The organism is Rhodococcus jostii RHA1 (assembly GCF_000014565.1).
Classification (GTDB): domain Bacteria; phylum Actinomycetota; class Actinomycetes; order Mycobacteriales; family Mycobacteriaceae; genus Rhodococcus_F; species Rhodococcus_F jostii_A.
On record NC_008269.1, the window covers coordinates 399,684 to 457,354 of the forward strand.

Annotated in this window: 44 protein-coding genes and 5 pseudogenes (2 of these 49 cut by a window edge); 22 read left to right on the top strand and 27 right to left on the bottom strand. The window is 63.7% G+C overall.

Annotated features, from left to right (window positions below; translation table 11 throughout):
- The 5 genes and pseudogenes from RHA1_RS37615 to RHA1_RS37640 form a co-directional block, all read left to right on the top strand.
- Positions 1-147: the 3' end of a ScbR family autoregulator-binding transcription factor gene (locus RHA1_RS37615; RefSeq protein ID WP_007298540.1), read on the top strand. Its footprint begins 501 nt before the window's first position; 147 of the gene's 648 nt are visible here — the last part of the coding sequence; its start codon lies off the left edge, out of view; it ends in the stop codon at positions 145-147.
- A gap of 1,263 nt (positions 148-1,410) precedes the next feature.
- Positions 1,411-1,725, top strand: a complete 315-nt coding sequence (locus RHA1_RS37625) for an ANTAR domain-containing protein (protein ID WP_007298538.1) — start codon at positions 1,411-1,413, stop codon at positions 1,723-1,725.
- 68 nt (positions 1,726-1,793) lie between these two features.
- Entirely contained in the window at positions 1,794-2,015 is a 222-nt protein-coding gene (locus RHA1_RS37630) for a hypothetical protein (RefSeq protein WP_007298537.1), read from the top strand.
- Between the two features lie 133 nt (positions 2,016-2,148).
- Entirely contained in the window at positions 2,149-2,601 is a 453-nt protein-coding gene (locus RHA1_RS37635; RefSeq protein WP_007298536.1) for a histidine phosphatase family protein, read from the top strand.
- Between the two features lie 100 nt (positions 2,602-2,701).
- A pseudogene (locus RHA1_RS37640) lies at positions 2,702-3,172 on the top strand (WS/DGAT domain-containing protein); the annotation flags it as partial.
- A 112-nt stretch (positions 3,173-3,284) separates the two neighbouring features.
- Here the strand turns inward: RHA1_RS37640 and RHA1_RS50885 are convergent.
- Positions 3,285-3,440: a hypothetical protein gene (locus RHA1_RS50885; RefSeq protein ID WP_157234268.1), complete on the bottom strand. Its 156-nt coding sequence runs from the start codon at positions 3,438-3,440 to the stop codon at positions 3,285-3,287.
- A gap of 368 nt (positions 3,441-3,808) precedes the next feature.
- Between RHA1_RS50885 and RHA1_RS37645 the strand changes: the two genes are divergently transcribed.
- Positions 3,809-4,168, top strand: a complete 360-nt coding sequence (locus RHA1_RS37645; protein ID WP_007298534.1) for a hypothetical protein — start codon at positions 3,809-3,811, stop codon at positions 4,166-4,168.
- Between the two features lie 213 nt (positions 4,169-4,381).
- On the opposite strand, the gene RHA1_RS37650 is transcribed toward RHA1_RS37645, so the two are convergent.
- Positions 4,382-6,067: a LuxR C-terminal-related transcriptional regulator gene (locus tag RHA1_RS37650; RefSeq protein WP_007298533.1), complete on the bottom strand. Its 1,686-nt coding sequence runs from the start codon at positions 6,065-6,067 to the stop codon at positions 4,382-4,384.
- Between the two features lie 180 nt (positions 6,068-6,247).
- Between RHA1_RS37650 and RHA1_RS37655 the strand changes: the two genes are divergently transcribed.
- Complete coding sequence (locus RHA1_RS37655; protein WP_011599256.1) at positions 6,248-7,555, top strand: IS256-like element ISRjo4 family transposase; 1,308 nt, start codon at positions 6,248-6,250, stop codon at positions 7,553-7,555.
- Here RHA1_RS37655 and RHA1_RS47210 read toward each other — a convergent pair.
- From RHA1_RS47210 to RHA1_RS37685, 7 genes are all read right to left on the bottom strand, one after another.
- On the bottom strand, positions 7,478-8,203 hold the full coding sequence (locus RHA1_RS47210; protein WP_167540986.1) for an ATP-binding protein: 726 nt from the start codon (positions 8,201-8,203) through the stop codon (positions 7,478-7,480). The two genes, RHA1_RS37655 and RHA1_RS47210, sit on opposite strands and share 78 nt — an antisense overlap.
- A 787-nt stretch (positions 8,204-8,990) precedes the next feature.
- Positions 8,991-10,013, bottom strand: a complete 1,023-nt coding sequence (locus RHA1_RS37660; RefSeq protein WP_007296163.1) for an NADPH:quinone reductase — start codon at positions 10,011-10,013, stop codon at positions 8,991-8,993.
- A 114-nt stretch (positions 10,014-10,127) separates the two neighbouring features.
- Positions 10,128-11,399, bottom strand: coding sequence for an acyl-CoA dehydrogenase family protein (locus RHA1_RS37665; protein ID WP_007296162.1), 1,272 nt, complete (start codon positions 11,397-11,399; stop codon positions 10,128-10,130).
- A 106-nt stretch (positions 11,400-11,505) separates the two neighbouring features.
- Positions 11,506-13,104, bottom strand: a complete 1,599-nt coding sequence (locus tag RHA1_RS37670; protein ID WP_007296161.1) for an AMP-binding protein — start codon at positions 13,102-13,104, stop codon at positions 11,506-11,508.
- Positions 13,101-14,132, bottom strand: a complete 1,032-nt coding sequence (locus tag RHA1_RS37675) for an ABC transporter permease (RefSeq protein WP_007296160.1) — start codon at positions 14,130-14,132, stop codon at positions 13,101-13,103. Before RHA1_RS37675 ends, RHA1_RS37670 begins: the two co-directional genes overlap by 4 nt.
- Positions 14,129-15,640, bottom strand: a complete 1,512-nt coding sequence (locus RHA1_RS37680; protein WP_011599259.1) for a sugar ABC transporter ATP-binding protein — start codon at positions 15,638-15,640, stop codon at positions 14,129-14,131. Before RHA1_RS37680 ends, RHA1_RS37675 begins: the two co-directional genes overlap by 4 nt.
- A 23-nt stretch (positions 15,641-15,663) precedes the next feature.
- Entirely contained in the window at positions 15,664-16,653 is a 990-nt protein-coding gene (locus tag RHA1_RS37685; protein ID WP_237720363.1) for a substrate-binding domain-containing protein, read from the bottom strand.
- Between the two features lie 359 nt (positions 16,654-17,012).
- Here RHA1_RS37685 and RHA1_RS37690 point away from each other — a divergent pair, with 359 nt between their 5' ends.
- Positions 17,013-18,164, top strand: a complete 1,152-nt coding sequence (locus RHA1_RS37690) for an iron-containing alcohol dehydrogenase (RefSeq protein WP_272942788.1) — start codon at positions 17,013-17,015, stop codon at positions 18,162-18,164.
- Between the two features lie 112 nt (positions 18,165-18,276).
- Here RHA1_RS37690 and RHA1_RS37695 read toward each other — a convergent pair whose 3' ends face one another.
- Together RHA1_RS37695 and RHA1_RS37700 are read right to left on the bottom strand one after the other, a co-directional pair.
- The gene (locus RHA1_RS37695) at positions 18,277-18,897 is read right to left on the bottom strand and encodes a TetR/AcrR family transcriptional regulator (RefSeq protein ID WP_011599260.1); all 621 of its coding nucleotides are present in this window, start codon (positions 18,895-18,897) and stop codon (positions 18,277-18,279) included.
- A 73-nt stretch (positions 18,898-18,970) separates the two neighbouring features.
- Positions 18,971-19,948, bottom strand: a complete 978-nt coding sequence (locus RHA1_RS37700) for an NADPH:quinone oxidoreductase family protein (RefSeq protein WP_007296155.1) — start codon at positions 19,946-19,948, stop codon at positions 18,971-18,973.
- 132 nt (positions 19,949-20,080) lie between these two features.
- On the opposite strand from RHA1_RS37700, the gene RHA1_RS37705 reads away from it, so the two are divergent.
- The 8 genes and pseudogenes from RHA1_RS37705 (at position 20,081) to RHA1_RS37735 (ending at position 28,277) form a co-directional block, all read left to right on the top strand.
- Entirely contained in the window at positions 20,081-21,130 is a 1,050-nt protein-coding gene (locus tag RHA1_RS37705) for a phosphotransferase family protein (protein ID WP_011599261.1), read from the top strand.
- A 145-nt stretch (positions 21,131-21,275) separates the two neighbouring features.
- Complete coding sequence (locus RHA1_RS37710) at positions 21,276-22,154, top strand: MaoC/PaaZ C-terminal domain-containing protein (protein WP_007296153.1); 879 nt, start codon at positions 21,276-21,278, stop codon at positions 22,152-22,154.
- 83 nt (positions 22,155-22,237) lie between these two features.
- Positions 22,238-22,999, top strand: a complete 762-nt coding sequence (locus RHA1_RS37715; protein ID WP_007296152.1) for an SDR family NAD(P)-dependent oxidoreductase — start codon at positions 22,238-22,240, stop codon at positions 22,997-22,999.
- Between the two features lie 119 nt (positions 23,000-23,118).
- Complete coding sequence (locus tag RHA1_RS37720) at positions 23,119-23,880, top strand: 3-hydroxyacyl-CoA dehydrogenase (protein WP_007296151.1); 762 nt, start codon at positions 23,119-23,121, stop codon at positions 23,878-23,880.
- 222 nt (positions 23,881-24,102) lie between these two features.
- On the top strand, positions 24,103-25,251 hold the full coding sequence (locus RHA1_RS37725; protein ID WP_011599262.1) for a citrate synthase 2: 1,149 nt from the start codon (positions 24,103-24,105) through the stop codon (positions 25,249-25,251).
- A 1,620-nt stretch (positions 25,252-26,871) separates the two neighbouring features.
- Entirely contained in the window at positions 26,872-27,324 is a 453-nt protein-coding gene (locus RHA1_RS37730; protein WP_007296148.1) for a hypothetical protein, read from the top strand.
- Positions 27,240-27,625: pseudogene (locus RHA1_RS52510) on the top strand (helix-turn-helix domain-containing protein); the annotation flags it as partial. The gene RHA1_RS37730 and the pseudogene RHA1_RS52510, both read left to right, overlap by 85 nt.
- A gap of 70 nt (positions 27,626-27,695) precedes the next feature.
- Positions 27,696-28,277 carry a dihydrofolate reductase family protein gene (locus RHA1_RS37735; RefSeq protein WP_007296147.1) on the top strand — a complete coding sequence of 194 codons (582 nt, stop codon included), beginning with the start codon at positions 27,696-27,698 and terminating at the stop codon, positions 28,275-28,277.
- A gap of 594 nt (positions 28,278-28,871) precedes the next feature.
- On the opposite strand, the gene RHA1_RS50890 is transcribed toward RHA1_RS37735, so the two are convergent.
- Both RHA1_RS50890 and RHA1_RS37745 read right to left on the bottom strand, forming a co-directional pair.
- On the bottom strand, positions 28,872-29,066 hold the full coding sequence (locus RHA1_RS50890) for a hypothetical protein (RefSeq protein ID WP_039950611.1): 195 nt from the start codon (positions 29,064-29,066) through the stop codon (positions 28,872-28,874).
- Positions 29,067-30,201: 1,135 nt separating this feature from the next.
- On the bottom strand, positions 30,202-30,969 hold the full coding sequence (locus tag RHA1_RS37745; RefSeq protein WP_237727054.1) for a hypothetical protein: 768 nt from the start codon (positions 30,967-30,969) through the stop codon (positions 30,202-30,204).
- Positions 30,970-31,057: 88 nt separating this feature from the next.
- Between RHA1_RS37745 and RHA1_RS37750 the strand changes: the two genes are divergently transcribed.
- The 3 genes and pseudogenes from RHA1_RS37750 (at position 31,058) to RHA1_RS47255 (ending at position 33,453) form a co-directional block, all read left to right on the top strand.
- Entirely contained in the window at positions 31,058-31,681 is a 624-nt protein-coding gene (locus RHA1_RS37750; protein WP_148228468.1) for a hypothetical protein, read from the top strand.
- 718 nt (positions 31,682-32,399) lie between these two features.
- A pseudogene (locus RHA1_RS53760) lies at positions 32,400-32,687 on the top strand (DUF4193 domain-containing protein).
- A gap of 267 nt (positions 32,688-32,954) precedes the next feature.
- Positions 32,955-33,453: pseudogene (locus RHA1_RS47255) on the top strand (N-formylglutamate amidohydrolase).
- A gap of 258 nt (positions 33,454-33,711) precedes the next feature.
- Here RHA1_RS47255 and RHA1_RS37760 read toward each other — a convergent pair.
- The 7 genes from RHA1_RS37760 to RHA1_RS37790 all read right to left on the bottom strand — a co-directional run bounded on the left by RHA1_RS37760 (position 33,712) and on the right by RHA1_RS37790 (position 44,257).
- On the bottom strand, positions 33,712-35,058 hold the full coding sequence (locus RHA1_RS37760; RefSeq protein ID WP_237720360.1) for an ArgE/DapE family deacylase: 1,347 nt from the start codon (positions 35,056-35,058) through the stop codon (positions 33,712-33,714).
- An 85-nt stretch (positions 35,059-35,143) separates the two neighbouring features.
- The gene (locus tag RHA1_RS37765; RefSeq protein ID WP_011599273.1) at positions 35,144-36,742 is read right to left on the bottom strand and encodes an AMP-binding protein; all 1,599 of its coding nucleotides are present in this window, start codon (positions 36,740-36,742) and stop codon (positions 35,144-35,146) included.
- A 367-nt stretch (positions 36,743-37,109) separates the two neighbouring features.
- Positions 37,110-38,666, bottom strand: a complete 1,557-nt coding sequence (gene gcvPB, locus RHA1_RS37770) for an aminomethyl-transferring glycine dehydrogenase subunit GcvPB (RefSeq protein WP_007296139.1) — start codon at positions 38,664-38,666, stop codon at positions 37,110-37,112.
- Positions 38,656-40,065 (bottom strand): aminomethyl-transferring glycine dehydrogenase subunit GcvPA, encoded by a 1,410-nt coding sequence (gene gcvPA, locus RHA1_RS37775; RefSeq protein ID WP_007296138.1) that lies wholly within the window; start codon positions 40,063-40,065, stop codon positions 38,656-38,658. The genes gcvPB and gcvPA overlap by 11 nt, the downstream gene beginning before the upstream one ends.
- 36 nt (positions 40,066-40,101) lie before the next feature.
- Entirely contained in the window at positions 40,102-41,256 is a 1,155-nt protein-coding gene (locus RHA1_RS37780) for an ATP-NAD kinase family protein (RefSeq protein ID WP_011599274.1), read from the bottom strand.
- A gap of 115 nt (positions 41,257-41,371) precedes the next feature.
- Complete coding sequence (locus tag RHA1_RS37785) at positions 41,372-42,208, bottom strand: SDR family NAD(P)-dependent oxidoreductase (RefSeq protein ID WP_237720359.1); 837 nt, start codon at positions 42,206-42,208, stop codon at positions 41,372-41,374.
- 681 nt (positions 42,209-42,889) lie between these two features.
- Positions 42,890-44,257, bottom strand: a complete 1,368-nt coding sequence (locus RHA1_RS37790; RefSeq protein ID WP_167540987.1) for an APC family permease — start codon at positions 44,255-44,257, stop codon at positions 42,890-42,892.
- Positions 44,258-44,871: 614 nt separating this feature from the next.
- On the opposite strand from RHA1_RS37790, the gene RHA1_RS37795 reads away from it, so the two are divergent.
- Positions 44,872-45,804, top strand: a complete 933-nt coding sequence (locus RHA1_RS37795; RefSeq protein WP_011599278.1) for a LysR substrate-binding domain-containing protein — start codon at positions 44,872-44,874, stop codon at positions 45,802-45,804.
- A 286-nt stretch (positions 45,805-46,090) separates the two neighbouring features.
- Here the strand turns inward: RHA1_RS37795 and RHA1_RS37800 are convergent, their stop codons facing one another.
- From RHA1_RS37800 to RHA1_RS37810, 3 genes are all read right to left on the bottom strand, one after another.
- Positions 46,091-46,606: a hypothetical protein gene (locus tag RHA1_RS37800; RefSeq protein ID WP_007296133.1), complete on the bottom strand. Its 516-nt coding sequence runs from the start codon at positions 46,604-46,606 to the stop codon at positions 46,091-46,093.
- 161 nt (positions 46,607-46,767) lie between these two features.
- A complete protein-coding gene (eat, locus tag RHA1_RS37805) occupies positions 46,768-48,255 on the bottom strand; it encodes an ethanolamine permease (RefSeq protein ID WP_007296132.1) in 1,488 nt (495 codons plus the stop codon).
- Positions 48,256-48,257: 2 nt separating this feature from the next.
- Positions 48,258-50,195, bottom strand: coding sequence for a primary-amine oxidase (locus RHA1_RS37810; RefSeq protein WP_007296131.1), 1,938 nt, complete (start codon positions 50,193-50,195; stop codon positions 48,258-48,260).
- A gap of 457 nt (positions 50,196-50,652) precedes the next feature.
- Between RHA1_RS37810 and RHA1_RS37815 the strand changes: the two genes are divergently transcribed.
- A complete protein-coding gene (locus tag RHA1_RS37815; protein ID WP_007296130.1) occupies positions 50,653-52,125 on the top strand; it encodes an APC family permease in 1,473 nt (490 codons plus the stop codon).
- Positions 52,122-52,871, top strand: a complete 750-nt coding sequence (locus tag RHA1_RS37820) for an IclR family transcriptional regulator (RefSeq protein ID WP_011599280.1) — start codon at positions 52,122-52,124, stop codon at positions 52,869-52,871. The genes RHA1_RS37815 and RHA1_RS37820 overlap by 4 nt, the downstream gene beginning before the upstream one ends.
- Before the next feature lie 283 nt (positions 52,872-53,154).
- Here RHA1_RS37820 and RHA1_RS37825 read toward each other — a convergent pair whose 3' ends face one another.
- From RHA1_RS37825 to RHA1_RS37845, 4 genes and pseudogenes are all read right to left on the bottom strand, one after another.
- A complete protein-coding gene (locus tag RHA1_RS37825; protein ID WP_011599281.1) occupies positions 53,155-54,183 on the bottom strand; it encodes a hypothetical protein in 1,029 nt (342 codons plus the stop codon).
- Positions 54,184-55,209: 1,026 nt separating this feature from the next.
- Positions 55,210-56,886, bottom strand: coding sequence for a ribbon-helix-helix domain-containing protein (locus RHA1_RS37835; protein ID WP_041813407.1), 1,677 nt, complete (start codon positions 56,884-56,886; stop codon positions 55,210-55,212).
- Between the two features lie 163 nt (positions 56,887-57,049).
- The gene (locus RHA1_RS37840) at positions 57,050-57,268 is read right to left on the bottom strand and encodes a hypothetical protein (RefSeq protein ID WP_041813174.1); all 219 of its coding nucleotides are present in this window, start codon (positions 57,266-57,268) and stop codon (positions 57,050-57,052) included.
- A gap of 98 nt (positions 57,269-57,366) precedes the next feature.
- Positions 57,367-57,671, bottom strand: a pseudogene (locus tag RHA1_RS37845) (PDDEXK nuclease domain-containing protein); its annotated part runs 70 nt beyond the window's last position; the annotation flags it as partial.

Sequence of the window (57,671 nt, forward strand, 5' to 3'; positions counted from 1 at the left end):
GCGACGGCCACCGACAACCCCACCACCCTGCCGACGCGGACGGCAATGGCGTGGGATCTTCTCCTCCCGGTGCTGGTGACCACCCCAAAGATCGACTACTTTCGACAATTCGTCACCCGGAGGCTGCCCACGGTGCGCCTGCCGTGACGGGTGCTGTGTCAGGAAGCTTCGTCTGAAGTGCGGCCGGACCGCCACCGAACGCAGCCACGGCAACCGCCGACCGGACTTCACGCAGGGTCCGCGCCAACTTATGCGGGGGTCAGTGGCCGCGTTCGCGTCGAACCCGATTTCCTCCCCACCGCGGTCACCCGGATATTCCTGTGGCACAACACCGTCTAACAACCCAACGTCGACGAGGACCAGGAGTGGCCTCCACACCGGCGTGCACCCCTCCCCCGCGCGGCCGGTTGCGATATACCAAAGGGAATGGCTACGCCCCGACCAACCCGGTCGCCGCTTGCAGCGGCGTGACGTGATCATCCAGGTTACCGACGACAACGAGTGGATCTTTCCCGCCCGCGGTCGTGGACCCCGACGCCATCGCCATTCCCCATACCCGCCGCGCGGTCGCCCATCTCATGCCCACCCGAATCGACCTGGATCATCCCGGTGCAGGACACCGAGAAAATTCTCACCGACCTCGGACACCCCAACACACGGCTGGGAACCGACCACCAAATCGTCTCCCCCAGCCTGCGTGCCGCACTGCTCAGACTCGGGAATCTGTGACACGGCGTCTCACTCGCAGTCAGACCAAACCCCAGGCGGGCCGGCACCGGCAACACCGTCCCGCCCCCAAGGCTGTCGATCCTGCCTTCCGCCGATCAGACCCGGAACCAGCACGACGCCAACGACATTCATCCAGGATTCCGGGGCGTTGACCACGACGGCACGACACGTGGCCAACCGCTCGCCGGGAGCCTGCACGACTGCCTCCAACACCGCACCCACTACCTGGCGGCGAATTGCGTGGCCGCGGTATGTGACGAATCTTCCTCCAGCTTGATATCACAGCCAACCTCGATGTCTTTCCGGAGCGTCAGTGCACGTCGTGATCACCCGCATCTGTGCGCCTCGGTCTCCAGACCGATGTCTTGTCACACACCGCAGTAGTGCTGCTGTTGGGCACGGCCGGGACTATCGGACTGACCGCGGGCCTGTCGAACGCTGCCGATCCGTGGCGCAGACCCCCGACCAGGCATGATCGGCAACTTCCTGCCCGACCTTGCTATGACGCTCGCCCTCGGTGGGGCCTGCTTGGTCGGCCGGCCTATTCCCGGGGCGCACCCGTTGGTATTTTCACCTCCTCACCTGAGGCGTGAAGGCCGCCATGCGCGGGTACGCCCCATTGGACCGTCGGCCCGATAATCGGGCGACGAGTGACGCCATACCGCGGGAGATGATGGCACGGTGCCCGAACCCGACTCGATCACTAGTCAGGCCGGGCTGGGTGTCCACCGCGCGCGGGATGGACGGGAAACCCTGTCGGTGGCGGAGGGCATCCTGATCGCCCTCCTCCGTTGCAGCCAAACCGACGCATTCGACGAACTGCTCCGAGTCGCGAACCGTCACCACCTCAGCGTGCTGACCGTCGCCCACGCTCTGGTGGACCTCGCCATCGACGCCCACCCACCACTGGGATCCCCCGAACGACACCCGAACGCACCCGGCGCGTTGGCCGAGTGGGAGTCACGTCTCGCACATTGGCCGGAATCCTCTCGGTAACCGCGTCCGGCACCTCCATCAGCCGGTGCTGCTTGGCAGAGCCCCAAGGGCAGCGGCAGGATTGAACCATGTCCATGAACGAGCCGTTCCTGCCGATCACACACGTAAGTGGCGACGAGATCGGCGCCGCAGACCCGGGATTGGGCGCCCCCGGCACCCCCGCACCGCCTACCGACGACGACACCGAGGAGAAGGAGCACGAATTCGAGGTCCGCATGGAGCAGGCCCGCGGCGCGAAGCAGATCTTCCGCCCCCCCGAACCCTCACCCGACCGGCCCACCTCCGACTGACACTCGCGATGCACGGGACACCTGGCCGTCCTGCCGCGTCCACATCCCGGCATTGCGAAATCGTCACGATCCCGCCAGGTCCGGCGCCTATGCTGGCCCGCACACCCTCGCTCTCGTCAGGGAAGGCTCTGGGATGTTCGTCCTGCTCCGGCACGCCCATGCGATAGGAAAGCAGAGCTGGCACGGGCCCGACGCCCACCGTCCCCTCAGTGCCCTGGGCCAGGAACAAGCTGCCGGGCTCGTCGAGACTCTCACCGGGGTCGAGCTGCGCGTCCTGTACTGCAGCCCGACCACCCGCTGCCTCGACACCCTCGCCCCGTTGGCCGCCGCCCACGGCCTTGTCATCCACGAGCACCCGCTGCTCACCCCGGACGCCGCCGCCGACGATCTGTTCGCCGCCCTCGACACCGTCGACCTGGACGGCACCCTGTGGTGCACCCACGGCGAAACCCTCACCGCGCTCGCCGCATGCACCCGCACCGACGGGACCCGCGCATTCCCCATCGGTGACACCGCAAAGGGTGGGGCCTGGCTGCTCAATGCCCACAACCCGCCGCGCTACATCGACCCCGATCCGCCGCAGTAGCCTGCTTCGGCGGTGGAGATCGCCGCTACGAAAGTGCGACGAGCGACTTCGTGTCGACGACCCGGGAGATCCAGCAACCGCTCAACCCGGGGACGCCGTGTCAGGCGGTGGGGGCAATCGGGTGGGGGTGCTGATGTGCAACCTCGCCACCCACCTCCCCGACCCCGGGCACCGCCTCGCGACCGTCCGCGACTGCATGCGCGAGGGCAAGGCCGCGCTGCGCGAGATGAGCCCGGCCCAGGTACTTGCGATGAGCGCGCTCGGCGCCGCCCCGCTCGGCATGGAGATGCTCCTCGGCCGGCGCGGACCGCTCCGGCCCCCGTTCAACGTGGTGATCTCCAACGTCGCCGGCCCCCGAACCCCCTTGTACTGGAACGGGGCCCGACTCGACGCCCTGTACCCGCTGTCGATCCCCACCACCGGGCAGGCCCTCAACATCACCTGCACCAGCAACGACGACCAGATCGTCTTCGGGCTCACCGGCTGCCGCCGCACCCTGCCCGACCTGAACCCGCTGCTCGGCCACCTCGACACCGAACTCGACGCCCTCGAACGCGCCGTCGGCCTGTAACACCACACCACCTCGTTCCCAGGAGAATCCCCACCCATGAGCACACCCACCTCCGCGGCACCGAAACCGACGACCACCACACCACGCACCGAGCCGATCAGCACCGCCGAAATCAAGGCCCGCATCGCGGCAATGCCCCCAGACGACCCACACCGGCCCCGCCCCACCCCGAACTGAACACCAGCCGCCGAACGACGACCACCCACACCACCAGCACCGCGGCGCCGACGACCACGCACACCAGCACCGCCTTCAGGACCTGCTTCATCGCTCACTCACCTCGTCACCCACCTTCATTGCACCACTCCCGCCCTCCGTCCGGCCCGAATCCCGGTTGGGCGACAGCGAGAAGGCGAGAACGGGGCGCCGTCGTAGGTCACCGGCGGGGCGTCGGCGCCCCCAACGCAGGCCGCACCTCGCGTGCACGCAATGCGCCGTGCGCTCGATCGCACGCGATTGCGAGGGGTGCGTGCACCCGACCCAGCACCGGTGTGACCAGCGACGGAAACACCCGACCGTTCCTGCCTGCCGGCACGGTCGCCGGTACCACTCGAACCACCGACCACATCCGTGATGCGATTCGGTCCACTGCGCCGGCGGTAGGCGGGCCCCGCCGGCACGGAATGGAGGACCGAGATGACCGAAGTCGACTACATCGACGTGGTCGGGGCGCAGTCCGTGCTCGAGGTGGCCGAAGTGGTCGCCGCGGTGCTCGGGGCCCGGATGGAGATGGGCGGCGAACCCGGCCGCATCGTGGTCACCGGAACGCCCGATCCCGATCTTCGGGTGGTCATCGGGCTGGCGATCAACGACCGCGGGCTGCCCGAAAGGTGGACCAGGCGAATCACCATCACCCACGATGGCGACGAACGCCGCCGCTGGGCGCAGCATCTACACCGTGCCGTCACCGAACGCCGCGACTGGACACTCACCGTGATCCCCGGCGGCCCACCGAACCCACACTCCCCACCCTCGTCGAACATCCCGGGGAGATGACCCGCTCCGCGGAAAGACACACGCCAGAATCCAGACACTGCCCCTCGTGCACTGCCCCTCGTGCGCGCCGGGGAGCAAGGCGCCGGGTACTGGACGGCCCCCTGACCGGTCCTCGGCGCCGTCGACCCGGACACCGGCACGCGCCACCACCGCCCGCGGACAAACACCTCATTCTTTGGCCGTTTCGCCGTGTGTCCAGCTCTTGACGCTGGCCTATGATGCCCTTTGCTCACCGGGTCCGACTCCGGTTCGGCGAGTGGGGAGCGTTTGATTCGGCGCCGCGGATTGGTATTGCTGCTCAACTATCCACGCCGCGATCTGACTTCGGGAGTTGAAGCCAAGCTTGGTAAGAATATGTTCGACGTGGCCTTGAGCGGTACGTTGCGAGATCACCAGTTCGGAGGCGATTGCCCTGTTGGTCATCCCTTTCGAAACCAGGTACGCGACCTGCCTTTCTCGTCGTGTCAGCGTCGTGTCAGAACATGCGAGGCCCTGGTTGGTCGTTTGAGTCTCGCCGAGAGCGAAGGCAACAGCGTCGGCGAAGCACGTATCCGATCCATTGGAATACGCTGCCTCGAAAGCTCGATCGCCGAGTGCACGTCTTGCCTGCTGCTCGCAGCGCGCGTGGTCTGGGAGAAGCTGTGGGGAGACGATGCATGCTCCGCCGACCACACGCGCCGCTCCAAGGAGGACCGCCGCTCGGCGAGCGTCTCGCTTCCGCCCAGAGATCCACGCTGAAATCTCCAGGCACCCAGCGACACCCAGACGGTCGTTAACCTGAGAGGCGGACCGCAAGCAGTCTTTGACCATGCTGTCTGCTCGTGCGAGGTCGCCGTGTTGAAAGGTTGTCAGGGCTGCGATCCATAGGATCCACCCACGGTAGGTCTCTGTTCCACGAGTGTCGCCTATTTCCGAAATGCCGCGTAGGCACAGTTGCACACGTGCTATGTCACCCGACAGTCCGCTCGCGAGCGCAAGTCCGAGCCACGCCCAAACTTGCTTTAAGGGTGCTTCATGGTTTCGGCTGACCGATACGGCTTTGTCGAAGAACATTTGGGCCTGGGAGAAATGGCCTCGCAGGATGGCGTGACATCCTGCGGCATAGAAGTCGAGCAGCCCCACGTGCTCATCAGCTGCGTGTGCGCTGCGCTTCATCCCATCGTCGATGAGTGCTCTCGCTGCCAACAGATCACCTTGCAGAGCGGCGAGGACACCTGCAGCATAGAGTCCTTCGATCCGGTCAGCGCTTGGATGGCCATGTGCTCCGTCCAACATCCTGGTGAACCATTGTCGTCCCTCCCCCAGCATGCCCTGAGCACACCAGAACGGGTATAACGCAACGGCAATTCGCAAACCTGTGTCCCGTTCGGCGCCGTCTTGTCCGGTGCCACAGTGTTCGAGTGCGGCTCGTAGGTTCGGCTGTTCCGCCTCCAACCGGGCGATCCAGTCGACTTGGTGACGACTGATCCACTCACTGTTCGCTTGATTTACCAGTCGGGCATACCAATCGCGGTGCAGCCGGCGCAGCGATTGATATTCGGTGTCGTCCTGCAGCTGTTCTCTTCCGTAGTCGCGCAGGGTTCCAAGTAGGCGGTACCGCGCTGTGGCACCGTGGTCCTCTCTGCTGAGGATTGACTTGTCGATTAGCGAGGCGATGAGGTCGAGGACCTCGTCCGCGGCAAGGTTGCCGGCGCAAATCCCCTCGGCTGCGTCAAGGTCGAAGCTTTCCTCGAAGACCGACAGTCTTGCCCAGAGCGCCCGTTCCTCAGCGGAACATAGGTCGCGAGTCCAATCGATAGACCGCCGCAATGTCTGTTGGCGTGCGGGCGCACCCGTCGTACCTACCGACAGCAGGCTGTAGGGGTCGGGCAGCTTCTGCAGGATCTGTTCGACAGACATTGCCCTCAGCCGAATCGCGGCCAGTTCGATCGCTAGTGGGATCCCGTCGAGTCGACGGCAAATGAGGAATGCTCAGAACCTGTGGATCCCGGGAGGGCGTACCTTCCCGGAAGATGATCTACGAAGTTCACAGGAATCTGATCAAGACCAGCGCGCCAACGCTGGCGGGAAGGTACGCCCGTGCTCACGGTAGTACACGACGACGACCGCTCCAACGACGACGTCGGGCGGTCGATGCTCGACGAGATCGTCCGCGATGGTGCGCGGCAGATGCTGGCGGCCGCGCTGCAGGCGGAGGTGGCCGCCTATATCGAGCAGTTCGCTGATCAGGTCGACGAGAACGGTCGCCGCCTGGTGGTCCGCAACGGCTACCATCACGAACGCGATGTGCTGACCGCCGCGGGCGCGGTCACCGTGAAGGTTCCCAGAGTGAACGATAAGCGCGTCGACCCGGACACCGGCGAGCGACAGCGGTTTTCGTCCGCGATCCTGCCGGCCTGGGTACGTAAGTCCCCGCAGATGAACGAGGTGCTGCCGCTGCTGTACCTGCACGGGCTCTCCACCAGCGACTTCGGGCCGGCGCTCGAGCAGTTCCTCGGATCCGGTGCCGGACTGTCGGCGGCCTCGATCACCCGGTTGACATCCCAGTGGCAGGACGAGGCCAAGGCCTTCCAGGATCGGGACCTCTCGGGCACCGACTTCGTCTATCTGTGGGTCGACGGCATCCACCTCAAGGTGAGGCTTGAGCAGGAAAAACTGTGCCTGCTGGTGATGATCGGTGTCCGTGCGGACGGACGCAAGGAGCTCGTCGCCCTCACCGACGGGTACCGCGAGTCCACCGAGTCGTGGGCTGACCTGTTGCGCAGCTGCCGACGCCGCGGCATGACCGCCCCAGTTCTGGCGGTCGGTGACGGCGCGCTGGGGTTCTGGCGGGCGTTGCGGGAGGTGTTCCCGGAAACCCGGGAGCAGCGATGCTGGTTCCATAAGCAGGCCAACGTTCTTGCTGCGCTGCCGAAGTCGGCGCATCCGGGTGCGCTCGCGGCGATGAAGGAAATTTACAACGCCGAGGACATCGACAAAGCGCAAGTGGCGATCAAGGCCTTCGAACTCGACTACGGCGCGAAGTATCCGAAGGCGGTGAAGAAGATCACCGACGACATGGATGTGCTGCTCGAGTTCTACAAGTATCCGGCTGAGCACTGGGTGCATCTACGCACGACAAATCCCATCGAATCCACTTTCGCCACAGTGCGACTCCGGACCAAGGTCACCAAGGGTCCCGGGTCCCGTGCGGCGGGACTTGCCATGGCCTACAAGCTGATCGACGCCGCCCAGGCTCGCTGGCGGGCGGTCAACGCACCACATCTGGTCGCGCTCGTTCGTGCCGGCGCGGTGTTCCACACGGGCAAGCTACTTGAGCGACCCACCGCCATCAGCCCCAACGCCGGGGCGGTCGAGCCCGCAAGCACCGGAGCGGAGGTTGCCTGAAACTCCCTCATCCACAGGTATTGACAATATCTCACGGCAAATCGCGGATACTGCAACGTGATTGGCATCAGTGAGGCCGAACTCGGGGACAATAGTTGCTGCCCGTTCCGTGAATAGGGTGATCGCCTCGCACCGTGAGGTGCTGTGCACCGGGTGCTGCAGATCTTCGCTCGGCACTGTCATGGGCGGGACGCGGAATACCGCCTCCCCACCGATTCCGAGAGCTTGCCTGGTGGTGGTCAGTATCCGTAGTCCTGGGCAACTTCGCAGCAGGAACGCGCACAAGGCGGCTGTCGATGCGATGAATTGATCGCAGCAGTCGAGGATGAGCAGCGCGGTCTTGGGCGCGAGATGCTCCGCGAGTTTCGGGGCGGTGTGCTCGTTGTATTCGGCAGGCTTGCCGACGATGTCGGAGACTGCGGCGACGAGCGACGAGCCGTCGGGAATTTCACTGAGGTCAACCAACCAGACACCGTCGTCGAAGGTGCGTAACACCTCCGATGCGACGCGACACGCTAGCCGGGTTTTCCCTATTCCACCAGCCCCGGTGATGGTTACCAGTCGCGTCACTGATAGCAGTCGTTTTGTCTCCGCCAGTTCGCGGCGGCGCCCGACAAAACTGGTCAACTCGTACGGCAGGTTACCCACCCTGCGTTTGCTAGCCGTAGGCATCTCGAGGCCACCGTGCCGAGTGTCCGGTGAAGGGAGAACGACCCGCTATGGCCGCACTCGCGGATCGAGTACCCGAACGCAGATGCTGACGAGGGCTCGGACCACCATCGCGACTTGACGGATCGTCCAACTCCGACGCCGAGTGTCGAGAGCCGAGTGAATGGCCAGCGGTCGGCAGCTGGTCGGTGGCACTGGTGTAGCGGTCATCGGCGGAGGGGCGCAGTGACAGGCTCGCCTCGACGGCTTCGGGGCCGGTCTGTAGCCGTCGCTGCAGCAGTTCGCCGCACTCGGGGTTACCGGTGGACATCGGAGCGTTCGGCGTCTCGGTGGTGGGCGTTCGAAACGGGGTAGGTTTCTGCGAGTTGGTCACTGCATGTTGGATCGCATTCCAAGTCGTGGACGCTTTGCCAGAGCTTTTGGAGGAATCTCTGCCGAGACATTCCAAATGTCTGGAATATTTCGCCGGAAGGGGCTCCGCCGAAGGGAATCCAGATCTGGGCGAAGCGAAAGATCTCCTGCGCCTCACTCTGACGGTGTCGTCCCTTAGCCCTTCTCTGCCTGAGCTTGTGATAACGAGTCGATCGATAGGGGCGCGTCTGATCGTCAACCAGCGAGTTCCGGTCCACCCCAGTGGGGGATGAGGGTTGTTTCTGTGAGGGTCCAGCTGTATTCATGGCAATTCCAGGGCTGATGGAGGTTTGAGATCAGTGAACTCTTGGGTGGTTAGGAGATCTGTCGGGGATCTCGATCCTCTGAGGCGGAACTAGTGCGAGGCTATGTCGATGAGTACTTTGCCGATGGTGCCTCGTTCGACTGCGACATGAGCTTCCGCCGTCCGGTCGAGGTCATAGCGTTCGAGCGGTAAGCCGTGTTCGGTACCGACCTTCATTGCGCCGTCAGCGACGGCAGCGTTCACGCTGGCCACGGCGAGTTCCTTCTGGTCGGGTCTCGTCGTATAGGTGTAGGTGAAGCTGATGTGCACGTTCTTGACGAGAAGCCCAAGTGAGGGTGTCCGCAGTGTTTCGCCGTTGACGAATGTGTAGACGCTGATGGTCCCGTTCGGTGCGATCACGCTGACATCAACCTCGAGATTGGCTGCCAGATCGACTTCGACTATTCGTTGCACGCCGTTGGGTGCCAGCGCGGCGATGCGTGAGGCGACGTCCTCTGTGCGGTAGTTGATGATGTGGTGAGCGCCTGCGTTGCGGGCAAGCTGCGCTTTTTCCGCATTGCTCACGGTCGTGATGACGGTTGCGCCTGCCCACACGGCCAGTTGAATTGCGGCGTGCCCGACGGCTCCCGCTCCGCCGTGCACCAGCACACTGCTGGCTGTGAGTGCGCCCGGATGGAGTCGGCTGGGGCCACTCTCCGCGGAAGTGAGCGTGCGGTACGCGGTCAACGCGGGGATACCGAGCGACGCACCAACGTCGAAGCTGGCGGTCTCCGGAAGTGCTACTGCGTGGCGGGCGGGAATGACCACGTACTCCTGTGCCGTGCCTGATGCCCGGCCATAGGCCACATCCCACAGCCACACTCGTTGCCCAACAAAGAATCCGTTGACGTCGTCGGCGAGTGCGTCAATGACTCCGGCTCCGTCCTGGTTCGGTACCTGCTCGTCGAATTTCATGCCTGACGACTGGCCGGATCGGCTGCGCCAATCTGTCGGGTTGACCCCTGACACGACGAGGCGGACGCGGACATGGCCGGCCGGTATCTGCGGCATCGCCTTCTCTACCAGCTGCAGAACCTCGGGGCCGCCTGTCCGTGTGTAGATGACAGCTTTCATCCTTGTGCTCCTCGAGTCGATAACGATCAATAACGTGGGAGTGCGATGCGGGCGTCGGACACCCGCTCCCGGTGTGCCTGCCTCGGGGAAGCCCGGCCGACTCCGGGCCACCGTTCAGCCAACCTCTACCTTGCGGTTCGTCGTCGGCCGGACATCGGTCGCCGTAGTAGCGGCGGGTGGACTGTGATGCTTACGCAATTCGAAGTTGGCTATTGCGCGCTTGTGCACCTCGTCCGGACCGTCCGCGAGGCGCAGGATGCGTAGGTGCGCGTAGGCCATGGCCAACGGGAAGTCGTCGGTAACGCCTCCTCCGCCGTGCACCTGGATGGCACGGTCGACGATCTTCAGGGCGATCTGAGGTGCGGCTACCTTGATTGCCGCGATCTCGGTGCGAGCTGCCTTGTTTCCGACGGTGTCCATGAGGTGCGCGGCCTTGAGCGTGAGCAACCGGATCATCTCGATGTCGATGCGTGCCTCCGCGATCCAGTCCTGAACGTTGCTACGTTCGCTCAGTGGTTGCCCGAAGGTGGTTCGGGATTGGCCACGGGTGCACATCAACTCGAGTGCACGCTCGGCCATACCGATCGACCGCATGCAGTGGTGGATGCGTCCAGGTCCGAGCCGTGCCTGACTGATCGCGAAGCCCTCGCCCTCACCCTTGAGGACGTCTTTCGAGGGAACTCGCACATCCTTGAAGTCGATCTCGGCATGTCCTTCCCGATCCTGATAGCCGAAGACGGGGAGTCCGCGGAGGATGGTGACCCCGGGCGCGTCGATCGGGACGACCATCATCGACTGCTGCCGGTGCCTGGCCGCGGTGGGGTCGGTCTTCCCCATCACGATCATCACTTTGCAGTTCTTGTGCAACGCGTTGGAAGCGAACCATTTACGGCCGTTCAGCACATACTCGTCGTCGTCGCGTTCCATGGTCAGTTCGATGTTGGTGGCATCGGAACTCGCCACTGCCGGCTCGGTCATCGCGAACGCCGACGCCATGGTCCCGTCCAGGAGCGGCTTCAGGTACTTTTCCCTGTGCTCATCGGTTCCGAATAGCTCGAGCACCTCGATATTGCCCGTGTCGGGTGCGTTGCAGTTACACGCCTCCGATGCAAGATGGCTGCGACCCATGATCTCTGCGAGCGGCGCGTATTCCAGATTGCTCAACCCGGGACCTGAGCCGGAATGCGGGTGGAAGAGGTTCCACAACCCGCGAGCACGCGCCTCGGCCTTGAGTTCCTCGAGGATCGGTGGTTGGAAATGGGGGTCTCCCGATTCGCGCATCTGCAGGTCGTAGATGGTCTCGGCGGGGTAGATGTGCGAGTCCATGAATTCGAGTAGGTTGGATTGATACTTCTTTGTACGGTCCGAGAATTCGAAAAGCGACATGTGAGCTCCTGCCCGGTGGTGCGAGTAGTTCAGGGGTGTTCGTCGAGGCGTTGACTGTGCCGTCGACCTCTGCGGCTCCGCAGGGTGTGGGATTCGGTCTCCCGACTCATCTCGCGATCTTGATGCCCGCGGCTTCCCGGTCCCATGTGTCGGGGGTGATGCCCCACTCGCGAAGGGAGGTCTTTTGTATTTTGGCGGTGGGAGTTTTCGGTAGCTCGTCCACCAGCCGGATGTATCGGGGGATCATGTAGTACGCCATTCTCGGTTCGAGGAATCGGATCAGGGCGACGGGGTCGAGTGTGGTGCCGGGGACTGGCGCTACGACTGCCATCACTTCGTCCTCGGAGATTTCGCTGGCGACCGCGATCACGGCCGCCTCGCGAACGTGCGGATGTGCCATGATTTCGGCTTCGACTTCCATCGAGGAGATGTTTTCCCCGCGTCGTCGGATCGCGTCCTTGAGCCGGTCGGCGAAGTAGTAGTTTCCTTCGGCATCCCGTCGCGCGGTGTCGCCAGTGTGGAACCACCCGTTGCGCCAGGCCTTGGCTGTTGCCTCCGGCATCTGGAAGTACCCGTGGTTCATCGCCCAGGGGGCGTCGGTCCGGATGATGATTTCGCCGACTTCACCGATGGGCACCTCCCGGTCGGCGTCGTCGACCAGCCTGATCTCGACGCCGGGGCGTGCCTTGCCGCAGGTTCCGTGTTGGGTGGGGTTGGGGCCGGAAATGATCGGCGCCGAGAGCTCGGTCATGTTGTAGATCGTGTAGACGTCGACACCGAATCGTGTGGCGAACGCCGCGATGTCGTCGAGGAGGGGGACGATGAACACCTTGGTCAGCGGATTGTCGGCGTCGTCGTCTCGGGGTGGCCGGCGATCGACGAAGTTGGCCATGACGCCGAGCAGAAACACCATGGTGCTGTGCGTGTCGCGGATTTGGCTCCAGAAGCGTTCGCCGCTGAACCTGTCGACGACCGCGACCGACCCGCCGTTGATCAGCATCGCGTAGAGCAGCGTCGCCCCACCGACGTGGAAGGCCGGCATGTTGATCAGGAAACGGTCGTCGGCCGTCATGATGGGCATCGTTTCCGGTCCGAACATGGCGTACGCCTGCATGTATGAGGACAGGACGCCCTTGGACGGGCCGGTGGTGCCGGATGTGTACAGGATCGCCTGGGTGTGCCAGGGTTCGATCGGTGTGATCGGTTCCGGCGGCGCGCCGTCGACGTCCGCAAGCTCGTCGGCGGTCACGATCGTGATTCCGTCGATGGTGGTTCGATCGCCGCCGACCTGGACTGCGAGTCGAACTTTGCCGCGTTCGTCGATCTCGTTCAGCCGCGGCAGCAGTTCCGCGTCGCCGATGACGATTTCAGCATCGGAGTTGGTGAGCACATGCGAGAGGACGCCGCCTCGATAGGCGGTGTTGATCGGCACGAACACCGCACCGAGATAGTTGATTGCGAACCAGAAGCGCAGGACATCGGGGCCGTTGGGTAACCAACACACGACGTTGTCACCCTGACGGACTCCGATGGACTCCAGTGAGGCCGCTGTCTGTCGTACGTTCTGCAGCAACTCCGCCCTGGTCCAGGTCGGGCCCCCGTCGAAGATGACGAACACCTTGTCCGGATCTTCGATTGTGCGACGTTCGAGCAGGTACCGCAGGACGAGTCTGTCGCGAGGGGGGATTCGTGGATCCGTGGTCACGACTGTTCCTTTCGAAGATAGCGAGTAACGAGAGCTGCAATCAGCAGTACGACGCCGGCGAAGATCGGTTCGATGTAGAACGGCACACCGATCAGCTGCAATCCGGTCGAGCCCACGGCCAGCACCAAGACCGCGAGGATAGTGCCGGTGACGTTGAAGGTGCCCGGTCGGATCGATGTGGCGCCGAGGAAGCAGGCCGCGAAGGCCGGTAGCAGGAACTCGGGCCCAGTGGTGGGGTTGGCCGATCCCAACTTGGAAACCAGCAGGACACCGCCGATACCGCACAAAAATCCTGATGCGGCGAACGTGGTGATGGTCAAGCGATCCACGCTCAAGCCGGATAGCCGTGACGCCTCACTCGAGCCGCCGACCGCGTACAGATACCGCCCCGTCGGGGTCATCCGAAGGACGTACCCCATCACGAGCGCGATCACGATTACCAGGAGGAACGGGATCGGGATGTAGAGGATGGAGCTGCGCCCGATGTCGGTAAGTGCACTCGGGATGTTGTCGACGATGACCGTTCCGTCGGTGCTCCAGATGACGATTCCTGACAGTAGGGAGCTGACCGCGAGGGTCGCCACGAAGGAGCTGATGCCGATCTTGGCCACCAAGAACCCGTTGACGAACCCGAGCAGGGTCGACAGAACGATCGCGACCGCAATACCTGCGCCGGTCGAGAAACCCAGTTCACTCGTCGCCATCGCAACTGCAATTGACGCCATGCCCATGTTGGCACCGACCGAGAGGTCGTACTGGCCCACGATGAGCGGAAGCATCGCCCCGAGCGCGACCAGAATGAGTACCGCCTCGGATCCGAGGAGGGTTGTGAAGTTTCCCTGGGTCGCGAAGGTTTCCGGTTGCAGCACGGAGAACAGTGCGATGAACGCCAGCAAGATCACGGGTAGGGCCCATTGGGCGGCGCGAACACTCGTCCGGGTCGGCGCTGTGCGCGCGGGCGGACGCGGTTCGACCGTGGAGTCGGCCGAGACCGGTGACGTCGTGGTTTCCGTCGGTGGTGTGTTCATCCCGCGTCCTTCAAGTATGCGAGTTCGACCATTCGATCGACCGTCTTCGATTCGTTTTCGAGTTCTGCCACCAACTGCCCGTCCCGCAGGACCAGCACTCGATGACAGAGTGCGTTCAGGTCCTCGAAATCCGAACTGACCATGATCACGGTGGAGCCGTGTTCGGCGACCCACTGTTCGATCAGGTGGTAAATGTCGCTCTTGGACCCGACGTCGACGCCTTGTGCGGGCTCATCGAGCAGGAGAATGGTGGGGCTGATTTCGATCCACTTGGCCAGCACACCCTTTTGTTGGTTGCCGCCGGAGAGTCGACCCATCATCTGTGCGGCGTTGCCCGGGCGGATGTCGTATGCCCCGATGAGTTCTCGAACGCGCTTCGTCTCGGGCCCCACTTGTATCCGCCCGTACTTCCAGTAGCGGCCGACCGTGAGCAGTGAAAGGTTCTCCGCGACCGTCATGCGCCCGAACACACCGTGGTGGATTCTGTCCTCGGGGACGTGAGCGATTCCAGCCTGGATGGCGCTCGCGGGATGGCGGAAGTCCACGTCCTGGCCGTGGAGTCGAATGCGTCCGCTTCGGCGTTGCTGCGCGCCGAAGAGCAAGCGGATGATTTCACTGCGACCCGATCCTTGAAGGCCGGCGATTCCGAGGATCTCGCCTCGGTGCGCGGTGAATGAGACGTCCGACACCCGGGTTGCGGTCAGTCCCTCGACCTCGAGGACCACGCTCTCCCGGGCCTTCGGTGCGGATTCGGGGTACAGCGTGACCAGGTCACGACCGACGATCTTTTGTACCAGTGTGCGTTCGTCGAGGTCGGCAATGTCGAACGTGCCGATCTTCTTGGAGTCGCGGAGCACCGTTACGCGATGGGCGACATCGAAGACTTCCTGCAGGCGGTGGGACACGAAAAGGACCGCCGTTCCCTGCTCTGCGAGACGCCGGACCACCTGGAACAGGGCGTCCACCTCCGACCGTGGCAGAGCGGCCGTGGGCTCGTCCAGCACAATGAGACTTGCGCCGTCCTTCGCGCTCGCCAGTGCCCGTGCGATTGCGATAGTCGCGTGCTCACTCGCTGACAGTGTCGAGGCCAGCGCGTGGGGTGGGATGTCCTCTCGTCCGAGTATCGCCAGCGCCTCCGTTGCCTTGTTCGCTTGCGTGCGCCACTGGATCCGCCCTCCCCTGGTGGCGAACCCGGCACCGAGGGCCATGTTCTCCATGACGCTGAGGGTCGGCACAATCCCGAAGTCTTGGTGTACGAAGACCAGTCCTCGTTCCACGGCCTGGGCAGCGGTGTACGGGATCGCAAGTCCTTTACCGCGGACGTTCAATTCGGCGCCCCCGTCCGGGGCTTGGTAGCCGGACAGGCACTTGATGAAGGTCGACTTTCCGCATCCATTCTCACCGACAAGTGCGTGAATCTCGCCGGGCTCGAGCACGAGATCGAAGTCAGTGAGGGCCCGCTGTCCCGGGAAGGTCTTCGAGAATGAGCGGATCTCGACAGCGTGCACTCCGCCTCCGGCCGGGTCCGAGGTCACGAGACGCCCCAGAGTTGGGTGAACGCGGCGGCGGGGTCGCTGTCGCCGAGATAGGTCTCGCCCTCGCCGGGTGCATTGCTCTTGATCACGAGCTTGTCCTTGACGCCCTGGTCGACGGGTTGTTCGCCGGCAAACACCCGGTTGAATTGATCGACGCCCGCGTAGGCGATCCACTTGTACGGCGAGGCCACGGTGCCGGCCTCGACGTCCCCGTCGCGGATCCACTTGACATTGAGGTCGATGGGATCGAAGCCGTATGCGCGTTGGCCATCTTGTACCAGTCCTGCCGATCGCAATTCAGGAAGTACGAACGTCAGGGGCGCGTCGTACGGCGCGAACAGCGCGTTCCATCCCGGGTTCTTCCGGAGCAGGGCGACGGTCTGTTTGGGCAGTGAGGTACTGATGTCTTGGACGAGGAAGTTCTGCTGTCCGACCAGTTCACAGCTCGCACCCGCAGCCTTGCACTCGTCGATGAATTTCACAACACCCTGCTGGCGGCGAATGGTGTTTCCGAACTCACTGTCTTGCAGCAGGATTGCCTTCAGGTTCGCGTCACCGTCGATGAAGGCCTGGGCAGCGAGCGCGTAACCGTCCCGCTCGTGCTGGGTGGCTGCGGGAAGTTCGTCGACCAACAGTTCCGGCTCGTCAATGCACGAGAAACAGATGGTCTCGAGACCGGCGTCGCCTGCCGCCTTGAGTGGAGCCTGAATCGTGGAGGAGTCGATCGCGACTGTGAAGATTCCGTCTGCCTTCATGCTGACTGCGCGGTTGACAGCATCGGCCATCTTGGCGGGGTCGCCGGCCGGGTCGATCATGATCGTCTTCCAGCCGATGGCGTGGGCGGCTTCTGCGAACTGGTCGACCGCGAATTTGCAGCCCTGCGCGGCAGCAGAACACGGGATAGTGACGATCGTCTTGTCTTTGACTGCGGGAGGTCCACTTGTCGGCACAGTCAGAGGAATCTCGCCCGACGCGGCTTTCGCCACCTGTTCAGCGTGCGTGAGGAAGGCCCTCGCCGACTCACTGTCGCCCGGGCCCGAGCTCGTCCCGCCACCATCGGAACCGCATCCCACCGTTCCGAACACTATGGCGATGGCTCCCACGAGAGCCGCTCTCTTGAACACGTCATTTCCTCCAGTTGGCCGCTAGCCCCGCCCAAGACCACCCATATGAGTGGACTGATCAGTACGGTCGCATGAACCAAATCTCGTGTCAAGGGTCACATCATTTCCGTGAAACTCGTAGACTCTCCCTTGAATGAACGGTACATTTTGTGTCACGCGATCCTGCGTTCACGCACAGAGACTTGGAGTGTTTGGTTATGCCGGAGATTGTGAAATTCGAAATGCCGCGGGTGGAGACGGTCGTGCAAGGGGTTGGCGCGGTGCGCGAAATCGGTGCCGAACTCGATCGCCGCGACCTCAAGCGTGTGTTTCTGGTGACAGGCCACTCTGTAGGATCAAGTGAGGCTTTCGCTGCACTGGCGTCAGACCTCGGCGACCGCGTGGTCGGGATATTTGACCAGGTCAAAGCGCACAATCCCGTGGAACTCATCGTCGAACTGATCACAGCGGCAAAGTCCGCACAGGCAGAAGCATTCGTCGCCGTGGGTGGCGGGTCACCGGTCGACGCCGCGAAGCTGGCAGCGATCGGCCTCTGCGAAGGTTCGGAGTCGGTCGAGGACCTCGCCCGCAACTACCTGGTATTCGAGTACCCGAACACAATCCATCAGAAGCCCCTGACCGGGACACCCATGCCGGTCTTTGCCGTGCCGACGACGCTCTCCGCAGCGGAATGGGACGGCTTCGCCGGCTCGGTCGACCATACCCGCGACACCAAGGACCTGACCGTCTACCTCGAAGCGACGCCGCAGGTCGTCTTCCTCGATCCCGAGTTCTGCGCTCACACCCCCCGTGACCTGTGGGCCACTACCGGAGTCCGTGCGCTCGACCACGCAGTGGAGACCGCGTACGCCAAGAACGCGCACCCCTTCACCACGGCGTTGGCGAATGGGGCCCTGACGATGCTGGCCGAGAATCTGCCCCGGTCGGTGAAGGATCCACACGATTACGACGCGGCACTGAAGTGTCTCGAGGCCGCGTGGATGTCGATCATCGGAGTCCACAACGTGTCACTGGGCCTGTCCCACGCGATCGGTCACCAGCTCGGCGCCGTGGGCATCCCGCACGGGGTGACCTCGTGCATCATGCTTCCCCACGTGATGCGCTTCCTCGAGCCGGTGACGTCCGCCGAACAGGCACGAATGGCCCAATCGCTCGCACAGGTTCAAGGTGACGGCGAGGACCTTCCGGCGGCCGACAGGCTCGAACGGATCCTCGACGAACTCGGAGTCCCTCGCCGGGTCTCCGAGTTCGGGGTCGGACGCGACAAAATGGACGGAGTGGCGCGGGCCACGCTGGGCGACATCGTGGTGCGTGAGTCGCCCCGGCCGGTGGACGAGACGGTGGTGTACGGGCTGCTCGAAACCGTGTGGTGAGTGCGGATGCGCCCGTATAGCGCGGCTGACAGCCGATAACGAAGGAGGAGGCCCCGGGCGATCCGCCCGGGGCCTCCTCCTTCGTCACCGCAGGGAGCTGGCCCCCATGGCCTCAGAGGTCCCGCTCGAGCACTCCCTCCAGCAACGAGTCGCTGAACAGGTCCGCGATCTCCTCTGGAGTCCGATCACCGTCTGGACGGATCCACGAGTACGAGTAGTTGTAGAGACCGAGAATACCCTTTGTGACCAGGGGGTCCAGGACCCGGAACTCACCGGCTCTGGCACCACCCTCCAAGACCTCGACCACCATGCTCTCGTATCGTTCGCGGGCCTCCTGGATCACGACACGCCGCTGCCCAGTCAGGGCCTTGAACTCTTGGAACGACACCGTCCACTCCACCACGTTGTCGGCGATGTTGCGCAACGCCACACGCATCAGTTCCCGAAACCGCTCCTGGTAGGTGCTGTCCATCGCCAGGACCCGGCCCGACTGCGTCAGCAGGTCCGCCATGCGCGTGTGGCAGATCTCGAACAACACTGCTTCCTTGTTCCCGATGTGGTGATAGAGCGCGCCCTTGCCGAGCTGGGTTTCCTTCGAGATCTCCTCGACACCGGTGCCGTGGTAGCCGTTCTCAGCGAAGAGCTTGGCCGCCGCATCCATGATGCGCTGCCTGGATTCCACGCCGATGCGAGTAGTTCGACGCGTCGAACTACCCAGCTTGACATCAGACATTTGATGGTCCCTTCGCTTGTACATCAGGCCGCAGGCCTACACCATTCGGAGAAGATCAGAGCACTCTGGTCGATTAGTCCACTACATCGACCGCGAGAACCACCTTTCCGGTAGCGGTACGGTCCTCCATCGCGGTGAGAGCCTTCGCCGCGTCGGCCAACGGGTACACGTTGCCCACCACAGGTCTGATGAACCCCTCCCGTGCCAGCCGGGTGAGCTCAGCGGCGGATTCCGCCGCGATGGACTCGTCCTGCTCGATGAAGCCGCCCCAGTACACGCCCACGACATCGATATTCTTCAGCAACAGGCGATTGACCGCGATCTCGGGGATGCCTCCGGCAGCGAATCCGATTACCAGATGGCGGCCTTCCCGACGCAGGAGCCGGATCGAGTCGGCGAAGAAGTCGCCTCCCACCGGGTCCACCGTCACGTCCACGCCTCCTGGAGCAGCCGCCCGGACAGCCTCGGCCCAACCGTCACCCGCCACCACGACGGCGTCGGCCCCCGCAGACTCAGCAACCCCGACGTTGGCATCGGAGTCGACAACAGCGGTCACCGTCGCTCCCAGGCCTTTCGCGACCTGGATGGCCGCGGTGCCCACACCTCCGGCCGCTCCGTGCACCAGCACGTGCTCCCCCGCCTTCACACGTCCCCGCCGAACCAGCGCGAAGTGCACGGTTTGGAAGTTCATCGCGAACGCCGCACCCTGATGGAACGACAATTCGTCCGGCAGCGGAAATGTCACTGAGGGCTGGGCCACCACGACCTCGGCATATCCCCCGCGTGGGATGTACGCGGCGCAGCGGTCACCAGCCTTGACCGACGCACCGTCCGGGGCGGAACGCACGAGACCTGCGACCTCAACTCCCGGCACGAACGGCAGTTCCGGCCGAACCTGGTATTTGCCGCGCGTCATCAAAGCGTCGACGAAGCTCACACCTACAGCCTTCACGTCGATGACAATCTCGTCGACCGCCGCGACAGGCTCGTCAAGATCGACGAACTCCACCGCACCGGGACCATCCAGCGTCGAGATCTGTACTGCTTTCACGTTGGTTTCCTCACGTTCGACTCCCTGTACCGATCGTACAGTTATTGATTTGCCTGGCATCTGAATCTTGACGAGTTAAATCGCCGAGCCTTAGTGTACCGATCATTCAGTTAAGATAGAAGGGTGGCGGACATGAAAGAACAGTTAGACGAAGTCGTCGGGCTTCCGAGGGCCCCTGTGGACCGATGGCTCCGATCCGCCGTCGGGGACAGATTCGATCTCGCCGGCTGGTACGCAGAACCCATCTCCGGAGGCCTGTCGAACCTGACATACCGACTGCGGTTCCAGGACCAATCGGTCATCCTGCGACGACCACCCCTGGGCGGCGTCCTGCCCAGCGCCCACGACATGCACCGCGAATGGACACTGCTCGTCGCCCTACATCCCACGCGCGTGCCGGTTCCCGAACCCCTCGCCCTGTGCTCCGACAACTCCGTCCTCGGCGGAACCTTTTATGTAATGTCCGACGTCGCCGGCGCAGTGCTTCGAACCCACGAGGACACCGGAGCACTGGCGATGCCCCAACGGCAATGGCTTTCCACAGCCCTTGTGAACGCGCTTTCGGACCTCCACGCCCTGGTTCCGGACGGCGTCGGTCTCGGCGACTTCGGGCGCCCCAACGGATTCAACGAGCGTCAGGTGCGGCGCTGGAGACAGCAGTGGCAGCAATCGAGTCGGCAGGAGCTGCCAGACATGGATGCACTCTTCACCAAGCTCGGCGAACAGATACCTGCGACGAGTGACGTCGCCATCGTTCATGGCGATTACCGCCTCGACAACATGATCCTCAACCTCGGCCCACGTGACCCACACATCAACGCGATCGTGGATTGGGAGCTGTCGACGCTCGGCGACCCACTCGCCGATCTTGGACTGGCATTGACCTATTGGCACGATCTCGATGACCAGGAGCGCGCGCTCATCCCGGTCGCTCTCGGCGTCACTGCACACCCCGGGTTCATGTCGGCCGCTGAAATCGCCGAGCACTACTCCACGGTCAGTGGCCGCAATCTCGACAACCTGAGCTTCTACGTCGCGCTGGGCGCGATGAAACTCGCGGTGATCCTCGCGGGAGTCGACGCCCGATTCACCGACGGGCACATGGCCCAGCGCAGCTCGCTGGGTCTGGACGAAGCCGTCCGCGTCCTTGTAGCCCGCGGGCTACGCCAACTCGCCACCTGACAACCGGGGGAACCATGAGTAAACGCACAATCCAGCAGGCACTCGCCCGCCATCGCAGCGATACCCCGACCCAAGGCACGCGACCCCACTACCCGGCGGCATGCCTCGTTCACCCCCTTGGGTCCGCTGACAGGGGCGTCCCCCTGTGATCACCGAGGATCGCATCATCCGCGTGCTCCCCGCGGACACCCCCGGCCTCGTTCGAGCGGTCGAGCACGTGATCGACGACCGGTGGCTCCGCGCCTACGCCGCGTCGGTCGGCGACACCCGACCCGAGTTCTTCGACCTCGAGCACAGCGGCGGAATCATCGGCCATCCAGTCTTTCCCGTGTGCATCGAATGGCCGCTCGTCGAACACGGCGCGCCGGGAATAGAACTGACCGTCAACACTCTGAGGCTGGGCCTGCACGTGTCCCATCAGATGCGGTTGCATGCTCCCCTGCGGCCGGCGCAACGGGTACGAACCGAGGCCGAGTTATACCTGGCAGAGGCCCGCACCGACGCAACGCTCATCGCCACCAGGTTCCGGACCTCCTCGTCGACCGGTGAGTTGCTCGTCACGACAATCCTCCACATGCTCTACCGGGGCGTACGCCTCGAAGGCTCCAAGACCCCCGACTATCCGCATGAAGTCACCCCACGATCCGGCACCGACCTCGCCCCCCTCGCGAAGTTCAAGGTCGACGCAACGAACGCGGTCATCTACACCGAGTGCGCGAGAATTTGGAATCCCATCCACACCGACATCCGCGTGGCCCACGCTGCGGGACTTCCTGACACCGTCCTGCACGGTACCGAGACACTCGCGCGGGCGGTCTCAACCATTTCTCGTGCCGGCGCCCTCCCCGCAGGGGCGGTGATCACCGGTATCGGCTGCCGGTTCACCGGACCGGTATTTCCCGGTGCCACCCTCACGGTCAGCGCCGCGGATCTATCAGAGGACTCCGTTGCCTTCGACGTCCAGGACTCCGACGGCACATCGTCGATCTCGGACGGCTCCATCACCTTCGAACTTCCATCCTGACGGACTGTCGACTGCCCCTCTTAGACAACGCTTTCACGCTTCGAGCGCCTCCACCCGAATACCCGCCACTAAAGGATTAGTCAATGTCGATCTTGGAACAATTCCGCTTCGACGACAAGGTAGTCGTCGTCACCGGGGCATCCTCGGGGTTAGGTGTCGCGTTCGCGCGGGCGTTCGCGGAGGCAGGCGCTGATCTGGTCCTCGCCGCACGCCGCGCCGACAAACTGGCCGCCACTGCAACCATGGTCGAAGAGACGGGACGACGGGCGCACACGGTGGTCACCGACGTGACCTCACCGCAGGACTGCACGGCTATGATCGACGCCGCGATCGACACCTTCGGCCGGGTGGACGTGCTGATCAACAACGCCGGTGTCGGAACCGCAGTGCCGGCGCTGCGGGAAACACCCGAACAGTTCACCTCGGTGATGGAAATCAACCTCCACGGGACGTACTGGGCCGCGCAAGCAGCCGCATCCGTGATGGCGCCCGGTAGCGCCATCATCAACATCACGAGCATCCTGGGCCTGACAACGGCTGCACTTCCGCAGGCTGCATACGGCTCCAGCAAAGCGGGGGTCATAGGCCTGACCCGCGACCTCGCGCAACAGTGGGGCATACGGAAAGGTATCCGTGTCAACGCGGTCGCCCCAGGATTCTTCGAATCCGAGATGACCGCACAATACAAGCCCGGGTATCTGGATAGCCTGCAACCACGAATGCTACTCGGGCGCATCGGCATTCCCGACGAACTTGCCGCGACCGTGGTGTGGTTGGCCTCACCCGCGGCGGGATACGTCACAGGACAGACAATCGCCGTCGACGGCGGCATGACGATCACCTGACCCAGCACATCGACCCAAACCCGATGCGACCGATCCTTCACGTTGCTCGGGCCCATCCGCCACCAGTTCCTCGGAACCGATGGCACACCAATTCGACCCGAAAGCAGGAAGCCACAACAATGCTTATTCCAGATAGTGCCTGTGTGATCACCGGCGGCGCCTCGGGCCTCGGCCTGGCCGCGGCGAAGTCACTTCTCAACGAAGGCGCAGCAGTGGTCATAGTCGACCTTCCCACCTCACGCGGTGATTCGATAGCCGAAAGGCTCGGTGACCGAGTCAGATTCGTAGCCGCAGATGTCACCGACGAACAAGCCATCTCCTCCGCCCTTGATGTGGCGGAGACCCTTGGCCCGGTACGCGTGGCAATCAACTGCGCCGGCATCACCAACGCGATCAAGACCGTCGGCAAGTCCGGGCCCTTTCCGCTCGCCGATTTCGCCAAAGTTGTGTCGGTGAACCTTATCGGCACGTTCAACGTCCTCCGTCTCGCTGCCGAACGCATAGCCCAGACCAAACCCATCGACGGTGAACGCGGCGTCATCATCAACACCGCATCGGTTGCCGCCTTCGACGGTCAGATCGGTCAAGCCGCGTATTCCGCCTCCAAGGGCGGGGTCGCCGGCATGACCCTGCCCATCGCACGCGATCTGGCATCGTTGATGATCCGCGTTGTCACCATCGCCCCGGGATTGTTCAAGACCCCGCTCCTTGCCTCACTACCGCTGGAGGCCCAAAGATCACTCGGAGCGCAAGTTCCCCACCCGTCGCGTCTCGGAGACCCCTCCGAATACGGAGCACTCGCGGCGCATATCGTCTCCAACCCGATGCTCAACGGTGAAACCATCCGACTCGACGGCGCAATCCGCATGTCGCCACGCTGACAAACCCGGAGCGTCTGTCCAGCATGACTTCTCAGCGTCCTCCATTCGGATTCCAGCCCTTGCAGGCTGGCATCAACAGTGTCATCACACCGCCGACTGCTTCGACTCACGAGACCCCGGTGCCGCAACGGGCCGAGATCACGACACGAGTCGCAGCTATTGCTCTGTTTCCAGTGGCGCAAGGCAGTCGCCCAAGCCACCACGAGTGAAAGAAATACCATGATGAGCGCACCATCGATTGTCACCAATCGAACTCCTGAAGCACCGGAGCATTTCAACCCTGGTCTGGAAGGTGTGGTCGCGTTTACCAGCGACATCGCCGAACCCGACAAGGACGGCGGCGCCCTGCGCTACCGCGGCGTCGACATCGAAGAACTGGTCTCCAAGCACGTCACGTTCGGCAACGTGTGGGCCCTGCTCGTCGACGGCCGCTTCGGCCCCGGACTGCCCCCGGCCGAACCGTTCCCCCTGCCCGTGCACACCGGCGACGTCCGCGTCGACGTCCAGGCCGGCCTCGCCATGCTCGCCCCCATCTGGGGATACCAGCCCCTCCTCGACATCGACGACGACACCGCCCGCGAACAACTCGCCCGCGCCTCCGTGATGGCCCTGTCCTACGTCGCCCAATCCGCCCGCGGCATCTACCAGCCCGCCGTCCCGCAGAAACGGATCGACGAAGCCAAGACCGTCACCGAACGGTTCATGGTCCGCTGGAAGGGCGACCCCGACCCCGCCCACGTCGCCGCCATCGACGCCTACTGGGTCTCCGCCGCCGAACACGGCATGAACGCCTCCACCTTCACCGCCCGCGTCATCGCTTCCACCGGCGCCGACGTCGCCGCGTCCCTGTCCGGGGCGATCGGCGCGATGTCCGGCCCACTGCACGGCGGCGCCCCCGCCCGCGTCCTACCGATGATCGAGGACACCGAAAAGACCGGCGACGCCCGCGCCCTGGTCAAGGGCATCCTCGACCGCAAGGAAAAGCTGATGGGCTTCGGGCACCGCGTCTACCGCGCCGAAGACCCCCGCGCCCGGGTGCTGCGCGCCACCGCGAAACGCCTGAACGCCCCCCGCTACGAGGCCGCCGCCGCCCTCGAACAGGCCGCCCTCGCCGAACTGCGCGAGCGCCGCCCCGACCGGGCCATCGAAACCAACGTCGAATTCTGGGCCGCGGTCATCCTCGACTTCGCCGAGGTCCCCGCGCACATGATGCCCGCGATGTTCACCTGCGGCCGCACCGCCGGCTGGTGCGCCCACATCCTCGAGCAGAAGCGTCTCGGCAAGCTCGTCCGCCCCGCCGCCATCTACACCGGACCCGCGCCCCGCACCCCCGAGTCCGTCGACGGCTGGGACCAGATCACCAGCGCGTAGATCCCGCCCTGCCACGAGAAGGGGAGACAGGTTGTGTCGCAACGTCACGCCGACGACGACATACCCGACCGTGCAATGGTGCGGCCCCACTCGGCGGGTCGCCCACACGGAAGATCCTCACCGAATTCGGCGCCGGCGAACACCGACATCGACTCCCCGATGCGGTGCGCTTCCCTCGGCCCAAGCGCGCCGAGGAGGCCTCGCTCACCTCGACAGGGGTACGGAGCGTCAATTCTCGCCGGACCGGAGAGCGCACCGCACGAGGGACAGAAAATGTCCGAACGCACCCGCGGCGTGACCTACCAGGCGGCCGGGACCCGCAACGGGGCCGCAACACGTTGACGTCCCTTCACTATCCGGCTGAACAATGGTGATCACATGCTCGAACAGCCAGTCAGGGGACCCTACCGGGTGGAGCCCGATGTTCCGCGAGACTCTGGCGCCTGCCCCGACGACGCCGGCTCCTTCGAATCGGATCTCCGCAGGTACCGACGATGGCGCGACCGGAGAGGCGGAGTCACATCGAACCGGGCGGCCGCGGCCGAGCAAGGACGCGGAAGACATCCTCGAAGTTACCCACGTCTGGGCACCATTCGGCGGCGCACCGGAGGAGGAAGTCTTCGTCCGATTCGGGATACCGCCGACGCTGTTCACGGAAAGGCTCTGGCATCATCGCGGTGTTCGGCTGCGACGCGGCGGTCGCCAAACAATTCAGGAAGGTCCACCCCTGTCGGCGATCACCTTGGATGATCACCGACCCCAGGTTTCCGCGGCAGCACCACCGCCCTGATAGCTACCGTCCACGCCTCACCCTCACGCACCTCGACGAACACCCCATCCGCCGGGAACACCCCACCGGCAGGGGCAGCCACACCCGCCCCCGCTCGTCACGTTCTCGACAACCGCAACGTCCGTAGACATCACAACTCCAAACCCGCGGACAACACCCTGGCCTCACCGAAGCGGAAAGGTCGTCAACCCCCTCCGCCCCACATCAATTGGGACACCGAAAACATAGCCCAACCCACCGACACAAACAACACGAAACACACTGCACAACAAGCGACTTCGAGCCGTATACCGCTCACAAAAACACCCGGGAATCAACCCCGAACACAAAAACGCCACCTACCCATCCCGTGCCGGGGCACGGGATGGGTAGGTGTTACCGCTCTGGCACTATTGCTGCTCGTGCGTCCACTGAACGATCCACTTGTCGCCCTCGATGCGAAGCTCGATGTCATCCGGCACCTGAGGCTCCCCGAGGCCCAACAGCTACACGAGTACGCGCTCAAACAGGGCAGCGGATACGCAGCCCAAGGACTCTCCGACAGTCCCGCTGACAAGATCGTGAGTCTGAACCAGGCTGAAACTTGCTGGGTGTCCGAGGACATGTTGCGCGATTCTCGTCAAAGCGCAGGGGTCGATACCTGACGACGACGTCGTCATCGAGCACCCGCCGTCACCGCACGGCTTCCTCGTGTTCGCAGTTCCCCTCGTGTTTCCGATCCCCGAGGAGTTCGGCCGCGCCATCCGCCTCAACGCCCCGGCCTGCGGCCGGCTCGTCGGACGGTCTCGAAATCGGCGACCCGGCCGGCACAGGTCGACGACGGCACTCTGATGCAGTGGTACAGGGTGCCCGAGGACGACGGGGACCTGGAGTTCAGCGGTCCCTTCAGTCCTCTTCTCGCCGGGGAGTTCCTGCCCACTGGCGCGATCCTCCGTTCGACCAACGATCTCCGCCTGGGTGCACTCGATCAGTCGTCGATCAATCTGAATCGGCACGCACGAGCATTGTGGACATTGATGCAGCAACCACTCGCGGCGCTCGGTGACATCGGACCCACCGGCAAACAGAGCAAGACGGCACGCCGGTTCCGCACAGAACCGAAGTCGACCATCGTCGTCACGCTGCGACGAGCACAGAACTCGCGCTCCGTCGACGATGCGGCGACCACCGTGCAGTACTCACACCGATGGATGGTTCGCGGGCATTGGCGCAAACCGCGGTATCCCAGCTTGTGGGTACGCGGGATCGAAGCGCGAGTGATGCCGGGACGACTGAGCGCGTGAGCGAGGCAGCCGGTGTCAGCACCACTCATCTGACACAGCGGTTGAAGGAACTCATCGGCGTCACGCCGAGCGGCTGGCCCGCACTGCCGCTTCACCGCCACCGTGTTCGCGACCAACCCCGCCGGACCGATCGACTGGGCCGAACTCGCCGGTGGCGCAGGCTACCTCGACCAGGCCCCACTTCGGCCACGAGTTCCGGGCGTTCCCCGGGCTCACGCCGACCCGGTACGTCAAAGTGCGGCGTCAACTCCTGCGCGAACATCCCGGCCACGCGCTGGACAGCTGGCCCCTGCCAGCCGAATTGATTTCCTTCAAGAGCGACAGCTCACGACACGCTAAATTTGGGGCACCCCACAACAGAGGAGAGCCCCATGAGCAAGGTGGTCATGTACAGCTCGGTGTCGGTGGACGGCTTCATCGCGGACGAGCACGACCAGCCCGGACCGCTGTTCGACTGGTTGACCAGCGGTGACGTCCCGCTGGACGAGAGCGGCGAGATCAAGGTGTCGCAGACGTCCTACGACTACACCCGGCCGTACTGGGACCAGATCGGGGCAACACTCGTCGGCCGCCACGTCTTCGACATAACCGACGGCTGGGACGGAAAGCCTCCGAGCGGGATCGACCACGTGGTCGTCGTGACGCACCGGCCGAAGCCCGAGGGCTGGGACCTAAAGGCGCCGTTCCACTTCGTCGACGGCGTCGAGGCAGCCGTGGCCAAGGCGCAGGAGCTCGCGGGTGACCGCATCGTCGAGGTCGCCGCCGGCGACGTCGGTGGTCAGGTGCTTGCCGCGGGCCTGATCGACGAGGTGCGCATGGACGTCGTACCCGTCGTGTTCGGGTCCGGCAAGCGCTACTTCGGGCCGGTCCACGCACAGCACCTGTTGGAGGATCCCGACGTGGTGATTCAGGGCAACCAGGTGCTTCACCTGCGCTATCGGGTGCGTCGTTGACCGATCCGAGCAGATACCCGAAGAAGTCCACGACCAGACGCGGGCCGACCACGACCAGGACGAGCTCATCCCGGCGGCAGAGGTCAGGTCAGGGCAGTCGAAGGGAGCGTCAGGCACGTCGAGGTCTTCCAGATGGGCGGCGTAGGAACCTCCATCCTCGAAGAGACCTCGACACCTACCCCGGGCCGTTCCCGCCTGCCAATTGAGAGGAACCCCAGTGCCGAAAGCCGAACCTGACGACCCGAAGATCGATAGTCTGAACGCCCTGCGGCAGAGGAGAACCGACGACCTACTGTCCGGGCACATACCGCTGACGTCGCTGCTGTACCGCCGACGCCGCTGCTGTACCGACGACGCGACCGGATCGCCGCCAACCTACTCGTCTCCGACGTCCTCACCACGTACATGCGCGGATCCGGGATCGGGCCGGCCGGGGTCATGGTCATGCTCGGCATCGCCGACGACGCCGGGTCCGCGACCTGACCGCCGAGCAGCGCGGGCAGATCACCGACTTCGATCGCCGCGACGAGCGGGCGACAACCCACCCAAGGGTACGTGTCATCTCCGCAGTTCAGATGGCATTTCTTGTCCTGGTCAGGACTCGACCGGAACCAACCGGTCGAGGCGGCCATGGAAGGGGAACCGACCGGGAACGTCGTCGCGCGCCGACTCGATCACCGCGTCCTCGCCGTCGATGCTCACAATGACGAACTCCGAGATGGCGTCGGTATGCACCTTGACGCGGTCACCCACATTCAAACCCGCACGAGTTCCAGGATTCTCGGTCATAGGACATGAATAACCCGTACGGATTCGGTGTGCAAGCCGCAGATACTTGCCGGGTTCGATGCGGCTCCGACTGCCGCAACGGGCTGCGCCACATCGCTTTGCCGATAGCGGATCGTCCACCGGATGATGCAGAGGCAAGAAGCAACATCTACCAGTGGTTGTCGGGATATGGCGCGGGCGGTAGGTAGTTTGGACGGGTCATTCGAATCCTATGAGGCTGGCTGCCTTCCGGCCTGTCAGACCTGTAGAGGAAGGCCACTCGATGGCCCAGACATTGCCGAGCCGGAGACCGCCGGTGAGCTGCCAAATTCGAGAGTGAGATCGATCTGGACCTCGGGCTCGGCGTTACCGTGGAGGACCCACCATGAGGCGCCGGGGACGTCGCCCGGCGTGTGCTCTTCGACCAGACTCCCTGCGATATTACGGAGTGGTGGCCTCCACATGGAACCAACCGTCGTCGGCCAGTATGCACTTCGCGAAGCCGTTCGGGGGTCGCAACACATGACGTTCCGTCATCACGCGCCAGTATGACCACGCGCGAGATTTCCAGGACGAGACTACGAACATTCATCGACGACTCCCGTTTCGAACGATACGGACCGAGCCCAGAAGCAGGTGCAGCTTTGCGCCGAATAGCGATCGGCAACCGGTGTCGGAGCCGCCACCGCGTGCTCAGGATCGGAGGGACCACGGTCGCCAGCGCCCATCTGTCGGCGGGCTGCACCGGTCTGGCACGCAGCTCAGCGGCCCGTGCCGCGGACAGTCTCGTCTCACCGCTCCGAACCCAGCCTTCGCCGTCCCAGGAATGCTCAAGAATCGGCCGGAATCGGCCGGTGATCCGTTCGGACAGCTGCCCGGCAGTCAGCGCCTCGGAATACTCGGCCAACTCCCGCAAGACGTCCTCCGCGGACTCATCACACGCGTGAGCCCGCGCCGGCCACTACAAACATCGACATCACAAACTGTCGGCGTCCACTGACGACTGCCCTGACGGCGCAGCCCCACCTTCCCCGAAGCTTCCAGATCTCGATATCCCCGGAAACCCCGGCTTGCCAGCATGACCGTGCCGGCTCGACATGCTTTCCTGCACGCCGCGTCCGGTGCGGACGCCTAGCTGATTTGCCGAGCGCGCAGGCTATCCTTTATACGCCATCGGCTTTCGGCTCCAGATCCGTGTCATCGTCCGCCACGGGTGAAGGTGCGACGAGGGGGCGCCATTCCGGTCCGAGTTCGTCACCCACGCGCAGTGGTAGTGGGGCATCTCCTTACCAGCGGGGGCTACGAACACCGCGACCTTCTCGTGGAATACCGGGTCGGTCACCACAACCTGCGGTTCGAAAATTTCCTGCGGCAATGTGATCAGGTCCTGCGGGCGAAGCCACTCGATGAAGTGCAGGGTGGCCACCGTCTGCACAATCAGCCGACACACGATCGGAGCTGCGGCCCTGTAGCGTTCGGCAACGCCGTGCTGCGTGGTCTCGGCCAGGCGCTCACCGTCGTTGTGCACGACGTCGCCGTAGATCCAGGCGAAGGCCAACACGTTGTCCGCGACCGCAGGTGTCGGTTCCTGTTCGTCGATGCTCCCGTGCAGGACCGCATATGCCAGGGTTTCCCGGGCCTGCCGGTCGAACTCCGACCATTCCCGTTTGAGGGAGCCGAGGAGCGCGATGACGTCCTTCCGTTCGACATCACGGAGCAGCCACTTCAAGGCTTTCAGAGTGTTTTGGTGGTATGCATCTTCGTCGATCCCGGGCAGCGTGGTCAGCTGATCGAGCTGCTCGACTCCGATGCCACCGACCCCGAAGATCTCGTCGAGTTCCTCAGCGCCCGGTTCGCGCCGCCGCGGCTGGTCACCGCCGACGGGCATCCGATGGTCGCGTGCCGGGCCGTGTTGGGCCGACACCGCCGGGATCCGGCGCAAGCTCAGTCGCCGCTTCGGCGCCGCCGACGCAGACCGGTGGACCTGGACCGAGCACGGCAGCGTGCTCGGCGTGCTGAACCTTGCCCCCGGCACCGAACCCTGGGTGCTCGAGGTCGAGGCGATGAACGAGCCACGCTTCGAGTCGCTGGTCGACACCGTGGCCGCCGCCGATCCCGGGGCGAGACTGCGCGAGCAGACCCGGACGCCGGCAGCCGAGCTGATCGCTCAGGCGCAGGAAAACAGTTTTCGCCCAAGCCAACCCGTCGACCCCACCGAGCCCGAGATCGCGGCGGCGCTCGACGAGCACATCCGCGGATACGAGCAGCAGTGGCTCGACGAGGCGATCCCCGCCCTCGGCGGTCACACCCCGCGCGAGTGCGCCGCCGACCCCACCCGCCGCGACGACCTGATCCGGCTGCTCGACTCCTACCCGCAGCAGGAGCGGCCGGGGGCGATGAGCGCAGGCCAGGCTGCGGGAAGCATTAGGACTCTAGGCTTCCGGCTGCCGCCCACGCACCGAAACCGGCGACATCGTTGCCCAACGGTGACGACCGTGGCCCGCTGCTCGAGGGCGAGGGCGAGGGCGGCACGGTGGGCGTCGTTGAGCGGGTTTCCGCCCGTGCCAGTGCGTGTTCACCGGGTTCGTAGCGCAGCGAGGTGTCCGTCGGCTACCGGCACGACCGCGGACGGTTGACCCAACCAGGCTTCAGGCGGCGTCGAGAGCCTGCTCGACGGTCGGCGCTGTGCGGTATGCGCTCGGGTTGGCGCCGATCCGCACCAACCGCGGCGACGGCGATCCAGGCGATCCAGTCGAATCCGATCGGTGCGGGCCGGGACAGATTTAGACCGTCGATGCGTATCCGATAATGCGTGCGGCGGTGCGGATGATCGGCCGCACGCGCAGTGATCGAGTGGTCGAGTGAACTCGAGGTCGGCGGGGAACGAGTCGGCGGCGGGGTTCCACAGGACGACGTTCGGACGACCGGTCGTGGGGGAAGGTACGTACAGACCGTCGAGATGCGGCCATGTCAGGTGGATGTCGCGTGCACAGGTGGGGCACACAGTGCGCGGTCCGTGAAGCAGTGCATACGAGGCGTGGTGACATACCAGTCAGGCTTCAGCAGATTCAGGCGACGGGTCGGGCGCCGATCTTGGCAGGTCGACCACGACCGATGTGGGTCGTGGCCAACAGATCCGGGTCGTGGCCGACAGGTCCTCCCCTCCCGGCATGCCCCAAAACCCGTACCAGTAATGACAACAGGAAACAGACTCGCAACCGAGTCGGTCCTCACGATCCCCACCGCCCCACGAGGTTGTCGTCACTGCCCACGGCGGTCCCGGGAACGTTAGAGGCAACCGAACCCTCTAGTCTGGCGGGTTTCGAACATCCAGAGCACGAGGAAAAGCCGATCATGGCCACCGACTGCGGCACACCGCGAGTTACCGAATCCGACGAGACCGACACCTCTCCGAACTGCTCACCGCCAGCCGGAAGGACAGCCAGTCCCCACCGTCGACGTCGAAGACACCGACACCGCCGAATACTTCGAACTACCCGGCGCCGACCTGTCCGGCGAAGAACTCACCGTCGCGTCATCCTGAAGCAGGCGGACGAATTCACCTGTACCAGTCGCTTCCTGGTCCACCACCGCAGTCGACTCGCCGATTCCGAGCAACAAATCTGCCGCGACTGCGCCTGAGCACGTCGGACCAACCGAGTAACTCGGCCGTTCTCAGGTGAGCGGAGTCCGCAACGACCACGACTCGATCCGCCGGAGCGGCAACCCTGACGGAGCCCTACCAGGCCGAGAAGAACTCAGGCAGCACGGCGTTTGTGGGCGAACACTGCACTTCGGGGACATGCCGTCACCGCAGGTCAGATCCCCCACCCTGCGAACCAGTCCTTGGCCGGGCGAATCACCGGTCGTCCTGCCGGCCGGGTGTCTGCCGCCCGTACTGTTCGCCCCATGTCCGCCCGCCCCGGCAAGCTCAGCACCGACGCCGTGCTGCCGTCCCTGGCCACCGACGATGACGTCTCAGCGGCTCCTCAGACCCTTGCGGCGGCGGCCCGGACCGAAACGGACATCGAAATGCGGATCCAGACCTCCATCACCCTGTTCGGCGTCGCCGCCGAACCCTGGTTCCCCGCGACGGCCGACGTCGTTGTCACGGTCATCGTCCACACCCTCGACGCGGCGACCTTCGGGCAAGAAGTATCTGCCACCCACCGAGCACGCCGAGTGGGCGCGGGCGACATTCTCCACCAACGGCGCCGCGCACGGATACTTCATCGGCGCCGTCGACCCGAACACCGGCACCCACGGACGCAGGCAACTCGCGTAGCGGCCCTACCTCGACACCGACCTGCAGCCGATACCCCCGCCACGGCAGCTTGTCACCTGCCCGCACTATCTCCTACCTGACCTCGACGGCGGAGCCGAGATCACCATCACCACCACGGCTTGACCCGCGGCAGAACTCAAAACAAAAGCCCGTCGATGTTGAAGGTGAATGCCGCCATGCGAGCCTTGACTGGGCTGGTCGGTTGTTGCTCAGGGGGTTACCAGTGCCACCACACCCGGCGACCCCGTCCCTCGGATCAGTGGCGACAGGAGCATGAAGCCAGGTGCGGCGACCGCAGCCCTCCTCGTCAAGAACCACCTGATGAAGTTCGTCGACTCGTTCTCCCTCGTCTTGTTCAGCTCGACGAGGATGCCTGCAACGTCACTTCACGCCACACCAATCGAGTGCAGTGAGCGCCAAACTCTTGGTTGCGGAGATGATTTCGTCTACGTCACAGTATTCGTTCGGCTTGTGGGCGTTTGCCAGATGGCCCGGCCCATAATTCACAACCGGAATATCTGTTCGCGCAATCCAAGTCGCGTCACAGGCGGCGGGGAATGCCTCGACTATGGCTGTGCTGCCGGTCCCCTGTTCGTGAGCGTTACCGAGAGCGCGGACGATTTCGTGATCATCTGGGGTGTTGAAGCCCGGAAACTCGACCAGCCACTCGTAGGTGGGTGGGTGCTCCGCCAACCAAGGGTCCAAGGCGACCGACCGATTGACGAAACTCTCGATCTCGAGCTTCACTTCGTCGGAGTCGTCCTCCGGTGGATACCAAACGATGAACTCGATCTCACAGTACTCAGCAAAGACAAATGGAATGTCGATGTCCTTCCCACGTCCGTGAATCGTTCCGGGCATGACGACGAAATGTCCCGACTTGAACAGTGGGCGTTGCTTGCTCAGCCCCCATTGCTCTTCGATCCGGTACAGCGCTTGCAGAACCAAGTAGCCTTTGTCAATCGCGTTCACGCCCGCACGTGCACCGGCCCCGCCGGCCCGTACCAGCTCGCGGCGAAGCCCTGGATGCCCGGCGAGTCCCTCGACTCGAACTCGACCCCACAACAAGCTCGCAGCAGTTGGGTTGATCGTCAGCGGGGAATCGAAACTAGCGGATGGCTCGACGACTATCGCCGCGTCCGCAATGTATCCGTGCTGTAGCATGCAACCTGTCCCGACTTCATGCTCGCCCAGTTCTTCACCTGCCACGGAATGAACGACCAGGTCGCCGGCTAGCTCGATACCTGACGTTCGGATCGCTTCGATCGCACTGAAGGCAGCGACCATCCCGCTCTTCATGTCGCTTGCCCCTCGGCCATGTATTCGGCCGGACACTTCGCTCGCGACGAAGGGGTCACCTGTCCATGTATCGAGATTCCCCGCCGGTACGACATCGATGTGGCCGTTGAGCAACAGCGACCGACCTGTGCCACCGCCCTTCACGACACCAGCGAGGTTCTCGCGTTTTTCTTGGCTCTTGACGAGTTGGGAGCTGTCGAAGAGATAGCCGAATCGGTCGCGGAGCAAGAGGTTCGCCTCGGATTCCTGACCGAGGTAGTCCTCGGACCGGACGCCAGGGTAGTTCGGATTCACGCTGGGCACCTCGACCAGACGTTTCACGTCGTCGATAATTCGTTGACGCGAGTCCTCGATCGCGGCGAGTACCCGCCGGACTGCATCTTCTGTCATGTCCGCGTCCTTTCGAATTGAAGTGATGATTTGAGTCATCGGCTGAGTGGAGCCTGACCCGGTTGGTCCACGAAACCATCGATCTGCAGTCGTCTGGGTGGCCATGGCGCTTGCGCAGAAGCGATCAGCCTCGGATCCGCTCGCGCTCTCCATGCCATTCGCGGTCGCGTAACTCGTTCTTGCGAGTCTTACCGGTCGAGGTCTTCGGTAGCTCGGGTAGGAACACGATTTCTCGTGGCGCCTTGAACGCCGCAATGTGCTCTCGCGCGAACTGCGTCAGGTCGCAGTCGGAGACGGTGGAATTCGTCTTCAGAACCACGAACGCTTTGGGTCGTTCTCCCCATTTCGTGTCCGGAACGCCGATCACCGCGACGTCCAACACCGATGGGTGGGACATGAGAACTTGCTCGACCTCGATTGTCGAGATGTTCTCGCCGCCGGATATGACGATGTCTTTGGCGCGGTCCATGAGCTGTATGTAGCCATCTGGGTGCATGACTCCCAGGTCGCCGGAATGGAACCAGCCCCCGGAGAAGGCCTCCGCGGTTGCCGAATCGTCGCCGAAGTACCCCTTCATGACTATATTTCCGCGCATGACGATCTCGCCGATCTCGGTGCCGTTGCTGGCTACGTCGACGAGTTCGCCATGCGGACCGCGTTGAGTGCGGACTACCCGCACTGGGCCGGAGGCGAGCATTCCCACTCCTTGACGCGCCAGCAGCCTCGCCAGTGTGTCCTCATCGAGCGCGGCCCAGTCTGCCTGAGGTTCGCATACTGCACATGGGCCGTACGTCTCGGTGAGGCCGTACACATGCACGATTTCGGCTCCGAGTGCTCTGACCGCCCGGATGGTGGTTGGGCTGGGTGGAGCTCCTGCTGTGGTGATGGTCATGCTGCGGTCGAGCGGATGCGCTCCATCGGCAGTGGCGAGCGTCGTGAGAACCGTCGGTGCACCACTCATATGGTCGATCTTTTCGCTGTCGATGAGTGACCACATCGCGTCACCGCGAACCACACGGATGCATACGTGAGTTCCGGATGCGGCAGTGACTGCCCAGGGGCCGCACCAGCCGTTGCAGTGGAACATCGGCAGTGTCCACAGGTATTTAGTGTCGATGTCGAAGTGCTGATGGTGAATCTGGCTGAGAGAGTTGAGGTACGCGCCACGATGGGTGTACATCACCCCCTTCGGGCGACCGGTGGTGCCCGACGTGTAGTTGATCGAGATGGTTCGGGTCTCGTCGTCGACCTCCCAGGGCAAACGCTCTTCCGACCCGCGTGCCATGAGTGCGTCATAGGTGAGGTGTGACTGCGCGGTGTCCACGTAGCCACCGTCCTGCTGCGGTAGTTGTACGGTCTCCCGAACTGTCAGCAGCGACGTATCCTGCAACTGTTCGAGGAAGACGGGTTCGCCGAGGAGAAGAACAGCCTCAGAGTGGTTACATATGTACTCGATTTCTGGTGGCGACAATCGCGTGTTGATTGCGACCAGTACCGCGCCGATAAGTGGGACCGCATAGTGGGCCGCCAATAGCTCAGCCGAGTTGGTTGCCAGATAGGCAACTCGGTCACCGGGTCCGACTCCTGACCGGCGAAGACCGTGCGCAAGACGTGTGACTATGGATGCGAGGTCGGAATACGATATGCGCCGCCCCCCGTCTACGACCGCGGTCTTGTTCGGATGTACTTCAGCCGAGCGCTCAAGGAATTTCAAAGGCGTCATCGGTGTGTCCAGTCCTGTCACGAAGGCTCCCTTCTACTTGAAACGGTTTGGTCATGTCGTTGCGAGTCAGCATGTTCAGTCGATCGCTGTTCGCTGGGTCAGCGCCCGTGTGCACGCTCCCAAGGTTTCTGAATGTCCATGCGTGGCGTCTCACCCGTGCCCTGACGCGTGGGGCTGTCCGCGCGTCAGATTCTTCGACAAAGCGCACCGATTTCTTGAATCCACCTCGGACAAGGAATATGTTGGACTTGCCCCAACAAAATGCTGGCAACCTTGCGAGTGTCGGTACCTACGCAATCCATGATGTGTCATCCAGCGTTACTGCAGACTCGCTACTTAGTATGTTCGATAGCCGTCAACTACGAGCTTACGAACGGCTCTGCGCGCGCGATCGTTGGAAAGCGCGCCAGGTCATAGCGCGAGTACTGGGGTCATCGGTCACACCGGGCTTCAATCGATGAATTGCCTGGTTGTGTGGCGCGGACTTCACAATATCGGGATTCGAATACGCTTCATCCGAAATCTGGGCGAGTACCGCGATCCATTGATCCAGGGACTCTTTGCCGTACATTTCGCCGGCCTCTGGTGTGAAAGGCTCAGGAATTAGCCACGGTTCATGGCTGGTCCACATCGCGTCGATCCCGAAGTCAGTCATACGGTTCTGCACATCGTGCACGTCGACGCCGGTGTCTTCCTTGAGGATCTGCATGCTGTAACGCGTCATCTCGAGGCGGGGGCTTGTACTCTCTGGGTGCGACCGAGTGACGCCTCGGATTGCAAGTAGCCCTTTTTCCATGTAATTGTTTCCCAATACAGAAATGTCGGACGCCTGGGCGATACCCTCAGCGCCCATTGCTCGCACCCATGCGTACGCTTTGAGGATTACAGGCACGTTGCCCCAGAATTCGCGTATTTTTCCGACACTGTCGGGGCGGTCGTGATCGAGGTGGTAACGCTCACCGTCGAAGGTGACAAGCGGAGCGGGTAAGAACGGGGCGAGCTCAGCCGAACACCCGTAGGCGCCAGTAGCGGGTCCTCCGACGCCGCTCTTAGGTGCGCCGAAGGTTTTGTGAAGCATGAACATACATGCATCAAAGCCGATTTCACGGGGTCTGATCTTCGACATCGTTCCATTGAAGTTGGCGCTGTCGTAGAAGCAGAGGCCGCCCGCTTCGTGGACTATCTCCACCCACTCCTTCATCTCGGGGTTGTAGACGCCCATGTCATCGGGATTACCGACCATCAAAGCCGCGGTGCGATTCGACACGGCAGCCTTGAGCGCGTCGAGGGATGGGTAGCCGTTCTCGTCGAGCATCAACGTAATCACCTTGAACCCCGCGGCGGCGGCTGTCGCGGCGTTGCAAGGGTGAGTTTGAATAGTCGTGATGACTTCGTTTCGTTGTTCCAGCTCACCGCGGGAGGCATGATAGGCGCGGGTCACCGAGGCGTTGACGAAAGCAGCTTCCGCCCCTCCACCAGCTTGAAACACGAACTGGTCCATTCCGGAAAGCTCACGCAGAATGAGATCCATCCCGTGCACAATTTCCAGGGTTCCCTGCAGTGTGTCCTCGTGCTGCAGCGGATGTACTTCGGTGACTTCCGGCCGCCACGCAAGTGCTTCGTTGACCTGCGGATTGTATTTCATCGTGCAGGTTCCGAAAAGACTGACACCCATCATTCCCAGCGTTTGTTGTGACAAGCGCAGGTAGTGGTACAGTACCTCAGGCTCAGACATCTCGGGCAACGCGGGACGGTCGCCTCGGCGCACGGCGGTGGGGATCAGGTCGACCGCTGCGCCAACCCGTGCTTCGATGCCGTCTTCGGCGTGAGAGAACACTGCACCTCGACGGCCTGGGTAGCCCATCTCCATGATGATCGGTTCGTTCCAAACCGGGGCCTGGATTTCGTTTACCCTAGTGCTCATTTGCAGTCACCTCTCTGAGAGCGCCCACCAGGCGGTCAATATCAGCTTTTGTATGGATCTCGGTGACACAATAGAGCGCACTGGCACCTAACTCAGGGAAATCCCTCGTCAGGTCTTTCCCGCCGAAGATCCCGATATTCAATAATGCATCGTTGATCTCTTCGACGGTCTTACCTGTGTTGTCGAAGTTGATGACGAACTCTTTGAAGAAACCCGATGGAAAGGCAACTCGGACCCCATCGATCTCCGATAACAACTGTGCCGCATAGTGCGCGCGCTGCAGGATCAACCCCCCGACGTCCTCGAACCCTTGAGGCCCCATCAACGCCATGTATGTGGTTGCCGCGATGGCCCACATGTACACCGAATGTCCGGTCCAGTCATTTCCCTTGTCTCGCAAACCGTAAGATGATTGCTCGAAAAGACCGAGACCGAATCCGTATTCCCCAGGCTTGATCGTTTCGGCAATACTGATGAACAAGGTGGGATACTGATGAGCGTAGCGATCCTCGTCGCGTGAGGCGATGAAACCACCGACTCCCCCGCCGGTGTGCATATGGATGCCAAGCGGCTGGGTCGTTCCGACAACGATGTCCGCGCCGAAATCCACTGGCGATGAAAGAACGCCGAGGGAAATGGGATCGACACCGACGATGGTTTCCGCACCTACGGCACGCGCAATGGCCGCGATCTCGGCCCCCTGATGCTCAATGACGCCAAGATACGATGGCGTTTCGAAGTACACCGCAGCTGTGTGCTCACCTACCGCTGCCCGAAGATCGTCCAGGTCGATCAGCCCGCTGGCGGGGTCATAGTCGATCAGCCGGACTGCAATGTGGCTCTCCATCTCTGTTGGCTCACAATAGTTGCGGATCACGGACAACCGCTCGGGATCGATGGCGCGGACAACCGCGACCTCCGCGCGTTGTGTAATGCGGGCAGCCATTCGTAGGGCGTGGCCCGCGGCGGACCCCCAACTTCGGACGGGCAGTCCCACCAGATCGAGTTTCAGCAGCTCGCCCAGCTGGCTGCAGAACTCAAACCATGCCTGATTCCGGCCGTGATCCGAGCTGGGCTCGCCAAAGACTGAGGTGAGCCATTCGTTTCGGCGAACCACTTCGTCGCAGGCTGCGGGGACATGGTGTTGCCACAGGCCGGCTCCGAGGAAGTTCAAGTTCTGCTCGCACGTGCGGTTCTTCGCGAGGGTGTTCACGAGATGCCGTCGGAGTTCGGCTTCGCCGAGGGTCGGCGGCAGATCGAATTTCCGAGTAGTGCGGTGGTCGGTGGGAATTTGCTGGAAGAGTTCGGCGATGGTGGGGACGCCTATTGCGTCGAGCATCTCCTGCTGAAGCGCGGGCACTGAATTTGCCATGTACGGATGCGCTGTGCTGTTACTCATGGATGCCTTCTTATGCCTTTTATGGTTGATGTTTATTCATGAGGCGACTTTATGAATCACACTGTGATCATTGCCCGTTTGAACATGGATATAACCGGTAAGCCTCTCGTCCAATTCGAGATCGCCGGTATCGACTCGGAGTGGCGTATTGCCGAGCGCAATCAGCTTCTCGATTGATGAGAAAACCATAATGTGATCGAGCCCAGCTTCGCGAATTACTCTTGGGCTGATTTGCTGGTTTCCGCGCCCGAAGAGGCTGCCTTGGCCACCGAGAACGCCGACGACGATTCGAGTCTCTCGACCACTCATCAGTCGAAGTAGAGTGCTTTCATCGACGTCGGTTCCGACCATTTTGCCGTCGAGAACGGCATCGACGCCCAACAGGGTCGAGTGCAGATTCAAAGCGCTGGCTATGCGTTGTGTAGTCGTTCCCGGGCCAAGGATGTATAGGCAGTCGGGCCGCATCCCTTTCGCCAACTGGTGAGCGGCGGCGTCCAGATCTTGTTCGCTCCCCGGCCGCGAGCCGGACTTTGCGTTCTGGACGAGATGACGCTCGAAAGGGCTGCGCGCGTAGCCGTAGAGGCGCGCGGACATCTTGTCGTTGCGGATCGCTGCCTCGTCGAGATCCATGATCTCTGCCTCGCGTAACCTGGCCATGGGATTTCGGGACAAGTACAGACCAGCTAGACGGCCGGCGTTCGCTGGGTTCGTGCCGAACAGTGCCGAGTGCATCTTCACACCGGCGGGCACTCCGACCATGGGGACACGATCCCCTACTGACGAAAATATGTCTCGCGCAGTGCCATCGCCGCCGACGAACAGAATCAGGTCAACCGGTCGAGCGGCCATGATGGCTGCGGTCGCTCGAGTATCGGCAGCGGTTGAGCAATGAGCTGCCAATTCGTACACCGCTTCCGGCCTAAGACCTGCTGCGCGCGCACAACGTTCGCCCATCTCGGCAGGACCGGTGAGGAGCCGGAAAGAAGCTGTGGTAGCAGCGAGCTGAGTCAGCGCGAGGCTGGCTCGAGCCTGCGAGGTAGGCCGGGCGCCACGCGATTGCGCTTCGCGAAGTATGTCGGCTCCGTCGGTGCCTTTAAGACCCACGGCGCCGCCCATCCCTGCCACGGGATTGACGATCAGTCCTAGTGTGGGCGGTGTCGCGTCGCCATCCTGTGTGGAGATCTCTCGCACGTCTATCTCCTATCCGGCGGGGGCAGGCCGCAATCGACTGCTACGGTGCGAATCGACAAGCGGTGGGAACGGTAGTTGCTCGATCGCATGGAGTGGGTTGGTGCCGGTCGGCCAATTAGAGAACCAGTTCACCCGGGCCCTTGTATTCCTGAATCATGTTTCCGCCATCGATGGTGATGAGTTGACCCGTTACGTACGAAGACTCTTCCGATGCGAGAAAGCCAACGAGAGCACCAATTTCACGGGGTTCACCGCTTCGCTTGAGTGGTGTGTTTTCGCCACCGATATGCATTCCGGGAGTCAACGCTGCAGTGTTGACGTATCCGGGCGCGATCGCGTTCGCTGTGATTCCGAACTGGCCGTTCTCCAGTGCGATGGACTTGGTGAGACCGACAACACCTGCTTTGGCTGCCGCGTAGGCGCCCAACCCAGCGATCGCGCCGACCGGCCCGGTCACAGAGGAGAAGTTGACGATGCGGCCGTACCGCTGTTCAATCATGTGCGGTAACACCGCTCGCACACAATTGAATTGAGTGGTGAGGTTAATGGCGAGAGTGCGCTCCCATGATTCGATCGAAGTCGTGGCAAGGATCGGTACCTCGAAATCGACATCGTCACCCTTCTTTGCGCGCGCTGCGATTCCTGCGAGATTCACCAGGCCGTCGATGACACCGGCGCCTTTGACTACGTGGTCGATCAGGTCGACGACATCCGAATGATTCGTCAGATCCACGGTGTGGGATCGGACGTCGAACCCTTCCCGCGCGAGATCATCTCGTCGCTCGTGGACCTGCTCGGAAATGTCCACCAGAGTGAGCAATGCACCTTTCTGCGCCAGCACCCGGGCGCTCCCGAAGCCGATGCCCTGAGGATCGGCGACCCCCGTGATGACGACACTTCTGTTCTCTAGCTGGCCGGCCATGGTGTTTCTCTTTCTGTAGAACGCCGCCACTCACTGAGCGGCGAGTGGAAGATGGCATGCAAGGGCGAGTGTGCGAGGAGAGTCTCAGAGGTTGCTGTGTGGTTCCCCGGCCGCGAGTCCCTTCGAGAGGTCCACATCACATCTGTTGTCGCCTCTGATTCTGCCGAAGTTTTACCGACGAGAGAAACAACGAGTCCATTCAGATTTACGCACTTCTGTTGTGGATTGTTTGATCGGATGTCCGTGGGGCAGTTCTCGCACATTTCAACTGGACGTCTAGTGCGGGGGCGCTGTCGTGACCCCCACCGTTTGGTGAGAGTGGCCTCGGTCGCGAAGTCGATATCGAAGTAACGAGGCCGATTTCCCTCCGGTGCACAGCGCGTGGGGAATAGTCGTCTCCTAGCACCGCGAGTTGGGACGGTTGGGAACGACTCGATCGATCTGTGTCGCATGCGCACTTTGGCGCGTCGGTTGGCGTGGGTTTGAGACGCTGCGACCCGATTGCTTGCCGCAAGATCGGCGGATCGTCGAGGCCTGGTGAGGTTGTGTGGTTTTGCGACAATCTTGTGGGCGGACGGCATTAGCCGTCTGCAACTCGGACATCAAGACTGTCTTATGAATCTGCAGAGTAAGGACGGGGTTGACGTCGAGTGCCCGGATCTCTGCGCGGCGTTTGGGGCTCTGGCAAGTCGAGAATCCCGAGACAGGGCACTAAAGATTTCTCGCCGACGACCTGCTGACCAAGCTGCTTGCTGCTCCACCCGCCAATGCGATGGCCAGCACCGCGATCAGAGCCACGGCTACGCCGTAACCGCCGACCAGCAGCGGAAGATTCTTCACTACCAAAAATACCAGTGCCCCGAACGCCACCAGCGAGACAGTCGGCGCAATGAACGTCGTCAGCCAGGATCCTCGTTCGTGTCCGCGGAAGAACACGATGACCGCCAACGAGGTCAAAGCCATCAACACGATGATTCCCAGAGTGGCTGCGCCGGAGAACCACGTGTACAGATCGAGCACTGGATCCAATCCCAGAATGACGGATCCTGCGATGGCGAGGAGGCAGTATGCGGTGACTGCCAGCGATGCCCGCGACGGTGCGTGATGAAGGGGATGGGCCCGACCCAATGCCGAGGGAAGCAGACCCGCCGCGCCGAAGTTGAAGGTGAACCGGGCGAGCACGTTGTGGAAGGTCAGAAAGCAACCGAAGAGGCTTACAAGAACAAGTATCTGAACGGCATCCTGTCCGAAGACGCCTAGGAACGTCCATGCCAGTTCGGTGACCAGGGTCTGAGGGTTCTCGGTTGCTTTCGCGACGAGACTGTTGGGGCCGGTACCTACTGCGACGGCAAAAAGACTGAATGCATAGAACAATCCGATGGCGGTGATGGACACGTATGTCGCTCGGGGAATTGTTCGATGTGGATTACGCGCCTCGCTCCGGAAAATCACAGTGGCCTCGAAGCCCACGAACCCGAAGAAGGCGAACATCAGGCCGAGCGATGGCGTGCCTTCGGTGAAGCGAAGTGGGTTCAGGGCCGATGGGGTGGTTCCCTGGGGCCCACCACGAAACACCATGACGAAATCGAGCACCAGCATGATCGCAAGTTCGAGCACCAACGAAACGCCGAGAACCTTGGTGCTCAATGCGATGTCGCGGTAAGCCAACACCCCAGTAATGAAGAGCGACACCGTGCTCCACGCCCACCACGGAATCACGGTACCGGTGAAGTACTCAACGGCACTTGCAGTGGAAGCGCCCAAATATCCGACGAGCGCGACGAACAGCATCGCATACGACACCAGCGCCAGTGTGGCTGCCCCACGTCCACAGACGTGACCCAGGCCGACGCGAATGAAGTCGTAAAAGGCGCCGGCGTCTGTGACTTCATGGGCCATTCGAGTGAAGCCGACGGCGAATACAGCCAAAGCCAACGCTGCCACAACGAAGAACAGGGGGGACACGGGACTTTTGCTGGCACTGACCACAACTGGAAACACCGCTACTGCGGCCGCCAGCGGGGCAGCACCGGCAGCTACCAAAAATACGACACCTCGGACGCCGATGCCTTTACCCATGGGGACCTTGGCGGTGCCGGTCTCAGTACTGACGACTGAACCAGAGGATGTCGAGGACGATTTTTGAGACATGCCTGCCTACCTGACGTGGGTGGTCGATCTCGCCGATCGGTCTAGTGCGAGATGATGAAAGTAGATCTTCTTGCTAGGTTGTGCTCGCTGTGAGCGGTCTTGCTGCGTTGATTCCGCGGAGCGTCCTGTCGGGTGGACAACGATTGATGACGGGTCGCGGACCAGCAGATCGGCCGCCATGTCAGCCTGGAAATACGACCGATTAGGGTATCGATTGCCTCGGTTGTCGACGCACCGCTCGTTTGCAGTCTGCTGGTGATTGTGACCTCACGGCTTTGGACTTGTGGCCGTCGACGTGATCGCCCCGCAGCGGAGTTCACCAAGGAGCGTGCCAGCGTCAGAAGCGTTCGCTGCATACTCGCTCCTTTCGGTCGAATCGGCGGACCTCAGAGACGCGCGTCACATCCAACTGCGAGTGTGCCGCACGAAACTGAGGTGAGGGAAACAGAATTTTTGACTCTATTCACGCTGATCTGTTGTGAATCGGAGACCCGGGGGCCATGATGGTTGGCGTTGCAGTTTAGATACCGAGAGCGAGTTCGATGGACGTTCATACGCGTCGTCTACGGCATTTCGTGGCAGTTGCAGAGACCCTTCACTTCACCCGTGCAGCAGAGAGTCTGTACGTTTCGCAGCAGGGTTTGAGTCGCAGCATCACTGAACTCGAACACGATGTAGGCGTACCGCTGCTTAAAAGGACAACGAGAGCAGTCGAACTGACCGACGCTGGCAACGCCTTTCTCCGTTCAGCGCGTGAGGCGTTGGCAGTTCTGGACGCGGGCGTGGCAGACGCGCACCGAGCGCATTCCAAAATGTCCGGTGTTCTGCGCATCGGGTTCTTTGCCGCGTCAGCACTGGAGCTGACACCGTTGATTATTTCGGAGTTCAGAACTCGTCACCCGTCCGTCAGCCCTCGGATCGAAAGCTACGACCTCACAGATCCCTCCTGTGGTCTGCGGTCCGGAGAGACGGATGTGGCGTTCTTGCGGCTACCGATCGATCTGGCCGACCTGGACTCTGAAGTTTTGTTCACTGAACCGCTTGCGATTGGGATGACGAGCTCGCACCCTCTTGCAGCGCAGAAGGTGGTGCTGTTGTCTGATTTGCAGGATCAGGTAATTTCAGCACCGCGTACCGACGACGCACGTTGGCGCGCGTTTTGGACACTGCGTGATCTCGGGGTCGACGATGACAATCTGCCCCGCATCAGCAGGGAAACCGCAACGATGGATGAAGAGCTGGACAACGTAGCGGCGGGTCTCACTTTGTCGGTGTCTGTGCCCAGCATGGACCGATTCGCACATCGGGCGTCGCTGGTGTACCGAACGCTGGGTCAAGTGCCGGGATCGACGCTATGCGTCGGATGGCGCGGACAACCAACTCCACTGGTCCAAGCATTCATAGCCGTCTCGCGAAAGGTCCGCGACGAGCACCGCGACCTCGTGACCCGAATTGAAAGCGGTAACGCCGACTGATGGGTACTTCTTACTTGTAATGGGCTTGGTTGCAACTCAGTCGGGCTCATCGCAGCGACGGGCAGCGGAAGAGGGTGGCCCCACACCGGTTTATCGGCACCGCGACCGGCCCCGGTCGGCCCCACATCGATTAGCGCCGCACACGCGCCACTCGAGAATTCCCCCGCAACGACGCCGACAACGCACGGCTGCTGCCCGAGGGTGAATTAGAGGTTGCGCCGCTTCCCTACCTCCGAAAAGCGCGGAACACTCTCCGAGATCACGAGCCATCAGGCATCACGAGCCGTCAGGCGGCGGTGCGCTGGCTTCGGCTCCGAAGCATTGTGGGCAGGACTATCACGACCGCCAGAAGAACCTGGATAAGTGCGAGTGCGCTCGCACCATAGAACAGCGACTCGAGCGGACCGCTCGCCGCAGTGGCGGCGTCAATGGTGTGGGAGGCCAAGCGGTGACGGTGTCCGAGGGTCGCGGTGTTCGCCGCACCGTTGAGGGTGTTCATCATCGAGACCATCAGCATCGCGTGTAAGACGAGCATCCCGGCTGCCAATGCCCCCGTGGTGGCCCAGTCGCGGATGGTCGGCTTGGTCCACAGATGCCCGACGCAGGCCAGGCAGGCGCAGGAGAGGGCGAGCATCAGCAGGCTGGTGCCGGGAAAGTGGGGTAGGTGGGTGAGCAGCACCGGAATGTGTGCTGCGACGCAGGCCAGAACCAGGAGGGCAGCGACCTTCCCGGCGGCGGCCGCCCGCACGGGATTGTCCGGCAGGGTGGGCCGCCAAACGGTGGCGGCGGCGGAGGCGGCCATGAGTTCTCCTTGGGCTCACTCGTGGTTCCCGGCAAGGACGCACCCTGAGCTGGGTACGGAAAGGGGGCGCACAGGTTTTCGGCGCTGGTGCAGTGCGGCGGGTTTGCCGGAAGTGTGTGGCCGGTCCGCACCATGATTGGCGCGGACCGAACCGGTCACGGTCATCTGCTGTCGAGTTCGGATTCTGCCTCCTTGAGGGCGGCGAATTCTTCTTCGGGTGCCTTCGCAACGATGTGGTGTCGGCTGTAGAAGGCGAAGTACGCGATCATCACCGCGTACGCGGCGGCCGCGTACAACACCACCGAGGGGTCGACCATGAATCCCGCTGCCAGGGCGGCGACGGCCAGGACCAGGGCGATACCGGAGGTGAGCATCCCACCGGGGGTGCGGTAGGGGCGGTGCAGGTGCGGTTCCCGGATCCGCAGGACGATGTGCGAGATCATCATCAGGATGTACGAGACCGTGGCCCCGAACACCGAGATCAGGATGAGCAGGTCCCCGGAACTGGTGAGAGACAAAATGAATCCGATCACTCCGGGGACGATCAGCGCCAGGAACGGGGTCCTGCGCCCGTTGGTCAGCGACAGCACCTTGGGCAGGTAGCCGGCCCGCGAGAGCGCGAACGTCTGCCGCGAGTAGGCATAGGTGATGGTGAAGAAGCTCGACACCAGACCCACCAGGCCGATGACGTTGACGAACTGGCTCAGCCAGGTGGTGCCGCCGTTGGCGGCCTCCATGGCGTCGATCAACGGGTTGTCGGAGTCCTGCAGGGTCGATGCGCTCGATCCGCCGGGTCCGAGGGTCAGCAGCAGCGCGGCGAGGGTGAGCAGCACCAACACACCACCGATCAGTCCCTTGGGGATGTCGCGCACCGGGTTGCGGGCTTCCTCGGAGGCGAGGGGGACGCCTTCGACCGCGAGGAAGAACCACATCGCGTAGGGCAGGGCGGCCCAGACTCCGACGATGCCGAACGGCAGGAAGCTGTTGGCGCCGACAGCATTGGTGGGGGCGATGTCGATGAGGTTGCTGACATCGAAATGCGGGATCATCCCGATCGAGAAGGCCAGCAATCCGATCACGGCGACGATGGCGATGCCGAACATCAGCTTGAGTACCTGTGAGACGCCGTACAAGTGCAGACCGATGAAGGCGATGTAGAACACTGCATACACCAGGGGTCCGCTGATCCCGAAGAGGCTGTCGACATAGGCGCTGATGAACGTGACCACCGCGGCCGGGGCGAGGACGAATTCGAGGAGCACGGCGGTGCCGGTCAGGAAGCCGCCCCACGGTCCCATCGCGCGACGGGCGAAGCCATAGCCGCCGCCGGCGGTGGGGATGATCGAGGCCATCTCGGCCAGGGCCAGGCACATTGCGGTGTACATCAGGCCCATCAGTCCGACCGCGATGAGCATGCCGCCCCAGCCGGCGTGGCCGATTCCGAAGTTCCAGCCGGCGTAGTCACCGGCGACGACGTAGCCGACGCCGAGTCCGATCAGCAGGACCGGTCCTGCGGTGCCGCGGCGAAGCTGACGGCGGAGCATGTAGTCGTCGGCGACGGTGTCGTAGTCGACTCCGGCCGCGGCGTGGGCACCGGTGGTGCCCGCGTGGGTGTGGCGGCTGGGGGCCGCCACCGGATCGGTGCTCATGGCTAGTCCTCGCATCCGCAGTGCGACCCCTCGGCCTGCCGCTCGGGGCGGGGCAGGTTCAGGGTGGGGTTCTGATCGAAGAATCCGTGGGGTTGGAGGATGAAGCCGACGTGCTGGCGGGGCATGACCGGCCAGTCTTCGAGGCGCACCACGTGGTGCATTCCGAAGGTGTACCAGACCACGATGTCCTCGTCGACGATGTTGCGGTTGCCCGCGATGTAGGAGGGAAGGCCGTCTCCGCCGCGGGACTGGTTCGGGTACTCCCCTGCCGGGAAGCGTTCGGTCTCGTCGTAGGCGGTGACCCAGAAGTTGTTGGTGGCGAACCCGGCTCGCTTGGCCACCCAGGAATCTGGAGTGGCGGACAGGGTGATTGCGTCGGTGGGCTGGAGCCGGTAGGCGACCGGTTCGTCGACGATGTTGCGGCGGTCGTGGTTGACGATCTTCCAGAATCGGTGCTTGCCGGCGTCGGCGCGGCGGGCGGCGTCCTGTTCTCGTTCGAGGAGGCGGTCGACGGTGTAGAAGCAGCTCTGTGTCGGGTTGGTGTCGGGCACCTCGGTGTCGACCTCGTAAACCGCGTTCTTGGTGCCGTCGAGCTCGAAGTCCATGCGCACGTTGAAGATGTGCTGGTGGATGGGGGCGTAGAGGCCGTCGTTGTTGAGGGTCTGCCCGTACAGCGACTTGGTGCCCGGCTGCTGACCGGCGGTGGAGAGGATGCCGGTGGCCTTGACCAGGAACTCGATGGTGCCGTCGAGGTAGAGGTGCCAGTAGAAGCCGTACTCGTAGTTGGCGACGGTGGCGATGAAGGAGATGATCAGCTTCCGTGAGCGCCGGACCTCGGCGGTGTCCTGCCGGTAGTCGTAGTGCTTCCACATGATCGAGTCGTCTTCCTCGTGCATGCAGACCGCGTTCTTGATCGTCATCGGGTTGCCGTGGCTGTCGCTGACGATGCCGTCGAAGTACTGGATCTCGCCGAGGCAGTCGCAGCCGAGTGCCAGGGAGTTCGCCAGGGCACCGATGTTGTATTCGCCGGCGTCGAAGGCATTCTTCTTGTGCTGCACCGGGGATGGGTCACCGTAGGGCACCACCATTTCCACCAGCGAGGCGCGGTTGATCACCGATCGATCGGTGCCGCCGTCCCGGAACTTCAGCTGATGCAGCACCAGACCCTCACGCGGGGTGAAGCCGACCCGGAAGCTCCAGCCACCCCAGGTCACGTGCTGGCCCTCGACGTGGAAGGAGCGGCCCTGGGGTGAGGTGATCTCGAGGGGCTTGATGTCGGTGCGGGCCGGACCGACGTGCTGGGGCAGGTAGTTGCCGGTTTGCTGCGGAACAGGGATGAGGCCGTTGTCCTCGATCTCGACGACCTCTCCGTTGTTGAGGTCGTAGATGATGATCAGGCCCTCGGCCGGGTGCGCGTAGGGGCTGTCATCCGGATCGAGCCGGGTAAAGACGAGGGCCCGCATCAGACGGCGACCCTGGTCGTCCTTGCCGAAGTACCCGGCCGACCACGGCTCGATGCACACCAGGTCCAGGTTGGTCAGCCCGCGGCTGGCCAGGGCTTCGACGACGCGGGGATCGCGTTTGCAGTTCACCTCACATTCCTCGAACTCGTCGAGCATGATCGGCGGCTGGGCACCGGACGGCAGCTCCACCCACCGCTCGAGACTCTCGTTCTCGAGGTCGACGGTGGCCTCGTAGCCATATCCGGTGGACCGGTCGATCAGCACGGCGCTGGCCTCGCGGCGAATCTGCGACAGGTCGCCGCGCAGTGCCTTCTTCGACGGTTCCTTCAATTCCACCTGCACGAACCGGAAGCTGTCCGCCAGCGCCTGTGTGCTCTTCAGCACCGACACCGCCTTCGAGATTTCGTCGCGGCTGAGGGGGTCGAGGGGATGAGTTCCCGGTGCGGCGACCGTGCGATCGATTTCCTGAATGGACATGGGTGTCTCGCTCCTTGGCATGGTTCTTTCCACGACGTCGACATCACGAAGAGGTGCCCTCGATGGCGGGCATTCCGGGTGGCACGGCGGCCGGGCCGGTTCATGGATCGATCGGTGGAGATGTCTGCGTAGATCAACGGACTATTCGCTTAGCGATGTGATCGGCCGCCGACGCCCTTCGAGATGTCCCTGAGGAGGAACCTCACGGGGTGCGGTCAACCGCCCACAGCACGAACCGTAACGCCGCCGTGTGACCGGGAGCACACGGCTGAGAGAACAAAGGTGAGAACTTCGCACCGGAAAATTCTCGACCTGGTTAACATGGGTGAAACATTCTCGTCATGTATCGGAAATGGTTGGATTCGACGCTGGACGTGACATCGAGCACCACCCAGGGCCGCGTGCAGCCTGCTGACCAGGCGACTTCGCGGCTTCTTCAGAGATGAGCGTGCGGAACATGACGACTTCACCGCACAAGCGGGCGCTGGTCGCGACGCGGTCCCCCGTGCAGGGGTTGCCGCGCCGTCAGCTGCCCTTCATACCGGTGTTCGCCCAGTCCGTCGCAGCGGTCGCACCGTCCGGTGCGGCGGCTGTGATCCCGGTGCTGGTGATCGGCACCGCCGGCGGGGGCGGGGCGCTCGCGGCGTTCGTGTGCGCGGCCGTGGTCATCCTGCTCGTCTCCGCGTGCCTGCGGCCGATGGCACAGCGGATGGCCTCGGTCGGCGGAATCTACAGCTATACCGCCCGCGGCCTCGGCCCGACCGCCGCCGTTCCGACCGGCTGGTCCGCGATCGTCGGATATGCGACGGTCGGCATGGCCGGCCTGCTCGCCGTCGGCACCTACCTCTCGCACATCGCCGTCACCACCGGGTTGGCGCGGGGCACCCCCACCGGTGCGATCGTCGCCGTCACGGTGGTGGCCGCCGTGGTGGCCACCCTGGTGATGATCCGCGGCATCCGGATCTCGGCCCGGATCACCCTGCTCGTCGAGTGCGTCTCCATCGGCCTCGTCAGCGCCCTACTGATCTTGCTGCTGGTCACCACGACTCGCACCGGCGCACCGGTTGCCGCCGCCATGAGCTGGGAGGGCAACGCACAGGGCATGGCGCTGTCCGTCATCGTCGCCGTCAGCGCCTTCGTCGGCTTTGAAAGTTCCACGACACTGAGCGGCGAGGCCCGCCACCCATTCCTGTCGGTGCCTCGCGTGATCCGGTGGACCCCGGTCGCCGCCGCCGCGTTGTATCTGATCGCCCTGCCGGTGCAGGCGATCGCCCTCGCCGAGGCCCCCGACACGGTGCGCGAGAGTGCCACCCCGCTGGTCGCGCTGCTGGTCTCGGAGGGCTCGACCGGGTTGTCGGCGATCCTCGACCTGGGAATCGCCGCCTCGTTCTTCGCCTGCACCCTGGCGTCGGTCAATGCACTCGTACGCGTGCTGTTCTGCATGGGCCGCGAGGGCGTCGCCCCGTCCGCCCTCGGCCGCACTCACCCGCGATTTCAGACGCCCGCCCCTGCCATTGCCGCGTCGATGGTCGCGGTGACCGCTGTGCCGATCACGGCTCTGCTCGCCGGTGTCTCGCCCGATCAGGGTTTACGCATCTTCCTCACCCTCAGCGCCTGCGGCTATATCGGCAGCTATCTCGCCGGGTGCCTGTCCGCCCCGATCCTGTTGCGGCGCATCGGAGAGTCGACCCCCGCGGTCTGGGTGCTCGGCACCGTAACCACCGCCATCCTGCTGTTCCTGGTCGTCAACGCCGTGGCCTTCGCCATTGCGGACGGGATTGTGCTCATCGCGGTCTATGCCGTCATCATGGCGGTCGCGGTGCTCTACACCCTTGCGCTTCGGCGTCTGGCCCCGCACCGACTCGCCTCGGTCGGTATCTACGACGAGACCCAGCGCACCGACCTGCTGCCCACGGCCGCGTTCCGATGAGCCCACGCACCGACCCGTCCCGACACCACCCCAGCACCGTCTCGAACTCTCTCGACATCCTCGAGGTGGTCGCCACCCTCGGCCTCGGGGTCACCGCCAAGGAGATCGCCGGCGCCCTGCGCCTTCCCCAGGCCACCGCCTACCGGCTCATCAACTCGCTCGTCGCCGAGGAGTATCTGGTGCGGACCTCGGATCTGCGCGGCTTCGGGCTCGGCGCACGCCTCAACGGGCTCGTCACCGCCGCCGCCTCCCCCACCGTTCCCACCGCCGCGCGCCGGCAACTCGACGACCTCCGCGACAACGTGCGGTTCGCCGTCCACGTGATGGCCTTCCACAACACGACGCTGCGGGTCCTCGACGCCGACCCCGATCACCCCGTGCGCGCCGAACGTGAGCTGGTGCGTTACCTGCATGCTTCGGCCGCCGGCAAACTCTTACTCGCCGACCGCACCATCTGGCAGGAAGCGTTGCCCTCGACTCCGCTGCGGCAGCTGACCTCGGCCACCGTCATCGATCTCGCCGCTCTCGACGCCGAGTTGCGCACCATCCGCGATCAGCAGTTCGCCGTTCAGCTCGATCAGCTCGAGCAGGACCTCGCCTGCTTGGCGGTGCCGCTGCGCGACCCGGACGGAGACACCGCCGGCGCCCTCTGCCTCGCCGGCCCATCCGCCCGCATCGACGCTCTCCTCGGGCGCGCCGACTCGCTGCAACAGTGCGCGGGTGTGCTCGCGCCGTTGCTGTTCTAGGCAGCATATGTCCGCCGGGTTCATCCCCGATCGTGAGAGACGTGCGAGTTCGTTGATGCCGGAGCCGAGACAGCACCTACACCACGCACCGGTCCTGCCCGCCATTCCGAGGCGGCCGACCTCGCTGTCAATGGACACGAAGAAGCCCGGGCGGGACGTTCGACACCCCAGACCCCTATCCCTGGCTCGGCAACCGACAGTTGAGCGCCCGCTCCCCCGGGTGGGGCGAACGCTCGGCAACACAGGTTCAGGCCCTTATGGGCATCGCGCACCGGTAAGTACATCACTCATTACCGGCCGCCGCCGCCTTCCTCACGGGTGCCTTCCCAGCGGCCTTTTTCACAGGCGCCTTCGCAGCGGCCTTCTTCGCCGGCACCTTCGCAGCGGCCTTCTTCGCGGGCACCTTCGCAGCGGCCTTCTTCGCGGGCACCTTCGCAGCGGCCTTCTTCGCGGGCACCTTCGCAGCGGCCTTCTTCGCGGTTTTTGCAGCGGTCTTTTTCGCCGGCGCCTTCGCGGCCGCAACCTTCCTCACGGGCGGCACCTCGGACGGCACCCGTTTGGCGATTGCCTTGGCACCTCGCTTGGCGCGGGTCGTCTCCGACCGGGCCGGATTGGCGGCCGCAGCCTTCCTTACGGGAACCTTCCCGGCCGCAGCCTTCTTCGCGGGCACCTCCGCGGCAGCCTTCTTCGCGGGCTCCTTCACAGAAACCTCCTTGGCGGGCGACGTCTCGGACCGGGCGGCCGCAGCATTCCTCAAGGGCGGCGTCTCGGACGGCACCCGTTCGGCGATTGCCTTGGCACCTCGCTTGGCGCGGGTCGTCTCCGACCGGGCCGGATTGGCGGCCGCAGCCTTCCTCGCGGGCGCCTTCCCGGCCACAGCCTTCGCAGGTGCCTTGGCGGCAGCCTTCTTCGCGGGCGCCTTCACAGAACCCTCCTTGGCGGGCGGCGTCTCGGACCGGGCGGCCGCAGCCTTCCTCAAGGGCGGGGTCTCGGACGGCACCCGTTCGGCGATTGCCTTGGCGCCTCGCTTGGTGGGCCGCGTCTCCGACCGGGTCGGATTGGCGGAAGCGACCTCCTTCGCAGGTGACTCGGCTACAGCCTTCTTCGCGGGCGGCACCTGGGACGGGGTCGGCTCCGACTCAGGCTTGATGGTGATCTGGGGTTCCACCTCGAGTCCGGCTCTGGCTTCCTCCGACGTCTGCGTCCGTTGCCGCCGCTTGCTGCTCGTAAAGGACCAGGCGCCCTCACCCGCGTTCCGAAGAACCGCGACTGCATTTCTGGCGGCGCGCGCGGCACCGCTGATAACGTTCATGGCCAACTCCGCTAGCCTTCCGCAGTCATGGCCGCCGACGCACGCGCGGCCTCCTCGGACGTATCCATCACCGCATAGACTAATCGTGAATGTGAGTCAACGAGCGACCGGCAGAGTGTGCGGTGCATATCGGCAAGGAATACGGCTAACACAGAACGCCTCCTTGACCCAAACTGCGTGCACCCGTTTATGATTCATTCTCACTCACACTCCCTGATTCACACCTGTCGCTCCCGATGCCCGCTCGGTCGAGTGTCTGTCAGACAATGTCGGAATGTCGTCACGCAACCAGGCTTCCCGCACAATCTCGTCCCGAATCTCGCGTCGAGGCCGAAATCGGACCCGAGTCCGTGGCCTCGACGCCAAGCAGCGCGCCCAGATCCGCAATTCGGTCACCGTCCTGCACCACTGAGAATCATCCCCGAAAGTGGGATGTGTCATCTGAGCGTTATCACCTCCGGGTCAGTGGAAGGGCGTGGAATCCCACCATGCGCATACTCCGTTCGCGATGGGCATGATTTCGGGGAAACCAATAGGCCAGGTCGAGCATGACAACCACCTCCTCCTGCCTTGGAGTTCCCGCGGCGCCGCGCCGGCACGTCCGGGGCGACGGGAGGGGACCGCGCCAGGGAAAGTGCCATTTACGCAGGTCACGGGGGCACCGGCTGCTATCGGAGGTGCACAGTTGCGGTGAACCCGTAACTCACAGGCGGGCAGAGCGAGACGGACGGCAGGAACGTGGGCACCTCTGGCCCCCAGGCGTAGTACACGTTGGCAGGGAATCCGAAGATCAGGCACACCATCTCCACTTGATGGGTGTTCGCGGAACCCGGGGCACGTCGACATCGCACGAGGATGAACCGTTGCACGGTGCACCCCGGCGGGTCCAGCGATGGTGCCGCGTGTGCGGGTGCCGCGGTCAGGACAGAGCGGCGGCCGCCGTCGACGCGACGAACGCGAGACGCAGAAACCGAGACATGGGTCCTCTGGTGATGCGGGGCCCGACCCACCATCTATTCTCGCAGCTCAGGTGTCGCTACCGCGGCCTCTCCGACGGATCTTCTCGCGGCGGGCATGTTTGGCCAGCAGGTGCTTCCGGCTGTTCGGAGCGCGGAACATCTCGTCGAGCATCCGGTCTTCGATGTTGTTGTGGAAGCGGAGGATGCGTTTGGCCGCCAGATACACCAGTTCCTGGCGGTTCGAGCCGAGCCGGTCGGCGAGGGCGTCGAGGTGCGCGAGGAGTTCGTCGTCGAGGGCGACGTCGACTCGGGCGGTACGGTGCGCCGGGCGCAGGTCGTGCACGGGCGCAACGTTTTCCAGGTCGCCAGTGAGGTCGCCAGAGTTGTCCAGAAGCCGGCGCACCGCGACGCGCACGAGCGCTGAGCTGAGCCGTGTGCCGTGTCGTTCGGCGAGCCGGTCGATGTCGCGTCGGGCCGACGGGCGAAGGGACACCCTGAACTTCTCGTCGAGCCCGGACACGGCGGCCTCGTCGATCAGCGCCGGCCGGTAGTTGCCGGGGGCGGCGAGGAAGCGGTGCACCGCAACCGCGACCAGGTCCCGCGGCGACGCCTCGTGGCGGGTGGCGAGAGCGCGGAAGCGGGCGGCCGTGGGAGGGTCCAGTTTCAGGGTGACCGGGTCGTGCGGGAGCGCGCGGGCCTGGGCATCGGCCCGGCGTGCCTGCGCCAACGCCTCATCGGCGTGCGGGGACCCGATGAGTCTGCGAATTCCGACGCGGAGCAGCGCGGAGACCCGGCGGGGACCGTACTCGTCTGCCAGCTCTTCCAGGCGGCGTTTGGTGTCCTCGTCGAACCGGAAGACGTGCCGGCGCCCGAACGGGTTCCCCTGCGGACTCGGTGCTCGAGTGGGCGTGTGGGCAGGTTGGTCGGCGGCCGCGGCCTGTCGGCGGCGGGTGTCCCGGGCGAGGAGCCTGGCCCGGTTGGCGTCCCCGCGGTAGATCTCCTCGGTCACCGCCTTCTCGAGGTCCCGCGGGTTCGCCAGGAGCTGGCGGGCGGCCAGGCGCATGAGTTCGGCTCGGTCGGAGTCGAGCTGCCCGGCGAGGGTGTCGAGTTGGTCGCGCAGGTCGTCGTCGAAGTGCACGTTCGTGCGAGGGCCCAGAGTTTCCGGGGTCAGGTCGCGGGCGGTGCCGATCGTGGCCAGGTCGGCGGCGAGGTCTCCCGGGTTGTCGAGGAGTCGGCGGACCGCGACCCGGATCGCTGCGGCGGTGAGGGCGTCGCCGTTGCGGCTGATCAGCTTTTCGAGGCGGACCAGCGTGGAGCGGTTGAGGTACACGCGGGTGCGGTAGATCAGATCGGTGCGGGTGTCTTCGCGGAGCACCGGGTGGCGGAATCGTCCTGCCGCGGTGAGGAAGCGGTGCAGTGCGACGCGGACGATCGCGCTGCGGTCGGTGTGGAACTCCTGGGCGAGTTGGCTGAGGCGAGTATTGGTGGCGGGGTCGAGGTCGAGGGGTCTTTCCGCCCAGGGGATGCGGCGGGCGTCGGCGGAGGCGCGGCGGGCCTGTCCCAGTGCTTCGGGCACCCGGTCGGGGTCGGCGACAAGTCGGCGGGCGGCGACCCGCACCAGCGCCCCGAAGCGGCGCGGGCCGATGCCGGCGGCCAACTCCTCGAGGCGTTGTTTGGTGGTCGGATCGAGCCGGAGCGGGATCGGATCCCCCACCGGTACGCGGCCCATGTTTGTCTCGCTCATCACCGGCCATTGTTCCGGTACGTCCGGGGACCGCGAGTCGCACCCCACGGCGCCCGCCGCCGCCACGATCGGTCACGGCGCCTCGGCGAGCCGGAATCTGCGAAATGTACTGTGCCCCAACATCCGGGGCGGGTGCTGACGGTCGCGGGAGTGTGACTGATACTCAGGAGAGGTTGAGCGGTGTGTACGGGACCGGGGGCGACGGGGTGTACTGGCTGACCGGGACGCCGCCGATGGTGCCGAACTGGTCGAGGTCCATGCGGAACACGATTCCGCGCTCGGGATCCCACTCGTAGGTGCCGAAGCCGTTCTCGGTGTGCTGCGGCGCAATGTCGGCGGGCTTGGTCTGGTTGTCGTCGCTGCTCGGCGCGGGTTCCGTCATGTCACCAACTTTACAATGCTGAATTGTTATGTCGCAATCCGGTTCGGATGGCTCATTCATATCACTGGCTCGGCCCCGGTCGGCCGATATCAGCGGGTTCACTGATCGGTGTCGGCACGTGGTGACGGGGTTTCCGCCAGGTGGGTGAGGGTCTCCCCCACCGCGGAGGCGAGTTCGTCATCGGTGGGGACCAGTTCCCTCACCGGCGCGGGCAGGGTGTCGTAGGTGTAGTCGGCGACCGCCAACGGTGCGGTGGTTCCAGCCAGGGAGTAGCGGACGACGTTGTCATTTCGTCCGGCGCACAGCAAGATCCCGATGGTCGGCGCGTACTGGTCGTGGTCGCGCAAGTTGTCGTCAATCCAGGACACGTAGAACCCGAGCTTGCCGACGTACTCGGGTTCGA

Bases quoted from the DNA above. Each gene is read 5' to 3' on its own strand.
- RHA1_RS37660 (WP_007296163.1), bottom strand. From the start codon at position 10,013: ATGAAAGCTGTCATCTACACACGGACAGGCGGCCCCGAGGTTCTGCAG.
- RHA1_RS37825 (WP_011599281.1), bottom strand. From the start codon at position 54,183: ATGAACGTTATCAGCGGTGCCGCGCGCGCCGCCAGAAATGCAGTCGCG.
- RHA1_RS37720 (WP_007296151.1), top strand. From the start codon at position 23,119: ATGCTTATTCCAGATAGTGCCTGTGTGATCACCGGCGGCGCCTCGGGC.
- RHA1_RS37650 (WP_007298533.1), bottom strand. From the start codon at position 6,067: ATGTCTGTCGAACAGATCCTGCAGAAGCTGCCCGACCCCTACAGCCTG.
- RHA1_RS37630 (WP_007298537.1), top strand. From the start codon at position 1,794: ATGTCCATGAACGAGCCGTTCCTGCCGATCACACACGTAAGTGGCGAC.
- RHA1_RS37635 (WP_007298536.1), top strand. From the start codon at position 2,149: ATGTTCGTCCTGCTCCGGCACGCCCATGCGATAGGAAAGCAGAGCTGG.
- RHA1_RS37725 (WP_011599262.1), top strand. From the start codon at position 24,103: ATGAGCGCACCATCGATTGTCACCAATCGAACTCCTGAAGCACCGGAG.
- RHA1_RS37810 (WP_007296131.1), bottom strand. From the start codon at position 50,195: ATGTCCATTCAGGAAATCGATCGCACGGTCGCCGCACCGGGAACTCAT.
- RHA1_RS37820 (WP_011599280.1), top strand. From the start codon at position 52,122: ATGAGCCCACGCACCGACCCGTCCCGACACCACCCCAGCACCGTCTCG.
- RHA1_RS37760 (WP_237720360.1), bottom strand. From the start codon at position 35,058: ATGACTCAAATCATCACTTCAATTCGAAAGGACGCGGACATGACAGAA.
- RHA1_RS37730 (WP_007296148.1), top strand. From the start codon at position 26,872: ATGCAGTGGTACAGGGTGCCCGAGGACGACGGGGACCTGGAGTTCAGC.
- RHA1_RS50890 (WP_039950611.1), bottom strand. From the start codon at position 29,066: ATGACCGAGAATCCTGGAACTCGTGCGGGTTTGAATGTGGGTGACCGC.
- RHA1_RS37815 (WP_007296130.1), top strand. From the start codon at position 50,653: ATGACGACTTCACCGCACAAGCGGGCGCTGGTCGCGACGCGGTCCCCC.
- RHA1_RS37800 (WP_007296133.1), bottom strand. From the start codon at position 46,606: ATGGCCGCCTCCGCCGCCGCCACCGTTTGGCGGCCCACCCTGCCGGAC.
- eat (WP_007296132.1), bottom strand. From the start codon at position 48,255: ATGAGCACCGATCCGGTGGCGGCCCCCAGCCGCCACACCCACGCGGGC.
- gcvPB (WP_007296139.1), bottom strand. From the start codon at position 38,666: ATGAGCACTAGGGTAAACGAAATCCAGGCCCCGGTTTGGAACGAACCG.
- RHA1_RS37665 (WP_007296162.1), bottom strand. From the start codon at position 11,399: ATGTCGCTTTTCGAATTCTCGGACCGTACAAAGAAGTATCAATCCAAC.
- RHA1_RS37690 (WP_272942788.1), top strand. From the start codon at position 17,013: ATGCCGCGGGTGGAGACGGTCGTGCAAGGGGTTGGCGCGGTGCGCGAA.
- RHA1_RS37715 (WP_007296152.1), top strand. From the start codon at position 22,238: ATGTCGATCTTGGAACAATTCCGCTTCGACGACAAGGTAGTCGTCGTC.
- RHA1_RS37795 (WP_011599278.1), top strand. From the start codon at position 44,872: ATGGACGTTCATACGCGTCGTCTACGGCATTTCGTGGCAGTTGCAGAG.
- RHA1_RS50885 (WP_157234268.1), bottom strand. From the start codon at position 3,440: ATGAAGCAGGTCCTGAAGGCGGTGCTGGTGTGCGTGGTCGTCGGCGCC.
- RHA1_RS37835 (WP_041813407.1), bottom strand. From the start codon at position 56,886: ATGAGCGAGACAAACATGGGCCGCGTACCGGTGGGGGATCCGATCCCG.
- RHA1_RS37765 (WP_011599273.1), bottom strand. From the start codon at position 36,742: ATGACGCCTTTGAAATTCCTTGAGCGCTCGGCTGAAGTACATCCGAAC.
- RHA1_RS37695 (WP_011599260.1), bottom strand. From the start codon at position 18,897: ATGTCTGATGTCAAGCTGGGTAGTTCGACGCGTCGAACTACTCGCATC.
- RHA1_RS37705 (WP_011599261.1), top strand. From the start codon at position 20,081: ATGAAAGAACAGTTAGACGAAGTCGTCGGGCTTCCGAGGGCCCCTGTG.
- RHA1_RS37675 (WP_007296160.1), bottom strand. From the start codon at position 14,132: ATGAACACACCACCGACGGAAACCACGACGTCACCGGTCTCGGCCGAC.
- RHA1_RS37735 (WP_007296147.1), top strand. From the start codon at position 27,696: ATGAGCAAGGTGGTCATGTACAGCTCGGTGTCGGTGGACGGCTTCATC.
- RHA1_RS37645 (WP_007298534.1), top strand. From the start codon at position 3,809: ATGACCGAAGTCGACTACATCGACGTGGTCGGGGCGCAGTCCGTGCTC.
- RHA1_RS37840 (WP_041813174.1), bottom strand. From the start codon at position 57,268: ATGACGGAACCCGCGCCGAGCAGCGACGACAACCAGACCAAGCCCGCC.
- RHA1_RS37790 (WP_167540987.1), bottom strand. From the start codon at position 44,257: ATGGGTAAAGGCATCGGCGTCCGAGGTGTCGTATTTTTGGTAGCTGCC.
- gcvPA (WP_007296138.1), bottom strand. From the start codon at position 40,065: ATGAGTAACAGCACAGCGCATCCGTACATGGCAAATTCAGTGCCCGCG.